Source organism: Flavobacterium aquidurense, assembly GCF_001404985.1.
GTDB lineage: Bacteria > Bacteroidota > Bacteroidia > Flavobacteriales > Flavobacteriaceae > Flavobacterium > Flavobacterium aquidurense_B.
The window spans coordinates 1-57,671 of the sequence record NZ_JRLF01000011.1; the positions used below are offsets into that span (position 1 = coordinate 1).

A 57,671-nucleotide genomic window follows, 5' to 3' on the forward strand; every position below is an offset into this window, starting at 1 on the left:
TATAATTGTCTGCCGGATTAAAAGTTACAATTCCTGTAGTTGTATTTAATGTCCAAACACCTTTAGCATCAGTATATGTTGTTTGAATACCTGGTAAAGCTGGATTTAAATCTACAGTAAATTGTCCCGCTCCATTTACTGGGGCAGTTGGATTACCGTCTTCATCTGTATCATTAGAAAGTACATTTACAGTACCGTCAGCACCATCTTCTGTTAAAGGAGAAGCACTAAGATCATCATCATTAGCAACCGGTGCGTGATTTACCGTTGCTGTAGCAGATCCTGAATTATTACCCGGAGTTGGATCATTCTGTCCTCCAGAAATAGTAGCAGTATTGGCATAAGAACCAGTCGCATTCACTTTTGCTACAATACTAAGGGTTGCACTTCCTCCATTTGCAAGATTTCCAATAGTCCAATTTGGTGCTAACCAGGTTCCTGTTGAAGGCGTTGCACTAACAAAAGTATAACCTGCGGGAAGCACATCGTTTACGGTAACTCCAGTAGCACTACTTGGTCCCGCATTAGAAGCAGTAATCGTAAAGGTTACATCACTCCCTACATTATGCGTACCTGTACTTACAGTTTTAGTAACCGAAAGATTAGTTTGTACTAAAGGTGTTGCTGTTGCACTATTATTTGCAGTATTTGTATCAGGATCATTTCCGGTAACGGTAGCTGTATTAGCATATGGTCCAGAAGCATTTACGGTTGCTACAATCGATAAAGTTGCACTTGTACCATTTGTAAGACTGCCAACAGTCCAGTCTGGTGCTGTCCAGGTGGTTCCTGTTGAAGGTGTTGCACTTACAAAAGTATAACCAGCAGGTAAAACATCATTTACCTTAACTCCGGTAGCTTTATACGGTCCATTATTTTTAGTTGTAATGGTAAAAGTACTGTTACTACCTACACTGGCATTAACATTATCGACTGTTTTTGTAACCTCTAAATCTATAGGACAAAGCGATGCTTCAAAAGTTCTGCTTGTTTCAGTAGGAGCTCCACAAGCATTTGCAACAGTATATTTAATTACCGCTGTACCTGCAGCAGTAAAATTTACTGTATTACCTGTTAAAGTTGCCGGACCGCTTACTACACTTAATGTACCACCGGCCGGAGTTGGAGTTAATAAAACAGGATCACCAACACAATATTTAGAATCTGGTCCGCCACCTGTAGAAGCAGATTGAATAGCTGGATTCGATTCGGCACCACAAATTTGTACGGCAGCCGTCGCAAAAGTATAACTGGCTTCATTAGTAGAGGCATTTGTACCGTCACCCATACTACCACTAATTCTATGACCTACATAACCAAATTTAGCTTCACAAGTTTTAACAATCATTGAGGTGTGACCTCCTGTTTCTACAGCAATAATATTATCTGCAGCAGTTAAACCGTTAGGAATAACAGGGTCACTGTTACCGCCTGTAACACCAAGTAATAAACCGTTGTTCGTACCAAATGCATAAATGTTTTTATTACTGTTAAGTACATTAATTGCACCATAGTTAAAATCATGTTCCTGTGGACTGAACCATTTAATATTGTTCATTACAGGACCCGTTGCAGAGTTATATCTAGGCTGAACCCATGCAAATCTATCAGTCGTTGTCCAATCCCCAAGTTGTTTATTACTATTTTTTCCTAAGGAATATAAATTACCATCAGTTGCCAAAATATAATAAGATCGTGTTGCAGAACTTCCTGACGAACCAATCATTTTTGGAGTTATTCCACTTGGCAATGTCATTTTTGCTGCTCTTGTCTGTGTCGTAAAGCCAGATGTATCACCTAATAATGAGCTAGTTCCCCATACATAAACACTGCCATCAGATTTTAATGCCATAAGACCATCAGCGCTTCCTCTACAGGCAACAACACCAGTTAAAAAAGGATTTCCGGTTTCTGAAGTTGTAACTCTATACCATGTTGTATTGTTTCCAGTTGCTCCATTACCCCTTGCATTTGGGATTTGTGAAATCACCCAAACATCTCCGCCACAAGTTGTTATAGCTAATGTTTTAAAAGTGGCAAACATCATTTTAACATCTCCGGGAGCCACACCTGTAGGCAAACCATTGGCATTACCGCCAATTGCAATTTTTTGAAAAACTGAACTTGGAGTAAGCGTAGCATCAATTACAGCACCAGCTTTAGACCAGGCATATAAACCATCTGTCGCTAAAAGAATACCCTGAACATTACTAGATGAATTACTTCCCAGCGCCACTTTCAAAGGAACAGCACCAGTAGTTAAACCTGGAAAATTTGCTTTATTTATTGTTTTTGGGGCTAACTCATTTCCAGTTCCATTATTTGCAATTGTTTCTCCCCAAGTCTGAAAAGAGCCATCTGCAGTCCTGACAACTGTTGTATGCCAGCTCGAAACAAAATTATCATACTCGATAGTTGCGGCATCATTATTTGAAGCGAATCCAAAATTTGATAAATCAGTAGTAGAACATCCTACTGGTGGTTTAGAACATTGAGCATTTGATATTTGGCTGAACGTGAAAAATACAAAAAACAAAAATATTGCTTTTTTAAAGTTCAGCATTTGATTTACGGTAGCGTAATTTTTTATCATATATAATACAATTATTTTATTATCTGACGAAGATTATAAGTTTGTACCTGATTATTAAAATCATAAAAATCAAACATCAAATAGGTTTCCCTACTGATCATTCCTGATACTTTATATTTTAATAATTGAACTTTGTTAGTCAGTATAATCTCCTTTTCAACTGGTTGGGCAGTAAGTGAAACCTCTAATCCGGTAACCGACATACCTGGTGCAGATAATTTTGTAATCGAAGTGTTTTTAGTTACAATTTGTACAGGAACAGTGATTATTAAATCGTTATAATTTCTCCCTTTTTCTAATTTTTCTGAAAACTGTATTTTAGAAAAATCAAAAGATAATTTAACAGGCTCAACTTTTATACGAAATCTTTCTGCATACATTGGATGAATACATTCGTCATCATGCTTTTTATTTTCCTGAAAATGAATGTCATATTCACCAGTTTCATCAAATACATAATTATTAATTTCGTTTCCGTGCAAATTGACATTAATATTGCTTTGAGAATTGGAAACGGTCCAGGATATTGAAGAATCAATATCTCCAAAATCAATTTTTTCACCAAAAGAAATCACTTTGTAGAATTGCGGACTCTGAAGGCTGAAATTGTTTTGAGCTGTAGATTTAAAACTCAGAAATAAAATAATAAATAAAAAACAGGCTAACTGTTTTTTGCTGTCCAAACAGACCTGAAGCCTGTTCAAACCTCTTTTTTTATTAGCCGATAAATTTTTTAAATAAGTAAAGTTCCCCATATGTAAATAATTAAAATTCTGTAAAATGTAATTCGGGAAAATAATTTATCCCTGAATATTTTTATGATTGATATCAAATTATAATGACGCAATCAGCATTGTTTTTTATCTAATAAAATCCGTTTTCAGCAGGCAAAAAACCATAACAATTTTACTACATACGTAAAGTGTGTAAAAAAGGTTTGTTGTCTGAGTTTTTTATTTTAATAACTGAAGGATGTAATTGAATAGAAATATCTGCTGCGAAAAATGATCTGATTACAGATTTAATTTCACTGTTATAATTTTCCTGAAAAAGAAGAAATGGAAAATAGGGATCACTAAAAGTATTTTTTGAGTGATTTTGATTACGTTTTAAACCATTCCACATATGCAGAATTGTAAGGCTAATTTTTTGATAATACAGAGATGAAAAATATAGTGATACAAATAAAACTATACATCTTATAAAACAATTGACCCTGCAGGTTGAAAACATAAAAACGAGATAATCGAAAAAGTTATTTTAAGCTGAATACCAAAATCAATTAAAACTGTTATAAAAAAAATTGCAATTTGGTAATAAGCCGTTAAACTCCACCATTACAGCAATTTATTTATTTCTATAGGTCTGAATATTATTTTTGGATCGTCAAATTTATATCAAAACATAACCTGCTAATGGTCAATTAGGACATTTTTAAAAAGAAAAATAAAATGATTTATTTTGAAAGAAAATATTTATTTATACCACTTTTTCTATTTTTATAAAACACTAAAAATCAAATAATTAATTTAAAACAGCAAAAAGTATTTTTTTTCAGTATTTTAGAAAAAATGAAGTCCGTTTTTGGAAAAAAAAATTTTGTGAAGATTAAAAACGCACCTCTGAAGGCAGTTGACCAAATCGTTTTTTAAAACTTGCAGCAAATCTACTGGCAGAATCATACCCTGTTAAAAGCGAAATATCCTGAATTTGAATATTCGAATTTTGAATTAACTGCATCGCTAAAACCATATTTTTTTCTTTATGATATCGCAACATCGAAAAGCCAAAAACAGTTTTAAAATTTGATTTTAATTTTGTGGGAGATGTATTTACTTCCTTTGCTATTGTTTCGATACCAAGAAATGGAAGATGCAGACTATGTAAGATTATTTTCTCGGCCTTTGCTACATTATGATAATCTGAATTGGTTAAGGAAACGTTATCCAATATACGGCTATCATCAAAAGAATTATTAAAAAACTCCGTGATCAGTTTCATTGATTTTTTCTTTAAAGCCGGTTTATCACTTTCAGTAGCATTTACATTTTCTATTGCATCAGATAATTCTTTGGCTAACGGATGAGCTTCCGGCACAATATCCAGCCAGGTATAAGAACCTTTGTTACCATCTAAAAACTTTTTGATCGCTTTTGACTGTTTGAATTTTTTTGAAGTAAAATTTTTACTGGCCCATTCCTTAGTTATGGCAAAACTGAAAAACTTACCGTTTGAGCCTTCATAAAAATAACTTGATATCTCAGTATCTGGCTTGCTAAAAGTCCAGCAGGTACTTAAAAGTGTTATTGGTGCAGCATCTTTTACCGGAAATTTATACTCAAACACAGAAAAAGTCAGTAAATAATATTCGCTTAAAACCTCTTTGTCATAATATGATTTTGTAACTAAATTTTCTTTGATATTCATGTACAAAGCCAAAAGCCAAAAACCATCTTCAATTTCCCTGTAATACATTTTGACTTTACAGAAAGAAGTTTTTAACGAAAGAAATTGTTTTAAAGGATTATGATTTATAATGGGAAGTTTTAATAAACTATCTACCATCATTTTAGGCGAATTAAATAAATAACGCAATTGATAAAGATCGTCTTTAAATAAAAAAAATGAATCTTTAATATGTTTAGTTACTTTATCCAAAGGCGTATATTTTAATTTATTACAGGAGTATATTTTACTAATTTAAAAATTTCATCGCACATTACAAGAAATAAATGCATAAAAAAGCCAGTAAAGATATTTTTACCGGCTTTTTCTATTTATAAAATTAGATAACATATTGTTTTACAAAAATTAAGAAAACCTACTAATCACGAGGTTTATTTGGTATCTTCGCAGTCCTAAAAGTAAAGATTATGAACTCAGAAAAAATTCTTGCCCGTGTGGTATGGTGGCGGTATTGGAAACAACTGCAACGCTCTCTTTACAGCGTAGGACACCTAAGCTATACGGGTTTTATATCCTTAAAGTAAAGATTATGAGTACAAACACCCTTTCAAAAGAAACCGAATTGCGTTTAAATGATTTCTTTAGCAATTCGATCGATCCTGAACTAATGGCAAAAACCATTAGAAAACTAAATTACGTTCTCGCCTTAAGCGTAATGCGAGATTGCGAAACCCTCGAAACCGAAAAAATAAACCTCGAACAAGGTTTTTACTGGTTAAACGAATTAGCAGAAATTTTAAATCCTTATCTGGATGTTGAATAATTAAACTTTTCAACGAACATTTAAAAAAATAATTTACCCGTATGGTATGATGGCGGTATTGGTAACAACCGCAACGCACTTTGTGGCGTAGGACATCTTAACATACGGGTTTTATATTTCTCCTTTTTTATGCCCGCGCGAGCATACCGCTCGTGAACGCAATCAAGATAAAACTATTCCAGATCAAAAATATTCCCTAAATGTTCTTCCATAATAAAATAGGGATTATCAGTTTGGGTTACAGCTCTCATATGTATTAAACTCGTTTTACTCATCATTCGCAACATTTGGCGGCGTTCACATTTTACAATCTTACCGTTTTCTTCGCGTTGTCCGGCAATAAAAGCACTTCGTCCGTGTGCACATAAATGATTGTTTACAAAAATAACATCGCCGGAATTTGGGATATATTCACTGTTTATAAGCTCTTTGGCCTCATTCCAGAACTCCTTCAAATTATACAAAGCCTCAGTAGTTTGTCCGGCATTTTCGTTGAATATTTGTTCAGCAGCATCAAAACGAATAAAAGGAAGTTCTCTATTCCCGTATAAAACAGATGCCAAAGGACCTGAAACTACTTGTTCATAATCATAATTGGCATCTTTGGGACATTGATAAATTGGGTCAAATAACTTTTCCATAATGGGGTTCATTTCTCCATGAGAACGAATCGAATATAAAGTCGACGGAACTCGTTCTTCATTTCTTAAATATAAAAAACTCAAAAAATCAGCCTGATTCAGTAAAAAAGCATCTTCAGTATGTACATACAAATCTGTTTTTGATCCTGAACCTGTTTGTGTTGCTGCCATTTTTTCATCCGGAATCACAGCATGCAAAAGACCTCCGCCCTTTCTCTGCGCATAATATTGCACTGGTTTTGATGGCACCGCACCGTGAAGAAGCGAACAAATAAAACCGTATTTATTCAGTTTTGCATAATCTGCTCCTTGCCAGTTTGGAGGTGTTGGTCCCAAATCATCCTGATCGACCTCTAAAAGTCCCTGAAATACAATCGCACCATACTGATTTGCAGAAAAATCAGTACCAAACTGACTTAAAATTCTGCTAATGCGTTCCGGAAGCAATTGAAATGCATGAAGATGAAGAGCAGCTATATAATCCGGGTTTTCATAATGGTCAAATGCCTTTACCAAAAGGTTGCCCACATTCGACAAAATATTCCTCTCCTGAGGCGTTATTACTACGATTAATGGTTTTGTAGGAATCTCAAAATTTAAAACTGTTTCTGCAGGTCTTTCGTCTGCAATAATTGATTGTGATTTCATTTTTTCAATTCGTTTTTTAGTTATTAAAAGATAGGGGTTGTTAAAAAATAAATCATTTGTAATCAATACTATACAAAAACACCATCAAAAACTGTTAAGCCAATATGTACGGGCATTCGTATATTTTTTTTCACATTTATTTTTTTTATTCAGATTAATTTATACATTTGTTGCGCACTATTTTTATTTATTCTAAATAATATTTACTTACAAATATATTTTTATTTCATTAAAATCAAAAGAATTTTCTTAAAAATTTTGAAAAAAATATGATAATTAGCAACGAAGCCAGTAAAATCAAGCAATCAGATTCTTCTGATAAATTAAAAAAGATTTCGAAGAATATTCGTAATAGAAGAAGCATATTCGCCAATGAGTTTGTAAAAAAAGAAATACCCAAAAACCTTCTCGACGAAATCCTGATTAATGCTACTTGGGCTCCAAATCATAAAATGACGGAGCCCTGGAGATTTATTGTTTTTAAAGGAAAATACCTCAAGCAATACGGAGAATATATGGCACATTATTACAAGGATTTTTATAATGAATTATCGCCTGAAGCCCAAAATGAGAAATTAAGTTATCTAAGAAACTATCCCTTAAATGCTGCCTGTATTATTGGGGTCGTAATGGTAAGAAACACTAAAATTGATCTCCCTGAATGGGAAGAGATCGCAGCAGTAGCATCTGCAGTGCAAAATATTGCACTTACCTGCACGGCACATAAAATTGGCAGTTACTGGAGTACCAAAGGCGTAGCGATAGATTATGTTGCTGAATTTGGTCTGGCAGAAAACGAAAAATCATTAGGTCTTCTCTATCTCGGTTATTATCCTGAAAGCTTAAAATCATCTAAAAAGAAAAGGACGCCTTTGTCTAAAAAAGTCATTTACCTCGAGTAAATAATAACTAAAACCCCTAAATAAATACCACTATGAATACCACACTAATCAATGAAGAAGTCGCTGAAAAAGGACTTTTGCCGGAACAGGATTTGTATAAAGACATTTTTCATCAGAATTCCGGTACTGAATATGCTCAAGCTGTAAAATTAGCACAAGAACGTGTCTCTAATTTTCTTAAAAACAACAAAAAGCCTTTTAGCGGCATCAGACCTGACGAAATCAGGTCAAAAGTCGAAGCTGTAGATTTTGCCTCGCCTCTGCCCGATTATGAAAGTCTGCTTGATGAAGTCGATGAACTCTATGTAAAACATGCCACGGCATATCACCTTCCGGAATATATTGCACACTTAAACTGTCCTGTCGTAATACCAGCATTGGCGGCAGAAGTATTGATAAGTGCTATAAATTCATCTCAGGATACGTATGATCAAAGTGCGGGCGGAACCTTTATGGAGCGCAAACTTATAGACTGGACAAGCGAACAAATTGGGTATACTAAAGGCGACGGTATCTTTACAGCCGGAGGTTCTCAAAGCAATTTAATGGGATTGCTTTTAGCCAGGGATTATTATTCGTTAGAATATCAAAAATGGAATATAAAACTGGAAGGTCTTCCTCCGGATGCTTCAAAATTCAGAGTTTTTGTTTCAGACAAAGCTCATTTTAGCAATCATAAAAATGCCTGGATTTTGGGTCTTGGAGAACAGGCAATTGTGCATGTTGGTGTGGATCAAAGATACCGTATGGATCCTGAAAAACTCGAAAAAGCAATTGCTCAGGAAATAGAAAAAGGCAATATTCCAATTGCGATTACGGCAACTGCCGGTACGACAGATTTTGGAAACGTCGATCCGCTAAAAGCTATTGCTGATATTGCAAACCGCAATAATTTATGGCTTCACGTAGATGCAGCTTACGGTTGCGGATTATTGCTGACCGAGAAACACAGACATCTTTTAAACGGAATCGAACTCGCAGATTCTGTAACAATCGATTATCATAAATCATTTTTTCAGCCCATAAGCAGCAGTGCTTTTATTGTAAAAGACAAACTGCATCTTAATATTATCAAGCATCATGCTGATTATCTGAATCCAAAGGAGCAGAACTACGATGCACTTCCGGCGCAAATCAATAAATCGATTATACAAAGTACACGTCGTTTTGATGCGCTCAAACTTTGGTTTACACTTCGTTATCTGGGCAAAGAAAAACTAGGACAGTTTACGGATACGATAATAGAAACAACCCAAAAAACTGCCGAAATCATTGAATCTGATGAAAACTTTGAGCTTTTATGCCATTCAGATTTAGGCGTTTTAGTATTCAGGTATCTTGATGGCCCGGCTGAATCTACCTCTTGCGAAGTGAACCAGTATATAAAAGAAAAACTCTTTTTTAGCGGAGAAGTTTTAGTCGCCAGTACAAAAGTAAACGGAGAATTCTATTTGAAGTTCACCATTTTTAATCCGCTTACAACCCTAAACGATATCAAAAACATTCTTAACCTTATTAAACAAAATGGAAATGAATACCACAGACTTAACTAATTTTCGCCAACTGGCAGAACAGGTAAATTTTAAATCCCTGATTAATTGTTACTGCAGGGAATTTAGTAATTGGAGCCGCTACGAAGGTATTCCGAAATACGATCAGACGCTGGCAGATTTTATGCAGACAATTGATCACAGCTCATTTCTAAGATTCGATTTTACTGCGATTGGTCAGGAAGTTTTTGCACCGCTGACTTATTTTTCTGAAAGTGGCGTTCACTCTTTTGGTTTTCCAATTGTATCGTGCACAATTGCATCTGATGAATTCAGAGAAATAAATCCAATGGAATTTCTTGAACTTGTGAGCGAATATGCTAAAACAGATTATCCTGATATCGATGCACTTCCTACGCAAAAACGTATGGAAAACAGTATCGATAATCTGGCACTTTATCTGGAACATTATAAAAACAGCGATCATACAGCCAATAGTCCTGAGCAAACATTTATTGCATCTGAGCAATCATTGATTTTAGGACACACGGTTCATCCTTTGCCTAAAAGCAGAGAAGGTTTTACCAAAGACGAACTGCTGAAATATTCACCTGAAACCGGAGGGAAATTTGGTTTGCACTTTTTCCTGATTCATCCGGAGAATGTAATAGAAAAAAGCGCTGCAGATTATTTGATTACAGATTATCTGAGAGAAGAAATCTTAAAATACGCAGATGCACATTCGAAAGAATTACTCGATTTTTATTCCAATTATAAAGTAGTTCCTGCTCATCCTTGGGAAGCTAATTATTTGTTAGATCAAAAGGAAGTAAAAGAAATGCAATCGAAGCAGCTTCTTTTTAGTTTAGGGCAATTTGGACCTTCGTACACAGCAACTTCATCTGTTAGAACCGTCTATAATGCTGAAAGCGAATGGATGTATAAATTCTCTCTGCATGTAAAAATCACTAATTCATTTCGCGTTAATTACCTCCATGAATTAAATCGTGGTTATGATGCAGCGCAACTCATGAAAACCAGTTGGGGAAAAGATATACAAAAAGAATATCCTCAAATACAGCTTATTACAGATCCTGCTTTTATCGCCGTTACTTATGATGATAAAATTATTGATGGTTTTAGTACAAGCGTTCGCCAAAATCCTTTTCATGGCGCTAATGCAAACAAAAATGTAACGATGGTTGCTTCTCTTTGCCAGGATGGCGTTCTGGGCGAATCACCAAGAATACTAAATCTTATCAATGAAGCAGCCAAAAGACAAGATGCATCTGTAACAGATACCGCCCTATCATGGTTTAAGCAATATCTAAATATTACTATAACGCCGCTTATTGGTATTTTTAATAAATACGGATTTGGATCAGAATTTCATCAGCAAAATATGTTGGTAGAATTTGATGAAAATCTTTTTCCGGCCAAACTTTATTTTAGGGACAATCAGGGTTATTTTTTCCGTCAGGGAAAAGTGGAAGAACTCGAAAGCCTGATTCCGGATTTTGGTAAAGAAAGCAGATCGTTTATTGCCGAAAGCAGAATTATTGACTTCTGGGGATATTATCTTCTGGTAAACCACTTGTTTGGCGTAGTAAATATTCTGGGCAAAAATAAACTGGCCGACGAAACGACACTTCTTAATCTTATTTATGAAGCTCTTAAAAATGAAGAAGATATCGATACTACAAGTATTGTAAGTCATTTTACCAATAGTGCAAAACTGGTTGTAAAAGGAAATCTGTTAACCAGTCTAAACAATATGGATGAAGCCAGTGCGCCAAGAACAAATCCTGCAGTTTATAAAAAATATCCTAACCCGCTAAACAAACATTTTTTCTCTAAAAAACTTATTAATCCAAAAGAGAATACGACCGTTTTCAGCCGCTTTTTCGAGAAAGAAAATGTAACTATAACCTTGCGTTCCGTAGATATTGACAAAGATATTGAGATGCTTCACGAATGGTTTCATCGCGAACATGCTTTGAAAATCTGGCAAATGAACTGGCCAATTCGCCAAATCGAAGCCTTTTACAGAATGTTACTTCCGGGAGATCATGGGCACAGTTTTATTGGTGAAGCAAATGGAGTTCCTACTTTTAATATCGAAGTATATTGGGCAAGCCGTGATATTGTTGGAGATTATTATGATGTTCTGCCGTCAGATTATGGAACACATCAATTTATCGCGCCAACAGATCCTAAACTAAAATACGGATCGCCGGCAACACAATCGATGATGGATTTTGTTTTTGGAGAACCAAAAGTTGGTAAAATGGTTGGCGAAGGATCTGTAGATTCTATTGCATCGATGATGAACAAAGCACACGTAGGTTTTAAAATCGAAAAAGTGATCGAAATGCCACATAAAAAAGCCAATCTTAACTTTTGCTACAGAGAATGGTATTGGGCAAAATTTCCTGCTGCCAAAGATTTTCAAAACAATACAGTTTCAGCAACTCAAGTTTAATTCATAAAAAATACCACAATGAGTACAGAAAAAATATACTCCGTAATCGGGATCGGAATTGGTCCTTTTAATCTTGGGCTTGCCGCTCTTATAGAACCTGTTGAAGAACTAACGGCACTGTTTTTTGATCAGTCAGAAAGTTTTGACTGGCATCCGGGACTTATGTTAAATAATGCGACGCTTCAGGTTCCGTTTTTAGGAGATTTGGTCACAATGGCGGATCCTGCAAATAAATACAGCTTTCTTAATTACATTAAAGAAAGCGGTCGTTTATACAAATTTTATATCCGAGAAAATTTCTTCATTTACAGACGAGAATATAACGAATATTGCAAATGGGTTGCAAATCAATTGCCAAATTGCAAATTCTCGCATAAAGTAGTTTCGATTGATTACGTTGATGATCTTTATAAAATAATGGTTATCAATACGCAAACTTGTATCACGGCTACGTATTATGCCAATAAAATTGTTTTAGGCACTGGAACTTCTCCACATATTCCAGACTTTATCGATCACGAAGTTTTACCAAATGTAATTCACGCTTCAAAATACCTGAATTTCAAATCACGTATTAATAAAAATGCAGCCGTTACTATTATTGGTTCCGGACAAAGTGCAGCCGAAGTTTTCCGTGATCTTTTGCCTGAAACTGAGAATGGTTTACAGCTAAAATGGTTTACGCGTTCATCTCACTTTTTCCCTTTAGATAATAAATCAAAACTAACGCTTGAATTGACTTCACCGGAATATGTAGATCATTTTCATAGTCTTTCTGATGAAAAACGAAAACAGCTTTTGGCGAGACAACACGGACTTTACAAAGGAATCGATCAGGAATTAATCAACGAAATCTTCGATAGTTTGTACGAAATGAGTTTAGAAGATAAACCTCTAAATGTAGAATTACGTTCGAATATGCGTCTGACTTCCGTTAACGAAGAAACTGACGGATCGTATAATCTGGATTTCATTCACACAGAATTAGACCAGCCTTTTGAAGATCAAACGGATTATGTAATTCTGGCGACAGGATATAAATACAAAGAACCGGGAATTCTTGCAGGAATCGAAAGCAAAATCCAACGTTTAGAAAATGGTTTATTCAATGTAAATCGCAATTATACTATTGACAAAAATGGTACGGATATTTTTGTTCAAAATGCTGAATTACACACACATGGCCTTTCGACTCCTGATCTGGGAATGGGCGCCTACAGAAATTCATGGATTATAAATCAACTGGCAAATCGTGAAGTTTATAAAGTCGAAAAACGAATTGCTTTTCAACAATTTGGCGTACAAAAAACCACGCAGGAATTGTCTGAAGCCAATGTTTTGGAATTAATAAACGAGTAACCAGTTGTGTATAATTCATAAAAAACATTTAACACATAGTCCTGACGGTCAATGTCGTTAAGTTAAGCTTTTTAGAGAATAAAATTAATCTCGCAAAGGCGCTAAGACGCAAAGGTTTAAGCTTCGCGAAATTTTTCTGAATAGGCTCCAGCTTTAGCTGGAGTTTATAAAAACCAATCTAAATGGCTTTACCCAAAAATACGCGATTTGGCTAAAGCCATCTAATTGTGTGCATTAAGTACCTCCAGCTAAAGCTGGAGGCTAATCAACAAACTAAAAAAAGCAATTAAATAATTAGAAAAACAACTAGGATGATAACCCCAGAAAACACATTCAAAGACGCACAGCATCTCAATTCAGCGACTTGGGATAAAGTAAATCGAAACCTACTCGCTAAAAGCATTGCTGAATTAATGCGTGAAGATGTAGCGAAACCACAAATAATAAACACCGACGAAAATGGTCTTACCCATTTTATATTAGAAACTGACAAAGAGAATATTTATTACAGTTTTTCTGCCTATCCAAGATTCCTGAATTACTGGCATATTATCAAAGAAAGTATTCATAAAATCGAAAATGAAGTAAAACTGGATCACGTTGATGTTCCAAATTTCTTTATTGAACTTCAGGAAACTTTCGGGATTAACTCTTTTACACTTGCCCATTATATTGAGGAATTGCTGCATACTTTATATGCCGATGCTTTTATTCATTCGAAACGTCGTTTGTCAGCTTCAAAGTTGGCCGATGCCGATTTTCAAACCATCGAACACAGTCTCGACGGTCATCCGTGGGTAATTGTAAACAAAGGCCGAATAGGTTTTGACTCTGAAGATTACGAAAATTACACGCCTGAATCCGGTCAAAAAACACAATTGGTCTGGATTGCTGCTCATAAAAACAGAGCAACTTTGCGCCTTCAAACGGATATGAATGATGAGACTTTCTATGAAAATGAAATTGGTTCTGAAAAAATAGAAACCTTTAGAAACAAACTAATTCAGTCAAAAGTAAATCCGGACGATTATATTTTTATTCCCGTGCATTTATGGCAATGGCAAAATAAACTGGTTATGCAATTTGCTAATGATATTGCGTCTAAACATCTTATTCCGTTAGAATTAACCGAGGATATTTATAGTCCGCAACAAAGTATTCGCACTTTTTTTAATCAAAGCAAACCCAACAAACATTATGTAAAAACGTCGATGTCGATCTTAAACACAAGTCACATTAGAGGTTTGTGTCCCAAACAATTGTCGATTGCGCCACGTCTTACAGAATATCTTAAAGATATACTTAGAAAAGACGAACACCTGCAAAAAATGGAAGTTGTGCTTTTAGGCGAAGTGGTTTCTGTTTCTTACACACATCCCAGTTACAGTAAAATTGTAAATCCGCCGTACCAATACAATGAGTATTTGGGTGCAATGTGGCGCGAGAGTCCTGTAAACTCCCTGAAACACGGAGAAAATCTAATGACAATGGCGGCATTATTATATGTCGACGATCATGGCAAAAGCCTTGTAGAAGAACTGATTATAAAATCAGGACTTTCTACAGAGCAATGGTTAAAAGCTTATATGAGAGCTTATCTTAAACCTGTGCTTCAAATTTATTATCAACACTCTTTATGCATCGATCCGCACGGACAAAATGTAATTCTTATTCTAAAAGATTACGTTCCAACGCGTATTGCTTTGCAGGACTTTGTGGGCGATATTTTGATTAATGAAGAAGGAAAGAAAAAGCTTCCCCAGGAATTTATCGACAATATGTTTGTGGCTTCTCCAAATCCTGAAAATGCGCCATTAACGATTCTTATTGCTGTTTTTGATGCTTTTTTCAGATACCTGAGTGATGTATTAATTACTTCAGCAAACTATTCTGAAACCTCTTTCTGGAATTGTGTTCACGATATTGTTTTAGAATATCAGCAGGAACATCCGGAATTACAGGATATGTTTGATAAATACAATTTATTTATTCCGGAGTTTAAACGTCTAATTTTCAATAGCCGACGTTTGTATAATGGTTACGAAGAAACGGTTGGTTTTCCACACATGAAAAAAAGCGGTTTTATTCCAAATCCGCTGCATCAGTTGATTCATGAAGAAGTACTAACAGAAAAAGAAAACGCATGAAAGAAGCTATTTTAAAAACACGCTCTTTTTTTGGTCTTCTAAGGCGTTCTCTTGCCGGAACCGAAAGTAATTTTACCTCCGGCAGCATCAACAAAACCATCATTTTGTTATCTGTGCCAATGGTTGCAGAACTTTTGATGGAATCCTTATTTGTGTGTTCAAACCTGTTCTTTGTGAGTAGATTAGGCACAAATGCGATTTCTATTGCAGGAGCAACAACCACTTTTATTACCTTTTGTTATTCGGTTTCAATAGGCTTGGGAATCGCAGCATCGGCAATGATTTCGCGAAGAATTGGCGAGAAAAAATTCAAAGCGGCAGGACAAACCGCCATGCAGGTTATTTATGCAACCACGCCAATTGCGATACTTATAAGTGTTATTTGTGCCATATGGACAACTGATATTATGAGTGCCATGGGACTTTCTGACGCTATGGTTCAGGAAGGAACAACTTACGGAATCGTCATGTTTGCGTCAAGCGGATTTCTGATTCTGCGTATTGTCATCAACGGAATATTCCGCGGTGCCGGAGATGCTTCTACAGCTATGAGAATCCTTTGGCTTTCGAATGCGCTAAACATTGTATTGTGCCCGATATTTATTTTTGGCTGGGGACCAATTCCCGCTTACGGATTACTCGGTGTTGGATTAGCAACATTAATTGCCAGGGTTATTGGTGTGCTTTATCAGGCATGGTTTCTTCTAAGACGCAAAACGGTTCTGAAAATAGGATTAGCACAGTTGGTATTTAATCTGGCAATTTTCAAAAGAGTTTTAAAACTCGCTTTTGGAGGAACGGTTCAGTTTATTATTCCGGCTTCGAGTTGGGTGTTTATGATCAAAATCATGTCACATTTTGGACCTAATGCGCTTGCGGGATACATTCTGGCGCAACGGGTAACTTCGATTGCGACAATGCCAGCCTGGGGATTAGGAAATGCAGCCGGAATATTAACCGGACAAAATCTTGGCGCCAAACAACCCGACAGAGCCGAAAAATCAGTTTGGAGAGCAGGAATGCTAAACATGGGGTTCTTGGTTTTAATTGGAATTTCGTGGATTTTTCTCGCTGTTCCTGTTGTAAAAATCTTTACAGATATTCCAGAAGTAATCTCATTTAGTACAAGGTACATTCATTTTATTTCTATGGCCTATATTCTTTTGGGATATACTATGGTAATTTCCAGGGCGCTCAACGCTGCCGGAGAAGTAAAAGTAGTCACCTGGCTTTATATTTTAATGTTTTATATCGTTCAGATTCCCCTCGCCTACGCTTTAGGAATTTCTTTTGAACTGGGATCAAATGGTGTTTTTACAGCCATTCTTGTTTCAGAAATTGTATTGGCTGTCGCCTGTATAATTGTCTTTAGAAAAGGAAAATGGAAGCATACTAAGGTTTAAAAAAAAAGTTTTACGCAGATTTTGGTGTGTTTTTGTCATTCCGAGGAACGAGGAATCTCCACAAGTAGCTCGACAATTTAAGAAAAATACTGTGCGTTAGTTTCTTGCGGAGATTCCTCGTTCCTCGGAATGACAATAAAATCCGCTTAAATCTTTTGAAAATCTGCGTGAAAAAAATCAATACATAAAAACAATATCAATTTAATTTAAATAAAAAAAAAATGAGTACAATAGAACAATTACACGGAGTATTTGCAAGAGCTTTTGAAATTCCTGTTGAAGCAGTAAACGACGAATTAGAATATCAGGCTATAGCCGAATGGGATTCTATGAGCCATCTGGTTCTGGTTGAAGAACTGGAAAGTACGTATAATATCGCTATCGAAATGGAAGATATACTGGAAATGGGAAGTGTAGCAAAAATTAAAGATATCCTTAAAAAATACGGATTCGAAATTAATTAAAACAACCTGTTAGACTTTTTAAACACATAGTTCCGAAGCTTTATTAGCAACGTTTTTGTCATTTCGACGGAGGAGAAATCTCCGTGAGAAGCTCGACAAAGATTGGATTCTCGTTGCGGATTTACTTGCGAGGATTTCTCCTCCGTCGAAATGACAAAGCCTTTGCGACTTTGCGAGAAAATTTTGCCGATACAATAGTCAAAAAAAACTTCACTTAATCACATTGGACTTTGGTACTATGTGTTAAAACATTTTTCAATAATTACACTTAACCGATTAAAATAGACCTAAACTTATGGAACTATACGATTTAATCCGAAAAAACGAAAAACTGATCTTTACAGATTCGGGTACAGGAATTTCAAAATCTATTGCAGAAATGCACCAATCCTTAGAAATAGAAAACCTTCGTTCTGTCGTTTTTATATACAATGATAATCAGTTGCCGGCAATAGAAACATTACTGAACTTTTATCAAAGCAGGTATACAATTGCTTTATTAGGTATGGGTTTACTGGAAGATTTTAAGGAGAATTTAGAACAAAAATATACTCCTTATTATATCTATGATCCAACCAGAACTGCTATAGAAGGTTATAGTGCGGTAAAAGCTTCGGATACGATTATATTATTTAAGCGCAATGTAAATTTAATTTATCCGATACATGCCAAAACTAAACTTCTTTTAAGCACTTCCGGAACAACTGGCTCACCAAAATTCGTAAGACTTTCTGATGCAAACCTGGTTCAGAATGCGAAGTCTATTATGGAATATATGCCTATAAAAACAGATGATGTGGTGCCTTTAAATGTGCCTATTAATTTTGTGTACGGCTTATCTATTTTTACAACCAATTGTATCAAGGCAAATAAGATTGTATGTACGGATAAAGATGCTTTTCAGAAAGAATTCTGGGCAGATTTTAAAAAATACGGTTATTCTACTTTAGGCGGAGTCCCTTATTTTTATGAAATGTTGTATAGTATTGGCTTTTTCAAAAAAGATCATCCGTCACTACGATATCTTACGCACACCGGCGGCATGTTAAACCAGAAACTCATCGAAGCAATTGCAGAATTCAGTGAGAAATTCGACAAACAATTCTTTGCTCAATATGGTCAGACAGAAGCTTGCGGAAGAATGGCTTATCTGCCTCCAAAAGATCTCCTGAGAAAAGGAACATCGATTGGGTTGCCTGTCAAAAATGGAAAATTTGAGATCGATAACGAAACAGATGAACTGATTTATATTGGTCCAAATGTATTTGGCGGTTACGCTAACATCAGAGCCGATCTTCAGTTTTTTGAACAACAGGAAAAACTTCATACAGGAGACAAAGCCAGAAAAGACGATGAAGGTTATTACTATATTGTAGGCAGGATAAAAAGAATTGTAAAATTATTTGGTGTGAGGCTCAATCTTGATGAAACCGAATTACTTTTGAAAGATGCTTTGGGCGGACAAACTTTTATTTGTTTAGGAATCAATGATAAACATTTAGCCGTTATGTACACAGACCAAAATTTGAATAAAGAGTTAATACTAAAAGTCTTAAAAGCAAAACTGAACCTGCACGCCAGTTCTTTAAAAGTAATTTTTATAGAGGATGTGCCACTTACACCAAACGGAAAAGTGAATTATCCATTACTTAAAGAATCGCTGGAAGTAAGTTATGCTTAGTTTAAATAGACTCTTGATTTAGCTGGAAATATTTAAAAAGAAAGGAAAAATTGGGCTTTAGCCAAAATAATAATTTTGGCTAAAGCCTTTTTATAATCAATGCTATAACCTCTAGCTAAAGCAGGAGTCTATTCAAAAAAAAACAAAAAATATCGGTATTCAGTATTCACTTCAGTATTCAGTATTCAGTATTCAGTCACAGTCTCAGTTTACAGTACTGAGACTGTAAACTGAGACTGTAAACTGAGACTGTAAACTGAGACTGTAAACTGAGACTGTAAACTGTGACTGTAAACTGTGACTATAACAAAGACTGTAGACTAAAAACTATACCCAAGAGCCAGATTAAATCTTGATCCGTTTCCTCTTGTGTAGTTGGCATTTGTACCATAAAACTGAGAAGTTGTAGTATAATAATCCTTATTTAAAAGATTTTCGATTCCTAGTTTTACCCTAATTTGCTCTGTAACTTTATAAGCAGTTGCTAAATTCCATAAATTAAAAGATTTTATTGGCCCTTCTCCAATCGCGTACGCTCCTTTTGCATTTGGCAGGAAAACATCGCGATCGCCCACACACATCCAGTATAGTTCTACATTTAATCTCTTATCACCATATTTTGCATAACCTGTTACTTTTGACGGAGGGATTCGGTTTGATTTTAAATAAATATCCGTAGGTCCGTAAAAATGTCCATCAGAATCTTTATCTCCTCTACCTTGTACATAGGCATAATTTCCACCAATTGTCAATTGTTTGATAATTTGATAATCTGCCTGAACTTCATAACCCCAAACTCTTTCCGGTAAACGTTCAGCAACTAAATAACCATCAACCTGAACCAGATTTGTACCCAATTTTGAAGTACTGAAATAATAAGCGGCACTTAAATTTAATTTTCCTAACTGACTGCTAAAACCGCCTTCATAATTATTAACGATAATAGGTTTGGTTTGTAGTTTTGATACTGCATCTTCTTTTGCATTGGTCAGAACCCTGCCTAAATCAAACACGGAGAAAGATTGAGAAAAACTCACAAAAGGGTTAAAAAACTTAAATCTTGAATATCTGATTCCTGTATTAAAAACAAAAGCATCATATGTAAGATCCCCGCCTTTTACTGCAATACTTCCTGCACCGTTTGCTCCAGTGGCAAGTGTATTATAATCATCAATATTTATTTTAATGTTTTCAGCACGTAAGCCTGCTTTTACTGTAAAATCGCTAAAAAGCTGTGTTGTCAATTGTGCATAAGGAGCCAGATTAACCATATTTATATTTGGTACCCAAACTCTGCCATCAACCAGTTTTTGATTGGTTTTGTCATTCAGCAAATCAAAACCATATGTTACATCTCCTGAAAAGTTTGAAGAAACTGTAAATGGTGAATTCAAATAAACCCTTAAACCTTTTTTAGCCGATGCTGTTTGAGATTGTCCGCTTCCGTAGAAAAAAGTAGAATTAGAAAATATCGTTAAAAAATCCTGAAAATATAAATTTGCCGTTAAAGACGTATTTCCAAAAATTTGCCTGTTTACATATTGCAGATTTGCATTGTGATTGTAACGTGTTCCTTCATCTACTCCTGGCCTGTTTCCTAAAACACCAATTGCAGGACTTACTCCGTACACCCCATTTTTAAGTATAAAATCAGAATCCTGATTAGAACTGAAGTAATTGTACATCAATTCTATTCTTTGCTTGTCTGTTAAATCGTAACCTGCTTTAGTAAAAATATTATAAGTTTTGGTTTCCCCCAATCCATATTCAGGAGAAATAACTTCTCCTTCTCCATCGCGAAAAACACCTGTTTTTTCATAAGTTCCACCAACGATATAATTGAATTTATTTATTTTTCCATAAAACTGCTGGTTAAATCTGTATCCCGCTGTACTATCTCCTTTTATGTTTCCGCTCGTTCCTGCCTCGCTGTATCCTGCAAATTTCTTTTGGGTTTTACCTGATTTTGTTATGTAGTTTATCAATCCGCCATCAGCCCCATTTCCATAAATGGCTGTTGCACCTTTGATCACTTCGATACGTTCGATTACAGATGGATCAATAGAACGAATTTCTCTTCCTGCAGATTTTAATGGTGTCGATTGCGGAATTCCGTCAATCAGAACCAAAGGATTTCTTCCGCGAAGTGTTTGCCCGTAATTTCCAGTATTGTTTGTTGCTGATCCTAAACCCGGAACTGCATAAGCCACGATATTGGCAATATTAGGACTCACGATAGATAAATCGTCTATATCCTTAGTATTAATTATGGTTACAGAAGAGGGTGTTTTTGATAAAGTTTCGACCTTTCTGCTTGCCGAAACGATAATTTCATCAAGCTGATCGCCGCTTTTTTCTGAAACCTCCTCAACTTTGCCTGAAAATTGTAATTGCAGGTTTACATCGGCTATTTCATTATTTACAACCGTAACTTGCTTTTCGATAACTTCATAGCCCGGCAAAGATACCTCCAAGGTATAAATGTTTTCTGCTACTTTATTAAATCTAAAACTGCCGTCGCTATTAGTAACCGTTTTGTATTTTGAATTTTTAAGAATAATGGTTGCTCCTGAAGCTGATTTTCTGTCAGAAGTAGTTATAGAACCTTTTATTTTACCACTGGTTTGTTGTGCAAAAGAAAAGACTGAAAATAAAAAGCTAATAATAAATAAAAAATGTGATGTTCTTAAACTAAGATATTTCATTGATTTTTAAATTTGGTTAGTATTTGTCTTTATTTAGAATGAATAAAAACAGCGCAAAAGTAAAAATTAATAATCGTTTAACAAGAAATATTTCTATTTATTCTATAGAATTTCCAATATCAGTTGTTTTACAATACAGCATATCAGCTAGTTTATTGATGAAAGTGTTATATTTACTATAATTCAAAAAATCAATACTTACAAAACAGGATTACAGACCCGAAAAAATTAATCAGAAATATAGTCGTTTAATTGCTACTCTTTTTTTATTTAAAAATAATGTTTCCTTATTCTCAAATTTTAGAGGGATATTTTTTAAAAGACATTGTATACTTAGTCTAAATAAGCATAAATTTGCTGCAGAATTTTAGTCACTCTATTATAAGATTAACAAAATCTTTGCTGAATCTATTTTATTAACTGTAATACTCCACACTTTACAACTTATAAACAGATTTAAAAAATAGCATATTTATGAAGAAAGGATTTAAAAAAAACATTGGATTATTACACTTATGGCTTGGCCTGGGTTCAGGTTTAATTGTTTTTATAGCGGCATTAACCGGAAGTATTTTAGTATTTGAAAAAGAAATCGACAAAGCCATAAATCCTGAATACTATACGGTTACTACAATTGGCACTACTAAAAAAACCATCGATTATTGTACAGACATACTCCAGAAACACTATTCGATAAAAAAGATTACCCGAATCTATACTTTTAATGATCCTGCCCGAACTATTCAGGTCCTGGGAAAAGATGCTGATAAAAAAGCACAATTTTTTTCTATTGATCCATACACCGGAAAAGTTCTGGCAACAACGCCTCAGGAAAGCCGGTTTTTTGTTGTAGTCCTTTCTATACACAGACAATTGTTAATGGGTGATTTTGGAGAAATTATCACAGGAAGTTCATGTCTCATCTTTGCTTTTATGCTTATTTCCGGTATGATTTTGTGGTGGCCAAAAAAGATAAAAAACCTGAAACAAAGGTTAACTGTTAAATGGGGCGCTTCTTTTAAAAGGGTCAATTGGGATTTTCATTCGACTTTTGGTTTTTACAGCTTCTTAATTTTATTGCTTATTTCCCTAACCGGATTATCATTCGCTTTTAGCTGGTTTCAGGATGGTGTTTATTTTCTGGCTGACGGAACGACCAAAAAACCATCGGCAAAAGTAAAAAACCCAACAAAAATAGATCCCAAACTAAACAATACGGCCTTTTATCAAAGTATTTACAATGCTGCAGACAGTATTTTTCCGTACAAGGGGAATATCCAGATCAGGATGCCGGTTGATACCATTAATAGTATTTTAGTATTAAAAGAATATTCAGAAAAAACAATTCCCAATCAATCGAGCGCCGCTTATTTTGACAAATATACAGCCGCGGAAATTGAGGCAAGACCTTATGAAAAATTTTCAAACGGAGACAAAATAAGACGTTTGAACTACCCTATTCATACCGGAAGTATTTACGGATTGCCAACGAAGATCATCGCATTTTTAGTCTCTCTTTTTGCCTTAACCTTACCTGTTACAGGATTATTAATATGGTTGGGGAAAAAGAAAAAACAGAAAAAGTAAACTTAAAAAGGGCGAAAGAAAAATTTTTCTTTCGCCCTTTTTAAATCGTTTTTCATGTAAATAAAATTCAGCTTTGTTTTTGGGAATTATGAAATTTAAGACTTAATCGGATTTACTGCAAGATTCTGTACTCTGTATCGGTTGAAAATCATGAAAACTACAACTACAATAAAGATTAGTGAAATGTTAGCGAACCCCAATAATAACTGACTTTTTACGGCATATAAATTTACAAAACCATAGCTAAATAAGGAGCTTAACATATAGGTTCCTCCGCCTGTAAGCCCGCTTGCCACTCCGGCATTTTTAGAAAAACGACTGAGACAATAACCATAAATATTATTAAAAATAAACCCGCCACAAACATTGATTCCCATCGTAAAACCTATCAATGTATAAATATTACTGGTTATAGAAGCGGTAGAAATCATCAGCAATACCAGAATAACCTGTACCGTTACGGCAATTGTCACTTTGTTGGCAAGTGGTTTATGAATCAATGACTTGGCAATAATACCACCTGTCATAACAGCGAGACCGGACAACAAAGAACTGTAACCTGTTGTAATGGCTGAATATCCCAATACGCGTTCTACAATAAAAGGACTCGATAAACTATAAACGACTACAAGACCAAAACAGATCGCAAGAATCAAAACCCCTAAAGTAAAATCACCTGATTTTAGCATTCCGGAATAGGTTTGTGCAATGGTTTTTAGCTTAAATGGATGAAAATATTTTAAAGATTCTCCACTATATAAAAGTTCTAAAATCAGAAAAAGAAATGATAATCCGCCAAGGAAATAAAAATTGGATCTCCAGCCAAAACTATGTTCTAAGTATCCTCCTAAAAAAGGCGCCATAATGGGTGCACAAGCCCAAATAATAGAAAATAAACTAATATAACTTTTGAGTTTTTCGCCTGAATAAAGATCAACAAAATAAGCACGTTTTGCAATTACAATAAAAGCAATGGCAATTCCCTGAATGATACGCATGGCATAAATAACATAAATATCAGGAACCAAAGCAATGACAAAACTGGTAACCGAAAATACGGCAAGCGACGCAATATTAATTTTAAAACGTCCGAAACTGTCGAGGATACTGCCTATAAAAATCTGGCTTACGCCGAGGCTAAACATAAAGAAAACAAGCGAAAGCTGAATAGCTCCCGCTGAAACATGCAAATCTTTTGCCATGGCAGGAAGCGAAGGCAAATAAATATCTGTTGCAAATCCGGATAACGGAATAAGTGACAAGGCTAATAAGGTACTGAAGCCCTTATGATTTTCTTTTAAATTTCTCATTTTTTAAAATTAATTAGTATTAAAATAGACCGATCGGTCTATAAAAGTTCAAAAAAAAACTACAATACATAGTTTTCGAATTCGGTTTTTATACTGTCCAGAACAATTTTCATCTGATCATCACTTCCTAAAATTTTTCTACATAAAATAGCTCCTTCAATCATAGCAAAAACTTTGATGCTAAAATGCTCCGGATTTATAGCTGCTGACAATTCTTTATTATTGATACCATCTTCGACTAAAGTAAAAAATCTGTTTTGGGCAGAACGAATGGCTTTTTTTACCTGTTCTTTCATGGCAGGATTGGTATCGTCTGCTTCTGCTCCAAAATTCAAAATCGGACAACCGTCTTCCGTATTTGTATCATTGGCATACACATTCAACAAATTAAAAAGTTTCTCTTTTGCCGATTTTCCTTCAGCTACAGCTGTATTTAATTTTGCAGCGAGTTGGGATCTTAAATAAAGAAATGATTCTTTGCAAATCTCTTCCTTGTTCTCAAAATTTCCGTAAATACCTCCTTTTGCAAGTTTTGTCGCTTCCATAATATCAGTCAATGAAGTACCCGCCATTCCCTTTTTGTTGATTATAGGAGCCGATGCTTCAATAATAAATTGTCTGGTTCTTTCTGCTTTACTCATCGCTTTTAATTTGAGAGAACAAATTTAGACCGTTCGGTCTTTATTCGCAAATATTTTAACTTTTATTTTGCAATGGCCCACAGATTTACGGATTTAATGGGTTGATATGGGGTTTTATTTTTTTAATATTTATCATTCACGACAAACCCGACAGGTTTTAAAAACCTGTCGGGTTTGTAACATGCAACATATCTCAAACCGTAAATAAACGATTTATTTCGGAAAATAATTACCTTTCAAAACAAGTTTTACAGAACCTATTGCAACAGCTAAAACGACAATATTCATCAGACAAAATATAATTATTGCTAGTACTGAAACGGTAAAATCACCGTTTTTCAAAGCAAAAACAGAAAGTCCCTGAGATAATGTGGCAATCCCAAAAGTATATGCCCAATATCCTGGTGCAAAAGTTTGCTCTCTAAGCCATTTTATGGCAAAAGTTATAGCTACAAAAATGAATAATGCATATCCCATTAAACCATAAACAATAGGAATGCTTAAATTATTACCACATAAAACCTGATACGCTACAAATAAAATTACTGCCGGCGCCATGTAGATTCCCATAAAATTTCTGGTTTTCGATCCAAGTCCGCCAACGGTTAATTGTTGTGTAATTACAGAATCCATGATAAGCCACGAAATAGTTCCGATTCCAAGAAGTACATATCCGTAATTCGTGTAGCCTAATAATCCGGCTACAAGTGCATTTACTAAGATGCTTGCTGTAAATGTCAGGAATAATGATGGTGTTGTATGTTCGGTTTGACGTTCTTGTGTCCATAAACCCGAAAGTTTATAAGCACCGTAAATAAGATTTAAGATTGATCCTGTCCAAAACAAAAAAACAGCAATAGACAAACTATAAATATGAACTGCAATTGCCATTAATATGATAGATTCCGGAATCAAAGCCAGAAACGAAGATTGTACAGGATCGTTGAACTCTGTTATAGCTAATTTTCTGTGCTTGATCCATTTGTTGCAATACAAGATAAGCCACCATACAAATGAAATCACTGCTAATCCTTCTAAAACTTCGCCAATATAAAAAGGCAAATTCCATAAGGAAGAGGCATTTCTCCAGGCATTTCCGGTTTCGGCTAATCCTAATGTCATGGCAAAAAATGATGCCGGAGCAATTGGCAATGTACTCTTTTGTTTTTGAAATTCTTGTTGTGCGGTTGTGTCTGCTAATTTGTTCATTATTAAAATATTTAATTTAACTTTGAGCAAAATTATACTGATTTAAACAATTTTAAACTGTAATATCATTCGTTAATTTAGTAATATCCTGTTATGGTAAAGAACAATATATACCTGCCTTATGAAGTTGTTTTTAAAGAAATAAATGAATCGCTGCATACAGAAGCAGGTAATAATTTCTTTGAATTGCTTTATATTGTTTCAGGAACAGGAATTCAAATCATCAATGAAAACCGATTATCATACGAGCCCGGTCATCTTTTTTTGATTACGCCTCAGGATTCCCATTCGTTAGAAATCAATAGTTCAACTGTTATTTTTCAATTGCGTTTTACTGATATTTATATTAAAAATGGTCCTTTTACTTCTAATAATCTTTACAAATTAGAATATATCCTGCAACATGCCCATCATCAGCCGGGTTGTATTCTTAAAAGAATTACAGATAAGAATCTCGTTCATCCGGTTATTGAAGCGATCCGGCACGAATATTATAATCCAACTTTATATAATACAGAGCTGATTCAGTTATTAATCAATACTTTGATTGTTATTATTGCCCGAAATATATCTGAATATCTTCCGGAAAACATCAACAAACAATCTGATGCAAAAGCACATACGCTTCTAGAATATATTCAAACTCACATTTATGAGCCAGAAAAGTTGAGTGTAACGGTTATGAGTGAGAAATTTGGAATTTCAGAAACGTATCTTGGAAGGTATTTTAAAAAACAAGCGAATGAAACGCTGCAGGATTATATCTCAAAATACCGAATAAAACTGGTCGAAAACCGATTGCTTTATAGTGATTTGCGTGTGGGAGAGATTGCAAATGAACTGGGTTTTAATGATGAAAGTCATTTGAATAAAATATTCAAAAAACACAGAGGTACTACTCCATCTGCTTTTAGAAAAAATAAGGTGAAATAATTCTATTCTAATCCACACATTTTAATCTAATTAAGAATACTTATTTCTAAATTTTATTTAATACAATAACTTCAAAATTAAATCAACTTACAGATTGTCTGTTTCAACTTTTAAATCGTCCGTTTCAGCATAATTTCAATTTAAACTTAATGGCTTATGGCGCAAATTTGTCCTGTAAATCAAACTTAAAAAATAGAAATCATGAGTACAAAAACAACAAAAATTATTTACTGGACCGGAATCGTATTAACTTCTTTATGGTTTGGTGCGAGTGGCTTTTTTGAGCTAACCACAAACCCAATTGTTTGGAAAATTACACAACAACTGGGATATCCTGAACATTTTATTTATTTACTTGGCGTGATGAAAGTTGCAGGAGTAATTACTTTATTAGTACCAAATAAATTATTAAGATTGAAAGAATGGGTATTTGCAGGAATCTTTTTTGATATCATTTTTGCTTTCTTTTCTAAACTTGCCGTATTGGGTTTTCCTGCCACTATCGATGCTATAATTGCTTTTATAATGGTAAGTGTAACTTACATTATGTTTAGAAAATTGTATGAGGCAACTTATAGCACAAAAGACTACATTACTTCCCTATAAATCAAACAATTACCAAATAGAAAAAGTGCTTAAGATTTTTTCTTAGGCATTTTTTCTACTGCTATAATCAATAATTTAAAATATAACACAATGAAAAATACTCTTTTAACAGCTGCAATACTATCGCTTTCAGGGCTATTCTCCCTTAATTGTTTTATGTTTCCGGACAGTTATGAAGAACTAACCGGAAAATTAAAATCAGAAAAAATTAAAGCTGAAACCTCTAATAATAACGGATTTGCGGTTGTAGAACTTTTTACTTCTGAAGGATGTTCGAGCTGTCCTCCTGCCGATGAATTGATGGCAAAATTACAGAACGAAACTAAAGATCAAAACGTTTATTTTCTGGCGTATCATGTTGATTATTGGAATCGTCTGGGCTGGAAAGATCAATTTAGTTCAAACGAATTTACCGTTCGCCAGCAACAATACCAAAACTGGCTGAATCTTTATGTCATGTATACACCGCAATTTATCATAAACGGAACTACAGAATTTGCAGGCTATAATGAAGCAAGTCTTTCAAAAAAGATTTCTGATGCGATAACAATCAGACAAAATGTCGATCTGGAGATTGCAACGATAAATTCTGACAAAGATTCCCTGACAATTGATTATAAAACGAATCTTGTTGAGAAAAATACCAACTTGTTTATTACTACAATTCAAAAAGAAGCTATTTCGCAAGTAAAACGTGGCGAAAATAAAGGAAACACTTTGCATCATGTTCAGATTGTGAGACAGCTTAAAAGTTTTTCTTTAAAAAAAGAAGGGAAAATTGCAATTGAAAAACCGGCAAACTTCAACACAAAAGATTGGGAATTAATTGCTTTTATTCAAAATACTTCAACCGGGAAAATTTCCGCTGCTGCAAAAGTTAATTAGAAATAAGTATTGCCCACGAATTGCACGGATTTAAACAGATATTCACTGATTATTATTTTTTAAAGAATTAATAATCAGTTTTTTTATGCCACAGATTAAAACAATTAAAAAGATTTGTATTGGATCCCGTGAATTTTTTATACCGCAGATTTCGAAAAGTTTGTTTAAGTGGTATCCAGCTTTAGCTGGATTTAAATATTGTAATTACATAAGAGGCTTTAGCCAAAAAATTGCATTTGGCTAAAGCCCTTAGTTGAGATACAATTTATTCCTCTAGCTTAAGCTAGAGGAAATTCAGATTACCTATTCTCTAACCAACTCAAAAATGCAGTGGCTTTGTCTTTACCAACTAATAATTTTTCTTCTGTTGGGATTGTTAATTTGATGATTAGTTTGCGCGAGAAATAATGTTCTGCTTCTCTTATCGCCGAAAAGTTAACCAGATATTGCCTGTTGGTCCTGAAAAACTGAGTTGGAGATAAAAGTTTATGAACCTCATCCAGGGATTGCGTAATTTGATATTCGACCTTATCAAAAGTCATGATGGTCGGGGTTTCATTTTTAATATAGAAAAAAGCAATATTCTCTGTAAGAACGGTTTGATATTTATTATTTTTAAAAACCAAAAAACTGCTCTTTCCGGTATTCTCGCCGGTTCTGGTTAATAAATAATCAAAATCAGGCATGGCTTTTTTATTCCTTTGAAAGAAATTTTTCAATTCTCCTGCTTTTTTAATCGCCTGAGCAATACTTTCGCGTGAGAATGGTTTCAGTACATAATCAATTCCGTTAGATTTAAAAGCTTCGATCGCATAATCGTCAAATGCCGTACAGAATATTACGGGCGATAAAACCTCAACGTTTTTGAAAATTTCAAAACATAAACCGTCCGCCAGCTGTATATCCATAAAAATAAGGTCCGGCTGATCATTCTCTGATAAATAACTCACAGCACCGTCTATACTCTGAATATACGATAAAATTTGGGCATCAGGTCTGATACTCAAAATAAGCTGACCAAGTGCTTTGGCCGTTTTTACTTCATCTTCAATTATTACGATAGTCATAAATCATGGGTATTTTTACTTTAAAAATAGTTTCATTTTTCTCGATTTCAATTTCCTTGTGAATCAAATGCGAAAAACGCTGATTGATATTGTCTAATCCGACTCCGGTAGAAAATACACCTCTTTTTAGCTGTATTTTATTTTCGATTACTAAAAAATCACCTTCGGTATATAATTTTATATGCAAGGGTTTGTCTAAGGAAACCACATTGTGTTTTATACAGTTTTCGATTAGTAATTGCAACGTAAAGGGCGGAACAGCAGAATCGTATTGTCTTTCGTCGATTTGATTTTCTAAAACAAATCCGTCCTCAAAACGGGCTTTCAAAAGATAAACATAAGAATCCAGGATCTGAAGTTCTTCTCGAAGCGGAATCAAATCCATCTTTCTGCTTTCAAGTGTAAAGCGATAAAAATCAGATAATTTTAATATAAAATCAGAACTCTGAGGATCCTGAATATCCACCATCGATTTTAAGGTATTCAGACTATTAAACAAAAAATGCGGATTAACCTGTTGTTTTAAAAGTTCGTATTGTGCACCCAGGTTTACGGTTTTTGTACGTTCCAGTTCTACGCCCATTTGCTGGGTTTGATAGTTTTGAAAAAGCAAATGCAAAAACATATATACAATCAAATTGATCAAAACCCCTCTTAATTCAAACATAATTGGAGCGTCCATTTTTGAAATCTGAAAAAGTTCCTGATGCCCAATTACCAAAATAACCATCACCAAAATACCCATTATCACACTTAGTAATAATTTCCAGTTGAATAAACTTTGGTTCGTGCGCTGCGAAGAAAATTTAGGCAAACTATACATGTTGTAATACCATATAAAAATGGAAAACAATAATGTGATCGAAGAGTTTATAATAATGTCGCCGGATGTAGAATCGGCATCAAATAATTTAGGTATCGAAGCAAGAATTGCCAATGCTATAGAACTTCCCCATATTACTTTAGGAGAAACCTGAAAGCGTTTTACTTTTTCCATATTTTGTATTTATTTTTAATCTTGCTTTGGTAAAGATAGAATATTTTAAAAGTATTTTTCTATCTGAAAATGCGTTCTTAATTATAAAAAAAAGACTCTGTTTTACTATTAATCTATATCAATTAATACTTTATATAACACATTCAAAATAATTGAATTTATGATCTTAATATGATTATTTTTATGTTTTATAAGTCTTTAATAATAACTCCATTTTAAATTTTATAGGCATTTTTCTTGTTACAAATAGCGTAACAACGACAATCAATGCAGAAGGATGAACTTTTGAAAGGAGTATTTAGAATTGAAATGAGTTTTTTTATTAATAATAAATTAGAAAATATAGCCAATCCAAGTATTTGATCATTTATAAATTGTATCACCTTATCTAAACTATTACTAGAATACAATTTAGTATTAGATTTTGCAAAAAAAAATGCTTTTAAATGATACTATAAAAAAATATTTCACATCAAGATGCAAAGAAAAACAAACAAAGGATAAAACTTACCGTCTTACGTCTGCTCAAGAATAATGATGTAAAATAAAAACCTCTCCAGTCGAAGAGGTTTTTTGTTTTTGTCATTACAGAATATTAATCGTAACATTAATATTTCCTCTTGTAGCTTTAGAATAAGGACAAGTTTGGTGCGCTGCATCTGTTAGTTTTCTGGCGACTTCAGGATCGATTCCCGGAAGACTTACATTAAGACGTGCCTGCAGAGAATATTCTCCATCTGCAACACACAAATCTACCTCTGCATCTACTGCTGTTTCTGCCGGAACTTTGATTCCTAATTTTGAAGCCGCAATTCCCATTGCTCCAATAAAACAAGCAGACCATCCTGCTGCAAAAAGCTGTTCCGGATTTGTTCCCGGACGAGATGTTCCCGGTGAACTCAGTTTAATGTTTAATTGCTCATCTGAACTTAAAGAAGCTCCTTCGCGACCACCTGTTGTATGTGTTTTTCCTGTGTACAATACTTTTGTTTCCATGATTTTTAATTTTAGACTTAAGATTTTAAATTATTTTATATTTGAATGTTTATCGGGTTACATCAATGATCGCCTGAGCAAATGCTTTTGGATCTTCTTGAGGAACATTGTGCCCGATTCCTTTTAAGATTCTGTGTTCGTATTTACCGATGAATTTATTGGCGTAGGCTTTTCCATCGGCGAAAGCTCCATCAAAATCACTTGCGATTGTAATAGTCGGAACTTTTATTGCTGGTCGTGCCGCTAATTTCTTTTCTAAACTATCGTATTTAGTTTCGCCTGCTTCCAGAGATTGGCGCCATCTGTAATTGTGAATTACGATTGCCACATGATCGGGATTATCAAAAGATCGTGCCGTTTGATCGTAAGTTGCTTTGTCAAAATTCCATAGCGGAGAAGCAATTTTCCAGATTAGCTTATTAAATTCATAAGTGTTTTGGCTGTAGCCGAGTTTTCCTCTTTCTGTAGCAAAATAATATTGATACCACCATCCCAATTCGGCTTGAGGAGATAACGGTTTTAAATTGGATTCCAGGTTCACTACCAGATATCCACTTACAGAAACCAATCCGTTTAGGCGTTCCGGCCAAAGTGCTGCCATAACTACTGCTGTTCTTGCTCCCCAATCGAATCCGCCAATAATGGCTTTATCAATTTTTAGTGCATCCATAAAAGCAATAATATCACTTGCCAATGCTGCCTGCTGTCCGTTTCTAAAAGTCTCTTTAGAGAGGAAAGTTGTTGTTCCTGATCCTCTTAAATACGGTGTAAGAACTCTGTATCCTTTTGAAACTAAAATAGGAACTACCTCATTATAACTGTGAATATCGTAAGGCCATCCGTGAAGCAAGATTACCGGAATTCCTGTTGAAGATCCTGCTTCTGTGTATCCAACATTTAATAATCCGGCATTGATTTGTTTTAAGGTTCCAAGAGCACTTGCTGTCGTTATTTGTTTTGCAGATTGTGCATTTACAAATGTCATCGTAAAAAATAAAGCAGCGATCAAAAGCATTTTAGATGCTATTTTAGTAAAGCTGTTTTTGTTTATTGGTGTTGTTTTCATGATTATTATTTTTTAATGGTTTGATTATTAGTTTATTTCTTCGTCAAAAGTATTGCGATAACAACCGCTGTACAATTAGAAAATAGCTCAAACGGACGAAGTACAACCTGAAACGGACAAACCAAAATCTGAGTTTTTTATTTTTTCAGTACCAGAATAGGTTTTCCTTTTTCAACGATATAAGTAGCCAGTTCAGAAGCTTTAGTATTCGTATGATTCTTTGCTGAGTGATACTTTCCTGCGGGAATAAAAAGTACTTCTCCTGCTTTTAAGGTTACCGGAGCTTCATCCTCAATCTGATATTCTAACGCGCCTTCAAGCACATAGATAACTTCTTCTCCCGGATGGGCATGTTTCCCAAACGCGGTATGAGCATCAAAATCAATTCTGGCCTGAACCATTTCTTTCCCCGGAATACTTAATTTGTGTTGTTGTAAATCCGTTCGTTTTATTCCGTTTTGTTGTGCCTGAGCGTTCGATGGGGCGAATAATGTAATAAGTCCTACGATCATCATTGCGTATATTTTATTTGTTTTCATTTTTTCATTTTTTAGTTTTTGATTACGTGTTAAATATTATTTCACGCAGATTTAAAAAGATTTAAGCGGATAACTGCAGATTAATTTTAATGAAAATCTAAAATTAAATCTGTTCCAATCTGTCAACCGAGCGATAGCGAACAGGCGAAGCAAATCTGCGTGAACCAAAATTATTTTAATCTTAATAATTCTATCTGACTCTTTGTCAAAGTCACGAAACCTATTAGATATATTCTACTATTGCTTATTTTCTCAATGATTTAAAAGCGGCACGAAGTTCTTCAGTAAAAAGTTGTGGTTCTTCCCAGGAAGCAAAATGACCTCCTTTTGATACTTCATTAAAATAGATCAGGTTTTTATAACTTTTCTCTGTCCAGCTTTTTGGTGCCTGATAAATTTCTCCAGGAAAAACAGTTACTGCAACCGGAATTTTTATATCGTTTGTTTTTTGTTCTGCCACATTAAAGTTGTTGGTATTATTTTCCCAATACAATTGTGCCGATGAATTTGCGGTATTTGTCAACCAATACAAAGTAATATCATCGAGCATTTCGTCTTTTGTAAGCGATTTTTCTGCGTTTCCGCCACTATAAGTCCATTCGTTGAATTTGTCAAGGAAAAACGAAGCCAATCCCACTGGAGAATCCGTAAGTCCGTAGCCTAAAGTCTGAGGACGCGTTACCATCATTCCGGCATAACCACCGCCTTTGGTATATAATTTATTAAGAGATACAAAAGCGGCTTTTTCCTTAACCGATAATCCTGCAGGAGCGGGATCTCCGTCTTTTAATGCTTTCGCAATATCAGCAGGAACTGTTGCCGGCATATTTACATGAATTCCCAATAATCCTTGCGGAGCCTGACGCGCCATAGCATCTGCAATCACAGAACCCCAATCGCCTCCTTGAGACACATAGTTTTTGTATCCTAAACGTTTCATTAAAACATCCCACGCATTTCCTATTTTTTCCGGTCCCCAGCCTGTTCCTGTTGGTTTTTCTGAGAAGCCATAACCGGGCATTGACGGAATTACAAGATCAAAGGCGTCTTCGGCTTTTCCTCCATAAGCGGTAGGATCTGTTAACGGACCAATTACTTTTAAAAGTTCAAAGAAAGATCCCGGCCAGCCATGAGTAATTATTAATGGTAATGCATTTTTATATTTTGATTTGATGTGAATGAACTGAATGTCTAATCCATCGATATTGGTTACAAATTGAGGTAATGCATTTAGTTTGACTTCCGTTTTACGCCAGTCATAAGTAGTTCCCCAATATTGTACAAGGTTTTGAATTTGCTGTAATTTAACTCCTTGCGACTGATCTGTAACGGTTTCTTTATCCGGCCATCTAGTAGCATTTACACGAGTGCGAAGGTCAGTTATGGCTTCCTGAGAAACACTAATGTGATACGGACGGATTGACTCTGCATCATTTTTAGTTTTTGACTGATCTTTTTGTGCAAATCCGGTTGCTGCAATCATCATAAATGTTCCTGCTGCAATTGCGTTCAGGAATGTCTTTTTGTTTTTGTGAATTGTTTCCATTTTGATTTTAAATTATGTTATTGTGATTAATTTCTTTGTCAAAAGTATCTCGACAATACACGGTTTAAAATCAGTAAATAGTCTAAACGGGCGAAGTTGAACCCGAAACGGACATTGTGAAAGTTGAAAGTTTTAAAACGATTTTAAAGTACTATTGTCATTTCGACGAAGGAGAAATCACACGAGAAATTCCGCATGCCACATCCCCAATCTTTGTCGAATTACGTGTGTGATCTCTCCTTCGTCGAGATGACAAACTTTTGCTTACATTATCTTTGTCAAAGTTTAAAACTTTGACAAAGGTTTGCGCAATCTTTGACGAGCAACTTGTGGAGATTCTTCGTTCCTCAGAATGACAAATATTGTCGACAACTTTGTGTTACAGCATTTATAAACCCGACAACTGTCGGGTTTGGCAGAACTATTATAAATGAAAAAAGACCACCTTTTGGGCAGCCTCTTATATTTTTTTATATCTATTTATCCCTTCAAATCATCAAAATAAGCATTCGTTTCTTCTATAAGAGAATGCATCAATTCTTTGGCTTTGGTATGTTTTAAAATTGGAGCAATTTGTCCGCCCCAAAATAAAATCATATCCCATTTTTGCTGATCAAGTGCAGCTTTTCGCAATGGCGATATCAGTGTAGTTTGCAACGGAAATGGCAGAACATTTTCTTCCTTGCCTGAAATTTCCCTGGCAATTCTACTCGTTAATCCCCTGCCTAAACGTCCTGTGTAAGCCTTGGATAAAGTGGTATATTTTGCTGCATCAGAGAATAACATTTCTTTGTGAATTGGTAATGCATTCGATTCATCGCAAGCCAAAAACGCAGTTCCAACCTGAACGGCACTTGCCCCTAAAGCCAGTGCTGCAGCAACTCCTTTTCCGTTTGCGATTCCGCCCGCAGCAATAATTGGTGTTTTTACTTTTTCACGAATGAGCTGCAACAACACAAAAGTTCCTGTTAAAGATGATTCGGCTGAAGCCAAAAACGAAGGTCGGTGTCCGCCTGCTTCAAAACCCGATGCAATAATCATATCTACTCCCGCTGCTTCCAAGAAAATAGCTTCGTCTAAAGTTGTTGCAGCACCAACAGTTGCAATTCCGGATCGTCGGCATTGCTCTAAAACATCGGCCGAAGGAACGCCAAACATAAAGCTGAATACTTTTGGTTTTACATCTAAAATTACCTCTAATTGATTTTCAAATCTGGATTGAAATGGTGATGGTTTTTCCGGTAACGGAATCCCAACTTCATCAAAATAAGGTTTAAAAAATTCCGTTGTTTTCTTATACTGTTCGTCTGATAAACCAGATTGCGGAATATCATGATCTGATACCCAGAGATTGATGTTATACGGTTTATCTGTTGCCGCTTTTAATTTTTTGTCTACATCAAATATTTCCTGAGGAGACATTGTATAAGCTCCATATCCTCCAAGTCCTCCCGCGTTTGAAACCGCAGCAGTTAATTCTACTGTTGACAAGTTTCCGCCAAATGGTCCTTGCATGATCGGATAATCAATGCCTAATAATTTCGTAGCTTTTGTATTGTACCACATTATTTCTACGTTTTAAAGTTATTGGCTTACATCTGTCAACATTTTATTGACGATGAACCATTTTCCGTTAATGTTATGGAAAGATAAAAAATCCCGATAATTAAAGTCATACATTTTAACATTAATTTCGGCTGTCGCTATTGAATTTACTACATTAATCTTCAGGATTTCTCCCTTAAAAGGTTTTCCGGAATCTTTAGGGCTTTGTCTGTTTTTTACACCATCAAGATAAAGATCTACCGTTTTAAAATAAGGCTGCCCTTTTATATCTCCAAAAAGTAAAGCGCCTTCATAAAAAATACTTCCTAAACGTATTTCATCTCCTTCGTAAATTCCTTTAAAATAATAATTTTCTAATGCATCAGTAATTGCTGATACGTCTGCCTGATTTTCCATTTTAGTGTTATTTTGAGCTTTTATGCCCTGCAAAGTACAGAGCATAAAAGCAATTAATAAAATAGTTTTCATTTAATTATAAGTTATGTCCAGCGCCTTTACCACCGTCAACATTGATGATTGAACCGGTAATAAAACTGCTTTTTGCAACAGTATATACCATCTCAGCCACATCGTCAATCTCTCCTACTCTGTTTACCAGATGTAATCCGGCACTTTGATCTGCTTTATCACCGTGCATTGGTGTACGTATAACGCCGGGAGCTATCGTATTGATACGAATATTTTGTTTGCCAAATTCGGCTGCTAACTGAATCGTTAAGGCATGAATAGCGCCTTTGCTTGATACAGGAGCCGAAGCCGGCCATCCGCCTAATCCGTGGTTCACCAAAGGTGTTCCAATGTTTATTACAACACCATCTTGTTGTTTCAACATTTGCGGAATAACTGATTGTGTAGTAAAATAAGTTCCTTTTAGGTTTGTGGTCAAAAATTTATCCAGATAAGCTTCATCAACTTCAAGGAATGGTTTGCTGTCGAAGATTCCGGCATTGTTGACCAATACATCTACAGAACCAAATTTTTCTAAAGCGATTTTTACCAATTCTTCTCCCGTTTGTTTTTTGCTCACGTCTCCGGCAAACATTGCCAGATTATCTCCTGCTCCAAATTCGTTGTAAGCACTTTTTAATGCATCCGGCGTTAATGAATTGATCACCACATTGTCACCTCTGTCCAGAAAGTATTTAGCGATTCCTTTTCCAATTCCGGATGCTGCTCCGGTAACGATTATAGTTTGTTTTTTCATGATATTTATTTTTTATCGGCAGTGATGCCTTTTTCTCTTAATACTGATACCTGATCTCCTGCGTAACCCCAATCGTCGAGTTCGATTTCCTGAATTACAACGTGGGTCAAATGCGGATCTTTGTTTAATACATCGGTAATCAAATTTGTGATTCCGCTTATTAATTCTTGTTTTTGCTCGCGGGTAACGCCTTCGCGGGTCAATTCGATTTTTACGTAAGGCATGGCTTTAGTTTTTAGATTGTGCTGAAAATGTAGCTTCGGCAGTAATATTAAAATCCAACTCAAAGTCGTTGTAAATTAATGTATCGCCTAAATCTTTGAAGAAATTTCCTGAACGAAATTTGATATCGTATTTGGTACGGTCAATGATCAGTTTACCGGCAAGATAAAGTGTGTTTTGATTGCTTTTTACTTCGGTTTCAAAACCAACAAGATGTGTGATGTCTTTTATGGTAAGATTACCTTCAAGATAATAAGTATGGTTTGAAACTTCTTTTACAGAAAGAATATCAAATGCTGCAGTTGGGAATTTTTCGATAGAGAAAAAATCATCTGATGCCAGGTGCCCTGCAAATTGTGCATTTGTATCCGGATCTGTCACATCCAGAATCTTTATTGTGGAGGTATTAATAACAATATTTCCACCATTTATTTTTCCGTCATTCAAAATAAAATGACCTTCTTTGATACCAATTGTACCATTGTGTGCACCGGTAACTTTTCTACCAGTCCAATCGATGTTACTGTTTGAACTATCGATTTTAAAATTTGTTGTTTCCATTTTTATTGTATTTAAAAGTACAATACAAAGGAACGGCGAGTATGAAAATTGGTTACGTGATGTAGATCACAATATTTTTTTTTTAGGTTCAGAGGTGCAAAGGTTCAGAGGGACAAAGATTTTGTTTCGCGCTGGTTTTTTACTTATTGTTGATTTTCTTATCTCACTAATTTTTTAATAGAGCAAAGGTGCAAAGCTTCTGTTTCAAAGATTGTGCAGGTTTAGTTTTAGAATTAGTTCTTAATAAAACATTTGCGTTTATCTGCTTAAATCTTTTTAAATCTGCGTGAAACAAAATCCTCTAAATCTATGCCCCAAAAAAAAACTTTATGGATTATATAATCTACTCAGGGTTTCTCTTGAAACTCCTAAATAAGCGGCAATTAAATGCTTGGGAACCAAATTGTAAAGTTGCGGATATAATGCCAATAGTTCTTCGTAACGAATTTTGACATTATTATTCATAAAAGATAAAAGGCGTTTTTGAGAAGCGATATATCCTTTATTGGTTCTCCAACGGAAAAAATGTTCAACCTGATGAAATTCTTCACAAAGTTTCTCTCGATCACCGTTCGAAAGGCAAAGTAATTCGACATCTGTAATGCAATCTACATTTATGGTTGCAGGAGTTTGATTGTACAAAGCTGTATAATCAGATGTCCACCAGGTTGGCATCGCAAATTGAAGAATGTACATTTTGATCTCATCATTGATAAAAAAAGCTTTCAGACAACCTGAAATTACAAAATACTCACAATCGACTTTATCCCCTGCTCCAATAATTGTCTGGCCTTTTTTGAAAGACTGAGGTTTAAAATGTGAAAAGAAATAATCGAATTGATCGTCTGTCAACGAAGCCGTTTTGGCGATATGCTGTTGTAGGATTTCTTTGGAGTCCATTTTTTTTTAAGATACTAAGTTGCTAAGTCTCTAAGATTCTAAGTTTTTGAAAAAGGATCAAAAGTACTGAGTTTTTGAGTTGCTAAGTTACTGAGTTTTTTTTGAAAGGTTAAAAGATGCAAAGTTTTTGACCTGATTATTATTTATCAAAACATCTTTTATAATGCAAAAAAAGACACATTGCTATGCGCCACTACAATAAAAACTTAGCAACTCATAATCTTAGAGACTTAGAACCCTAAACTAAAACCATCCCGCCATCCATAATAAAGTCGGCTCCGGTGATGAATTTTGAGGATTCACTGCTAAGATATGCAACCATTTTGGCAACATCTTCAGAGGTTCCCATTTGTTTTAACGGCACTTTATCGACCACTACATCCATAATGTTTTTAACGGTTTCTTTATCTAAACCAACTTTGTTCATAACCTCAGTTTCTGTTGGACCGGGACTAACGGAATTTACTCTGATTTTTCTTGGCGCCAATTCTAAAGCAGCCGATTTCATTACAGAATTAATGGCTGTTTTGCTCGAAGAATAAATCGATGATCCGGGACCGGGCATACTTGCCGTGTTAGAAGAAAGAAAAACGACTGATGCCCCGTCTTTTAGTATTGGAATAAATTTGCTTAGGGTAAAATATGCACCTTTGAAATTTACATTTATGATACTGTCAAATAATGTTTCTGTGGCTTGTTCTATATTTCCTAATCCGGCAATTCCTGCATTAATAAAAAGAATATCGACAGTACCAAAATCTTCTTTTACTTTTAATGCCAGATTTTCGATATCAGCAATATTAGACTGATCTGCAACAATGGCTTTTACTCCTAACTCAAGAGCCGCTTTATCTATGGCTTCTTTTCTGCGGCCCGTAATAATAACGGTTGCACCTTGTTGTTTTAATTGTTTTGCTGTTGCGTAACCTATCCCGCTATTTCCGCCTGTGATAACTGCAACTTTATGATTTAAATTGTCCATTTTTTATGTTTTAAAAATTAATAGGACAAAGTTAGATCTGAAAACATATTGCTTTTTTAATGGTATCACAGAGTATACTTAAATGCTTTTTTTACCATATAAGTGATATAAGTTCATTTAAATTTGGAACGTTAAAACAGCAAGTGCTTATAATTCCTTATATCACTTATATGATTTAAAAGAATCCAATTCGCACTAGCTCATAATTTTCTTATATCACTTATATGGTGAAAAAAAATGTTTTTATATATTAGTTTAAAAAATTGTTATGGAAAGAAATCAGAAAGAAGAGTTTCAGGCGCTTCAGGATACATTATATGTCTTGGGAGGAAAATGGAAATTGCCAATCATAAATTCGATCTGTAACGGAAACAATCGTTTTAAGGAAATCCAGCAGAGTATTCCCGGAATTACATCCCGAATGTTATCGAAAGAACTTAAGGATATGGAACTTAATAATCTGGTAAAAAGAACCGAGGATCGTGATGCAAAAGTGCCAATACTTTATGAATCTACTCCTTATTGTCAATCTTTTGGCCCCATTATAACCGAAATGATCAATTGGGGGATTTCACATAGAAAACATATTAAAAACAGAGTAGAGAAATAAATTACAATCGGGAAGCCCTCCAACTTCGGCCTTGGTGATAATAGAAAAAATCTTGGTCCCGATAGCTATCGAAGATAACGACTTAAGAAACCTTTGAACCTATTCTTCGCTTTTTAACTGCAACGCTCTTTGCAAAAAGCTTTGATGCATTAATTTGGTTTCGGCTTCGTTAATCGCCTGAAGTAAATTGTTTTGATTGTCTGCTATTTCTTTAAGAACGCTGGACATTACATCCCAGACAGGTTTCATTTTCACAATCAGTTCCTGCCCTTTTGGTGTAAGTGAGATCAATCTTTTACGCTCGTCTACTTTGTCTTTTTTAGAACGAATTAGCTTTTGTTTTTCAAGTTCCTTTAATAAACTAATGGTCGAAGGATGTGTGTAACCTATTTCGTTTGCAATTTCTACAACGCTCAAAACTTCTTTATGATGCAAAGTATAAACTACCGGAAACCATTTGGGTTCAAAGTCGATTCCGTATGATTTATAAAATAGTGCACCATCTTTTCGCAATTGCTCACTAAGACGCTGTAATCGTGTTGAAATGGCTAAAATCCCTGATTCATCAATTATATTCATCGTTACTTTTTTAGTTTTAAATGACAAAATACATTGTCGGCACTCATTACAGGAAAAGTATTTGGAAGCGATTCTTTCTCGATTCGTATAAAATTATTTCTTTCATAAAAACGCAAAGCAGCTTCGAGTACTGTTATTGTTCCCAAATATAAATCTTCAATTTGATTTTTGGTGCAATAATCAACCAAAGTGTCTAATAATTTCTGTGCAATAGAAAATTCTTTACCGCGATATTCCTTCTTCACAAACATTTTTCTAATGGCGGCCTGGGTATCGTTAAATTTCACTAAAGCAATTGTTCCCACCAATTCATCATCTACAAAAGCGCCCCAAAAGTGACCTCCGCCTTCATAATAAAAGTTTTTTATGTTTAATAAATCCGGTTGGTCTTCGATGGTGATAGGAACATTAAATTCTTTTTGCTGAATGTTTAAAATTAAATCTACGATTTCCCTAGAATATTTATTTTCGATTGGAATAATTTGTGGTTTCATATTTTTTGAATTTATTACACAAAACTACGTAGTTAAATACATAAATAAAAATATTTCATTGAAAATTGATATTTTTTTGTTTCACGCAGATTAAAAAAAAGATTTAAGCAGATATCGCAGATTATTTTTATTATTCTTTGTCAGTAGCAAATTTGTAAAATCTCTTTAAATCAGGTCAAATCAGCAGAATCTGTGTGAAATACACTTTGTACTTTGTCAAATTATTTGAATCAGATTCAAACACGAAATGTGAAAATTATCATAAAAAATCAAATTATTTTGTTTTTATGACCAATCGGTCATATATTTGTACTCGATAAATGAAAAATATCATGACAAAGGGAGAAGAAACCAGACAATTCATTATAGAAAAAGCAGCACCTATTTTTAACACAAAAGGAATTGCTGCAACCGCTATGAGTGATATTATGGAGGCTACAAAATTGTCTAAAGGCAGTATGTATGTACATTTTGAAAACAAAGATGTTCTTGCCTGCGCTGCGGTAGATCATAATATGAAAATATTAGGTGATAAACTTTTATCTGCCATAAGCAAAAGCAAAACCGCAAAAGAAGAACTTTATACTTATATCGATTTTTTTAGCAATGCTGTAAATCCCCCACTTACCGGTGGTTGCCCGTTATTGAATTTTGGAACAGAGGCTGATGATACCAATCCCGTTGTAAAAGAGAAAATCAATAAAGGCTGTAATGCTAATCAGCAATTATTGGCAAGTATTATTAGTAAAGGAATTGCCAACGGAGAATTTAAACCAGAATGGAATGCCGAAGAGTTTGCAGTCGTTATGTTTGCAATGATGGAAGGCGGTCACCTTATTTCAAGAATGTCTGGAAGTAATGATAAGATGAAAGTCATAATCAAAACCCTAAAAAAAATAATAGAGGAAAACACACTCTAATTTTTTTTTATCATAAAAATGACCGAACGGTCATTAATAAATAAAAATATAATCAACAATTTATAATCACCAACTAATATTAAACATCATGTCAAAAACAATTTTAATTTCAGGAGCATCAAAAGGGTTTGGAAGAGCCTGGGCAGAAGCATTTTTAGCAAAAGGATACAATGTAGCAGCAACAGCGAGAAATATTGATACTCTGGCCGACTTAAAAGCACAATACGGTGACGCAATTTTGCCTTTGAGCTTAGACGTAAATAACCGCGAAGATTCATTTGCTGTTGTAGAAAAAGTAAAACAACATTTTGGTACAATTGATATCCTGATTAATAATGCAGGTTATGCACAAAACGGAGCCGTTGAAGAAGCCAGCGAAACAGAAGCCAGAGCACAATTTGAAACGAATTTCTTTGGTACTCTTTGGTTAACTCAAGCTGTTTTGCCTATTATGAGAAATCAAAAAAGCGGTCATATCATACAGGTTTCTTCAATTTTAGGAATAACAACCTTACCAAATTTAGGACTTTATAATGCTTCGAAATTTGCTGTAGAAGGTCTTACTGAAACATTATCACAAGAAGTTAAACAATTTGGAATCAATGTAACGCTGGTTGAACCAAATGGATATGTTACGGATATTTGGGGTAACGGATTCAATAGTAAAAGCATCGACGCTTATGACGGAATTAGAAAAGCAATAGAAGAAGGACATGATCCTGACACTTTCGGGAAAACAAGTGCTACAGTTCCGGCAATTGTAAAACTGGTTGAAGCTGAAAATCCTCCTTTACGTCTATTTTTAGGAAAAGTAGCCTTGCCGTTTGCAAAACAAATATACGAGCAAAAATTAGCAACATGGGAAGAATGGGCTGACGTATCTGTAGCAGCTCACGGATAATTTTTTTAAAATTTTATATAGCACAAAGGGTGAAAGTCATTAAACTTTTACCCTTTTTGTTGTTTTTATAATTTAAACAAAGGACTTAGAAAAAAAATGAAATTATGTAAATTCTGAAGAAAATTATATAACTAATTGTCCTGATTTTAAAATAATTTCATGCAATGAAAAATACTGTAATTTTATTAGTAGATGACGACGAGGATGACTGCGAACTTTTTATCGCAGCAATAGCTTCTTTGAATAAAAATATCATCACTACTATTTCCAATAATTCATTAGAAGCATTAAATAACTTAAAAGCAGCAACAGTCTTGCCTGACTTTATATTTCTGGATATGCAGATGCCTTATCTTAGCGGAGCAGAATTCATACAGCAATTGAGACAAATTCCTGAACTTAACAAAATTCAGCTTGTTGTTTATTCATCACATACACACGATACATTAAAAAAGTTAACCAACGAATTTGACTCAGTACAAATATTTACCAAACCTAATAATTTTCAGGAATTGGTAAGGACACTGGATAACATAATTGGATAAGAAATCATGTAACATTTAAGGAAAAAAGTATAAATTCTAAACTTGTCTAAGTCAGTAACTTTGGGTAAAGTTTTACCACTAACACCTTAACTGCTATGCTGCTGCAATTTATCTCCAACTTATTTGAAAGCAATGAACCTGATCAAAATCAATATGATATTGTCATTCAGATCAATGATAAAGTTTCACCTGCAGATAAACGAAATCTTTATCTGTTACCTTTAAATGATTTTTTAACTTCAAAAAATTATGGTGAGATTTCCGGTGGCGGAATTCTTAAGGAGGAACCGGGAGAAATTATTTTTTGCGATATTCATGTCAAATTTCATCAGGAAAAAATAAATGAAAATATCTTAAAAGATATCATGATTTATCTTGAGGATTGTGGTGCTCCAAAGGGATCAAAGATCATTATCGAAAAAACACATCAGGAAATTCCGTTTGGTAAAAACGAAGGAATTGCCATTTATCTGGATGGAGAAAACTCAGAAGAAAAAAATCAGGAAACTTATAATCTAGATTTCGTTCAGTCTGAAATTTCAAGAAGAACAAATACTACACAATCTGCTGAAAGATTCTGGAAAGGAAATTCGACAACAGGATTATACTTTTATGGGCAATCTTACGAAAAAATGAAAGATGAAATATCACATTTTATGAGTTCATATCCTTTGTATAAAAGTGCGAGAATTGCTCAAATAGCTTAATAAAGTTATGAAAGTCCCACTATTAGCATTCAACGATAAAGGCATATATTGCCAGCAGGCAGATGTATATCTTGATCCGTGGCGTCCGGTTACAAATGCCATCATTACGCACGGTCATGCAGATCACTCGCGTTGGGGACATCAAAATTATATCACGCATCATACGAATGTACCTATCATAAAACACCGTCTTGGCGATATTAACGTTACAGGAAAAGACTGGAACGAGACTTTTACTGTAAATGGTGTAAAGTTTTCCCTTCATCCTGCAGGTCATATTATAGGTTCTGCACAAATACGGGTAGAATATAAAGGTGAAGTCTGGGTTTTTACAGGCGATTATAAAACCGAAGATGACGGAATCTCGACTCCATACGAGGTTGTAAAATGCAACTCTTTTATAACAGAATGTACTTTTGGATTACCTGCTTTTAAGTGGACTCCACAGGCTGAAGTAATGACGGACATCAATAATTGGTGGGCAGAAAATCGTGCCGAAGGAAAAACATCTGTCTTATTTGGATATTCATTAGGAAAAGCGCAACGTTTATTAAAATACCTCGACACGAATATTGGCACAATATACACGCATGGCGCAATCGAAAACATGACCGAAGTTTTAAGACCAATGGTTCATTTTCCGCCAACAACAAGAGTAACACCAGCAACTAAAAAAGAAGATTTACTGGGGAGTATTGTTCTTGCTCCACCAAGCGCTCATGGCTCTACATGGATTAGAAAAATGACGCCTTTTGTTACCGGTTCTGCAAGCGGATGGATGACTTTTCGTGGTGCAAGACGACGACGCGCCGTAGACAGGGGTTTCGTTTTAAGCGATCACTGCGACTGGACAGGTTTACTCGAAAGCATTAAAGCAACCGGAGCCGAAAAAGTAATTTGTACACACGGTTATTCAGATATATTCTCTAAATATCTTCAGGAATTAGGATATGATGCCAGAACTGCTCATACTCAATATGAAGGTGAATTAGGAGAAATGGATTCTAAAAAAGATGTTGAGGAAGAAATAGGTAGATTAGAATAAAGAATATAGAGAATAGAAAATAGAAAATAGATTAAAGAGCCAAGAAGCTAGAAGGAAGAGAATACTTTTAATCAGTTCGTTTTCTCTATTGAATCTTCAGTCTTGTCTCTTGCATCTCTTTAAAAAAATAAGAAAAAATGAAAAACTTTGCCGAACTTATAAAAGCGCTTGACAGTTCTAATAAAACTTCGGTAAAAGTAGATGCTTTGACCAATTATTTCATGAATGCGAGTAATGAAGATAAGGTCTGGACGATTGCAATTCTTTCGCATCGTCGTCCGCCAAGACCGGTTAATACTACATTATTGCGATTATGGGCAAATGAACTTGCTAATATTCCACTTTGGCTGTTTGAAGAAAGTTACCATATTGTAGGGGATTTAGCTGAAACAATAGCTTTGGTAATCCCAACTACAAAAGAACATTCTGATAAAAGTTTAACTGAATATCTTCAGGAAATTATTGCCCTGAAAAAGAAAACGGATATCGAGAAAAAAGAATATCTGCACGAGAACTGGCTGGCATTAAATTATTATGAACGTTTTGTTTTTACCAAATTAATTACCGGAAGCTTCAGAATCGGTGTAAGCCAGAAATTGATGACACGTGCGCTTTCAAAAGCTGAAAACATTGATGAAGATGCTCTTGCACATAAATTGATGGGCGACTGGAATCCAAATACCATCACATTTCAGGAATTAATTTTAGACGAAAAAAACAGCGATTATTTATCAAAACCTTTTCCGTTTTACCTCGCCTATCCTATCGAAGGAGAACCAGCAAATCTGGGAAATCCAGAAGATTGGAGTGCGGAACACAAATGGGACGGAATTCGATCGCAAACTATTATTCGTGATAATGAAATTTTTGTCTGGAGCCGAGGCGAAGAATTAGTAACTGATAAATATCCGGAATTTGCTTCTTTCATTGGTATAATTCCTGATGGAACTGTAATCGATGGGGAAATTCTACCGTTTATCGAAAACGAAATCGGAACTTTTAATGATCTCCAAACCAGAATTGGACGAAAAACAGTCTCGGCTGCAATCCTGAAAAAATCACCGGTAATTATAAAAGCATACGATTTATTAGAATGGAAAGGTCAGGATATTCGAAATCTTCCTTTTGAGGAAAGACGTATATTATTAGAGCAATTATATGAAGATATTAAACACAACGATATCCCGCTGCAACTTTCAGAACGAGTAAAATTTTCGACCTGGGAAGAATTAACAGAAGAAAGATTGCGTTCCCGCGAAATGAGAAGCGAGGGTTTAATGATCAAGAGAAAAGATTCTCCTTATCTCGTGGGAAGAAAAAAAGGCGATTGGTGGAAATGGAAAATTGAACCTTTGGTAATTGATGCTGTTCTTACGTATGCTATGCGCGGGCACGGACGACGCTCGAATTTATTTACCGATTATACTTTTGCCTTATGGCAGAATAACGAAAATAACGAACGTGAATTAGTGACATTTGCTAAAGCTTATTCAGGTCTAACAGATGCCGAATTTAGAATGGTAGATGATTGGATTAAGAAAAACACACTGGAAAGATTTGGTCCTGTTCGAAGCGTAACGCCACAATTGGTTTTTGAAATTGGTTTTGAAGGAATTGCACTTTCTAAGCGACATAAAAGCGGAATTGCAACTCGGTTTCCGCGGATTTTAAGATGGCGACATGATAAAAAAATAGAGGAAGCAAATTCTATTGAGGATTTGAAAGATATGATTCTATAGGGATTGTTGTTTATACAAATAGCACGCGGATGACGCGGATTCTCTAAAGAGAAAACACGGATGGGCGCGGATTTTTTATTTTTCTATCCGTATTTTTTTTCATCAAGAACGCTCCAGCGGAGTCTTATATTTATAGAAATAAAGATGAAATATAAAAAAAGCTCCAGCGGAGCAATATATTAATTTTCTAATATATGCGAAACTATGTCACCCCAACGGGGCTTTAATAAATACATTAAAAAATTTCTATAAATATGCCGGCTGGGACTTAATTAAAAAACGTATTTCTTAATTTTTTTAGCACAGTTAAACTCAATGAACCTTAATATCTTAATGGTAAAAAAACAATAGCAAAACAAATGAATAGAGAGCAACTTTTTTCTGTAGCAAATGATTGGTTTCAGCATCAGGGATGGAAACCGTTTCCGTTCCAGACACAAACCTGGACTGCTTTTTTACAAGGAAAAAATGGTTTACTAAACGCTCCTACCGGAAGCGGAAAAACCTATGCGCTCTGGTTGCCTATTGTTTTAGACTATATAAAAAACAATCCCAATTATAAAACAAAACATACTCCGGGACTTAAAGCGATCTGGATTACGCCATTACGTTCACTTTCGGTAGAAATAAAACAGGCTGCAGAAAGAGTGGTAAATGATTTAGGAACTAAAATGACTGTCGGAATTCGTTCAGGAGATACTTCTGCAAGCGAAAGAGCAAAGCAAAAAGGCAAAATGCCCGATTTATTGGTAACAACTCCAGAGAGTTTACAATTGCTTTTGGCAACAAAAGGTTACGATAAAATCTTTGGTAATTGTACGGCAATTGTCATTGATGAATGGCACGAATTATTAGGCACAAAAAGAGGCGTTCAGACTGAACTGGCTTTATCCCGACTAAAAACGATTGCTCCTAAAATGCGAATCTGGGGAATTTCGGCTACGATTGGAAATTTGCAGCAAGCTCAGGAAGTCTTACTTGGAGTGGATTCAGAAGCGTATCATAATTCGGTTTTAATCAAAGCACAGATTCATAAAAAAATAAAGGTTATTTCGATTATTCCGGATAAGATGGAAACGTATCCGTGGCGCGGACATATGGGTCTGCATCTTATTGATGAGGTTGCTAAAATTGTAAAAGCCAGTAAAACTACTTTAATTTTTACCAATGTACGATCTGCCTGTGAAATATGGTTCCAGCGATTGCTCGAAAAATATCCTGAGTTTGCGGGAGAAATGGCGATGCATCACGGAAGTATAAATAGGGAAACGAGACTTTGGGTCGAACAAGCAATCAGAGATGAGGAATTAAAGGTTGTAGTTTGTACATCAAGTCTTGACCTGGGAGTTGACTTTGCTCCTGTAGAAACCATTATTCAGGTTGGAGGTCCTAAAGGTGTTGCACGTTTTTTGCAAAGGGCCGGACGAAGCGGACATCAACCGGGGAAGGAAAGTGTTATTTATTTTCTGGCAACACACGCTATCGAATTAATCGAAGCATCGGCATTAAAAAAAGCAGTTGAAGAAAATGTTATCGAAGATCGTGTTCCGTATCTAAACAGTTGGGATGTTTTGGTGCAATATCTCAATACTTTAGCTGTTTCTGATGGGTTTATTCCTGATGAAATCTATAAGGAAGTAAAAGCTACCTTTTGTTACCAGGCAATGACGGAAGAAAACTGGAATTGGATTTTGAATTTCATTACTAACGGAAGTCAGAGCTTACAGGCATATGATGAATATAAAAAGGTAGAAATTGACGAAGACGGACGTTATAAAATAAACAGCCGATTAATTGCCATGCATCACAGAATGCAAATTGGGACTATTGTGGGCGACGCGGTTATAAATGTAAAATTTATGAGCGGCGGTTATATAGGAACTATTGAGGAATGGTTTGTATCTAAATTAAAACCCGGAGATACCTTTATTTTTGCCGGTAAACATCTTGAATTATTCAGGATCAGAAATATGCAGGTTTTGGTACGAAAAGCTGATCCCAAAAAGAAATCGAAAGTGGTAAGCTGGATGGGCGGACGAATGGCACTTTCTGCACAAATGAGCGAATTGCTGCGTCAGGAATTGTATCGCGCCAATACTGATAATTTATCTCCGGAATTAAAGGCATTAAAACCTTTATTTGCGAGACAAAGGAAAGAATCTATCGTTCCGGGAGATGATCAGTTTTTGATAGAAACCTTTAAAACGAGAGAAGGATATCATGCCATTTTTTATCCTTTTGAAGGTCGTTTTGTACATGAAGCTTTAGCCAGTTTATTAGCTTACAGAATTAGTTTATTATTGCCTATCAGTTTTTCATTGGCGTATAATGACTATGGATTTGAACTACTCTCGGATCAGGAAATTGACATGCAGAATGTTCTGGATAATAATTTGTTTTCTACCGAATATGTGCATCATGATTTGCAAAAAAGTTTGAATGCGACTGAAATGGCAAGACGAAAATTCAGGGATATTGCCGTAATTGCAGGTTTGGTGTTTACAGGTTTTCCGGGAAAAATGGTAAAGACAAAACATTTGCAAAGCGGTTCACAATTGTTATTTGAAGTTTTCAGGGATTACGAACCTGATAATTTATTATTTCAGCAAGCGTATCGTGAAACCTTTGAGCATCAGTTAGAAGAAGGACGTTTAATTTTAGCTTTGGAGCGAATAAACAATCAGGAAATTGTCTGGAAATCCTGTTTAAAACCAACTCCTTTTAGTTTTCCGTTAATCACAGACAGACTACGGGAAAAATTATCGAGTGAGACGTTAGCAGAACGAATTAAAAAAATGACAGCTTCGTATATGAAGTAATATTTATGACTATTACAATACAAAATCAAACGTTTATTTTACATCCAAGTGGGGCTTTATTTTGGGAAACCAGAAAATTGCTTTTGATATCTGATGTGCATTTAGGGAAAGTATCCCATTTTAGAAAACACGGCGTAGCGATTCCCAATAATGTGGTTTCGGAAAATTTTAAACGTTTGACTGATATCGTAGATTTTTTTAAACCTGAAAAAATTATTTTCCTGGGAGATTTATTTCATAGTACAAAAAATACCGAATGGGATTTATTCGAAAAATGGGTAGATTGCTGCACCAATAAAATTATACTTATTGCAGGAAATCACGATATTATCGATAAAAAACATTACACTAAAATTGATATAGATGTTGTAGAATCCCTTGAGGTAGACGACTTTTTATTAACCCATCATCCCACAATAAAAGAAGGTTTTTTTAATTTTTCAGGACATATCCATCCCGGAATTATTCTTCGGGGTTTTGGAGCACAATCTTTAAAACTGCCTTGTTTCTTTCAGAAAGAAAATCAAATGATTTTGGCTGCTTTTGGTGAATTTACCGGAAAACATGTTCTAAAACCACAGGAAAACGATATTGTTTATGCTATTGCAAATGATGAAGTTATAAGGATCAATCTAAATTGATTTTTTAAAGTAAAGCTGTTTTTGATCGGTATCACGGGTAGTATCATTTTTATAATTGAATTCCTCATATCCCAAAGATTTTAAAGTTTCTATTAATACAGTATCAATTTGAAAAGCTTTTGCCCAAATTAAATCATATTTTCTTTGTAAAGCGACTTCTTCGGCACGTTTAAAAAGTACTATTATATCTTCAGTATTGAAGTAAACAATATGATCTGTGCCCATTGGTTTATTGGCATCGAGATTTTGATTAGAGAGTCGGGATGAATTCAGTTTCATAAAAGATAACGGATTTTCGCCATCATACGCCATTAACATTTCAACCGAAAAATCATTTTGTATTTTGAATAACTTATGGCTCGAAAGATTTTCCTGAGCATACTTCTCTCCTATTTCTTTAGAGGAAGCAAATAAAGCTGAGTAGAATTTCAGCGCTTTTTCTTCCATCCAAACTACATTATCGTTTATGATTACTACAAATTTTGCAACTTTAGACATATTTATATTGTTTTATTATAATGCAAAGTTGAGATGATTTGATTGATTAGGAAAGAGCTAAATGTCTTGTAACTTGTTCGAAAAGTCGGGAGTTTTATTTCTCATTCCTCGAAATGACAAACTTTGTGTTAATATAATTTTATTTATATGCTAAATTATATTTCAGACATTCTTTTTGCGGTATTCTAAAGGGGAAATTCCCTCACATTTTTTAAAAAACCTGCCAAATCCCGATTGATTGGGAAAATTTAAAGTATCACTAATCTGGCTAATGGTTAAATCCTTGTTCTGAAGCAATACTTTGGCTTCCAGAACAACAATATCATCAATCCATTCGCTGGCTGTTTTCCCGCTGTTATTCTTGATTACTTCTGATAAATATTTGCGGGTTACATTCAATTCATCTGCATAATACTGAACAGATCGCTTGTTTATAAACTCTTTGGAAAGTAGTTCTTTAAATTTTTCGAATAGCGGATTTTGAGCCGAATCATCAGGAGATATTTGTTTGATGAAATCAAGTTCGTAAATTAAAATATAGAGATATCCTCTAAATATTGAAGGCTGATGAGTAGAATTATTGTCCAGCGATTGTCGTAGCAGTGAAAAGATTTGCTCGAACTTAATTTTGTTCTTCTTATTCAGATTAAAAACATGCATTTCACTATTTTCGAAAAATTCATATTGCGACAAAAAGAAAATATTAGCCTGATTGTGCAGAAAAAATTGCGGTTTAAAAAAAATAATATCAATTAAAATTTCGTCACTGTATTTTGTAAAACTTCTAATTACAGATGGTCCTAATGTAAGTATTGCCGGAGCGTGAATTATAACTTTTTTTAGTTTACTCTGCATTACAATACTTCCTTTTCTCAAAAATTCGATTGCATAGCTTTCTGCCCGATATGGTTCGCTGATATAAGGATGATCCTGCGCCTGAATGTAAAAATAATCAGTATTACTGTCAGCATTAGCAAACAAACTCTTATGATGTTCGAGCGAGTATGTTGTAATTTTATTCTTCAATTGTGTTAGGTTTAATCAATATCAAATATAGTCAACCATTTATCCATAACAAAAAAAATGGCGCCATACAGCGCCATTATCTTATCAAGAGTCAAAATTCTCTTTTGTCTATTCTCTTTATTCTATATTACTTTTTGTCGATTTTATAAAGTCTTCCAGCATCAGTAATAGCATATAAAGCTCCGTCGTTTCCTTGCGTTACGTCTCTAAAACGTTGATTTTCGGAAGCAAGAAGTCTTTCTTCACCAATTACTTTATTGTCTTTTATGGCAAGACGCACGATATGCATTCCGCTTAGAGCGCCGATAAATAAGTTATTTTGCCATTCCGGAACACGATTACCTGTATAAAAAGTCATTCCGCTTGGCGAAACTACCGGATCCCAATAGTAAACCGGTTGTTCTAAACCATCTTGTTGCTGAATTCCTGCACCAATTTTTTCACCTGTATATTCTATTCCGTAAGTTATTGTAGGCCATCCGTAATTTGCACCCGGTTTTATACGGTTAATTTCGTCGCCACCACGTGGTCCATGCTCAGCAAGCCAGATTTCGTTCGTAACAGGATTAAGGGCTAAACCTTGTGGGTTTCTATGCCCAATAGAATATAATTCAGGTAAAGCTCCGGTTTGCGTAAAAGTAGGATTTCCCGTTGCCGGCTGTCCGTCTTTTGTTATTCTGATAACTTTACCAAGAGCAGCAGTAACTGATTGTGCTAATGGTCTGGTTTCTAATACAGATCTTTCTCCTGTACTGACTATAAGAGAGCCGGTTTTATCAAAAAGAATACGTCCTCCATAATGAAGCGTACTTGGATTAGCAGGTTTTGCTCTGTATATTATTGTTGCGCCTTCGATTGTTTTTTCATCTGCTGATAATTTTCCTTTGGCCACAGCCGTATTATTTCCGCCTGTAGTTGCTTCAGCAAAAACCCAATATATCATTCGGTTTGTAGTAAAATCAGGATCAATACATAATCCTAATAAACCTCCCTGATTAGCAGCATTTACAGCAGGAATACCAGTAATAGGTGTACTCAAAACTCCGGCTGTTGTCGCGATACGCATTGTACCTGTTTTTTCTGTAATCAATAATCTTCCGTCAGGAAGTGTTTTTATTCCCCATGGGCTTGATAAAGCCGTAGCAATAGCAACTCCTTCATAAGGTGTATTGGTTTGGATGCCGTTAATACGGGTTTGTCCCTCAAATGCAGGTTTATAAGTTGTATTGGCAGCAGTACCTTCTACGGGATTAGTAGTTGTGCCTGGATTTACATCGACTTCTTTATCGTTAGAGCAGCTAAATAATGTCATTAGCACACTTGAAACAATAGCAATCTGGTTAATATTTCTCATAGTTTTGGGGTTTTAAATATTTAAAAAATTATCAGTTGTAGTGATTCTAAATTTAGAACAAAACAAAAATCTTAAATCTAAAATAAAAGCCGTTATATAATTTATGAGAAAAGTTATACGATTTTAATATCTATAATGCTGTTTCTAATTTTTTTTGATAATTTATTAATAATAATTTTTAAGTTTGCAATCATCAGATGATATGATAATACAATTATGGCATTAATCAATAAAAAATCGCTGGCTGAAGAAGTTGCTTCAAAATTACAAGAGCAGATCTCTTTAGGCCATTACAAACTCAATGAGAAATTACCTATTGAGGCTGAACTAATGAAAAGTTTTGGCGTTGGCAGATCTTCGATTAGAGAAGCTATGAAGTTACTGGCCAATTCAGGATTACTGCGCATTCAGCAAGGAGTTGGTACATTTGTGCAGGAAGTCAGAACAACACGTGAACCTATGGATCAGAGATTAATGCGTGCCAATGTTCAGGATTTAGATGAGGTAAGACAATTATTAGAATTAAAGATTGCCGAAAAAGCAGCCATTAACAGATCTGAAGATGACATAATTGCCATGAAAATGCACTTACAAAACAGAATGGCCGCTGCTAACAGAGGTTTACTTGAAGAATGCATAGAAGCCGACATACAATTTCATATCGCCATTGCAGAAGCATCAAAAAATGAAATTCTTGCCGATTTATATAAATCTGCTTCTGTACATCTTAAAAAAGGATTTCTTCATCTTTATCCGGATACCAAAATATTTCAGGATACTTATGCAATACATGAGCAGCTTTTAAATAGTATCATAGCACAAGATTCTAAAAAAGCCTGGAACACAGTTGCAAAAATCATAGGACATATTAATTACTAATTTTTTACCCAAATTCATCAGATGATCTGATATTAAAGCATGAAAACAAATACCATTGAACAGTCGAAACATTTAGCACAGCAAACTATTTTTTCCATTTTATTTACTATTAGCTTTACACATTTTCTTAACGATATGCTGCAGGCGGTAGTTCCGGCCGTATATCCTATTATCAAGGAAAAATTTCACTTAACCTTTACTGACATTGGGTTAATTACTTTGACTTACCAGCTTACAGCATCGATATTACAGCCTTTCGTAGGATTTTATACAGATAGAAAACCGCGACCATATTCATTGGCAATTGCAATGGTTTTTACCTTAGTTGGCTTGGCTGCAGTAGCTGTGGCTTCCAGCTTCATTAATATCTTGCTTGCCGTAAGTTTAATTGGTATTGGATCTTCTATATTTCATCCTGAATCTTCGAGGGTGGCACATTTGGCTTCGGGAGGAAAAAGAGGTTTGGCACAATCTATTTTTCAATTGGGAGGAAATGCAGGAAGTGCTGTCGGACCTTTGCTTGCCGCAATAATTGTGGTGCCTTACGGACAATTTAATATTATTTGGTTTTGTATTGCTGCTGTGTTAGGAATTGTTATTCTTTCAGGAGTTGCAAAATGGTATCAGGAACATTTAAACCTTAAAGCATTAAATAAAACTGCAGTAAAAGAAGAAATTCATCATTCACTTTCCAGAAAAAAAGTAATCTTTTCATTGGGTATTTTATTGGTTCTTATATTTTCCAAATATTTTTATATGGCAAGTATGACAAGCTATTATACTTTTTATCTTATCGATAAATTTCATTTGTCTGTACAGGAATCTCAAGTGTATCTTTTTGCTTTTATGGGTGCTGTAGCTGCCGGTACATTATTTGGCGGACCTTTAGGAGATCGTTTTGGACGTAAATATATTATTTGGATTTCTATATTAGGCGTTGCTCCTTTTACATTATTACTGCCTTATGTTTCTCTTTTCTGGACCGGAATATTATCGGTGATTATTGGTTTAATTATCTCATCTGCTTTCTCAGCAATTTTAGTTTATGCAACAGAGCTTGTTCCGGGAAAAGTTGGATTAATTGCCGGACTTTTCTTTGGGTTAGCTTTCGGAATGGGCGGATTAGGTTCTGCGATTTTAGGAAAATTAGCCGATAATACGAGCATTGAATATGTTTTTAAAGTATGTGCTTTCCTCCCTTTGATAGGAATTTTGACAAGTTTGCTTCCTAATATCGAAGGAAACAAAAAACATCAAAACAATTAAATAAAAGAATAAATTATTGCTTACTAATTCAAATTAAAAAAGCGCTAAATCTACTGACTTAGCGCTTTTTTGTTTGCATTAAAATTCGATATATTTTTATTACCAGCCTTTTACAGCTCCGCCTTTAAATTCACGAATTGCTGCTTGTTCTACTTCTGCCGATTGAAAAGCTTGTAAAAACTGCTTTACCTTTTCTTCATTTTTATTGTCTTCACGACTTACTACTAAGTTTACATAAGGAGAATCTTTATCCTCAACAAACAAGGCATCACGAGATGGGACTAATCCTGCCTGAGAAGCAAAAGTATTATTGATAATTGCAATTGTTACGTTTTCATCATCAAGTGCTCGTGGCAATTGAGGTGCTTCTAATTCTAAAATTTTAAGATTTTTAGGATTACTGACAATATCTGTAACTTTTGGCAATAAACCAATTCCTGGTTTAAGTTTCAATAAACCATTTTTCTCTAATAACAATAACGAACGTCCTCCGTTTGTTGGATCATTTGGGATAATAACAGTGCTTTCATTTTTTAATTCTGTAAGACTCTTTATCTTTTTAGAATAAGCCGCAATTGGGTAAATAAATGTTTTCCCGATAATTGCCAATTTATATCCGCGTTGTTTAGATTGCTCATCAAGATATGGTTTGTGCTGAAAAGCGTTTGCATCAATATCTCCCTGGCTCAAAGCTTCATTAGGAATTACATAATCGTTAAAGGAAATTAGTTCTACTTCTAATCCGTATTTTTCTTTTGCTACTTTTTTAGCCGCTTCTGCCACCTTATATTCCGGTCCGGTTGCAACTCCAACTTTTATGTGGTGCGGATCATTGTTTTTGCTTTTTCCGCAATTTGCCAATGATAATGTAAAGGCAACAATACCCGCTATTTTCAAAAAATTTAATCTAATATTCATTCTCTTATTTTTTAATTTTTAATTCTTAATTGATATCTATCTATGGTCAAATCTTTTGGATAAAAAGTCACCGGTAAACTGAATTATAAATACCAAAAGTACCAGTAAAGCTAAAACCGAATTCATAGTTACGGCATCATAACCAATGTATCCGTATTGATATCCTACT

General features: G+C 34.8%; 52 protein-coding genes (1 of these 52 running past the window's edge). 24 read left to right on the forward strand and 28 right to left on the reverse strand.

What is annotated here, in order from left to right; genetic code table 11:
• From RC62_RS10495 to RC62_RS10510, 3 genes are all read right to left on the reverse strand, one after another.
• A partial coding sequence (locus RC62_RS10495) for a DUF11 domain-containing protein (protein WP_055095177.1) occupies positions 1–2,593 on the reverse strand: 2,593 nt, incomplete at its 3' end.
• 11 nt (positions 2,594–2,604) lie between these two features.
• Positions 2,605–3,348 carry a hypothetical protein gene (locus RC62_RS10500; protein WP_055095178.1) on the reverse strand — a complete coding sequence of 248 codons (744 nt, stop codon included), beginning with the start codon at positions 3,346–3,348 and terminating at the stop codon, positions 2,605–2,607.
• Positions 3,349–4,201: 853 nt separating this feature from the next.
• Positions 4,202–5,251: a helix-turn-helix transcriptional regulator gene (locus RC62_RS10510; protein WP_055095180.1), complete on the reverse strand. Its 1,050-nt coding sequence runs from the start codon at positions 5,249–5,251 to the stop codon at positions 4,202–4,204.
• A gap of 337 nt (positions 5,252–5,588) precedes the next feature.
• Here RC62_RS10510 and RC62_RS10515 point away from each other — a divergent pair, with 337 nt between their 5' ends.
• Complete coding sequence (locus RC62_RS10515; protein ID WP_055095181.1) at positions 5,589–5,822, forward strand: hypothetical protein; 234 nt, start codon at positions 5,589–5,591, stop codon at positions 5,820–5,822.
• Between the two features lie 173 nt (positions 5,823–5,995).
• On the opposite strand, the gene RC62_RS10520 is transcribed toward RC62_RS10515, so the two are convergent.
• Entirely contained in the window at positions 5,996–7,111 is a 1,116-nt protein-coding gene (locus RC62_RS10520; protein ID WP_055095415.1) for a hypothetical protein, read from the reverse strand.
• 269 nt (positions 7,112–7,380) lie between these two features.
• On the opposite strand from RC62_RS10520, the gene RC62_RS10525 reads away from it, so the two are divergent.
• The 8 genes from RC62_RS10525 (at position 7,381) to RC62_RS10560 (ending at position 19,039) form a co-directional block, all read left to right on the forward strand.
• Complete coding sequence (locus RC62_RS10525) at positions 7,381–8,013, forward strand: nitroreductase (protein WP_055095182.1); 633 nt, start codon at positions 7,381–7,383, stop codon at positions 8,011–8,013.
• A 32-nt stretch (positions 8,014–8,045) separates the two neighbouring features.
• Positions 8,046–9,566, forward strand: a complete 1,521-nt coding sequence (locus RC62_RS10530) for a pyridoxal phosphate-dependent decarboxylase family protein (protein ID WP_055095183.1) — start codon at positions 8,046–8,048, stop codon at positions 9,564–9,566.
• The gene (locus tag RC62_RS10535) at positions 9,544–11,985 is read left to right on the forward strand and encodes a GNAT family N-acetyltransferase (protein ID WP_055095416.1); all 2,442 of its coding nucleotides are present in this window, start codon (positions 9,544–9,546) and stop codon (positions 11,983–11,985) included. The genes RC62_RS10530 and RC62_RS10535 overlap by 23 nt, the downstream gene beginning before the upstream one ends.
• Before the next feature lie 18 nt (positions 11,986–12,003).
• Positions 12,004–13,344, forward strand: coding sequence for a lysine N(6)-hydroxylase/L-ornithine N(5)-oxygenase family protein (locus RC62_RS10540; RefSeq protein WP_055095184.1), 1,341 nt, complete (start codon positions 12,004–12,006; stop codon positions 13,342–13,344).
• Positions 13,345–13,655: 311 nt separating this feature from the next.
• The gene (locus RC62_RS10545; RefSeq protein ID WP_055095185.1) at positions 13,656–15,491 is read left to right on the forward strand and encodes an IucA/IucC family protein; all 1,836 of its coding nucleotides are present in this window, start codon (positions 13,656–13,658) and stop codon (positions 15,489–15,491) included.
• Entirely contained in the window at positions 15,488–16,894 is a 1,407-nt protein-coding gene (locus RC62_RS10550; RefSeq protein ID WP_055095186.1) for an MATE family efflux transporter, read from the forward strand. Before RC62_RS10545 ends, RC62_RS10550 begins: the two co-directional genes overlap by 4 nt.
• Before the next feature lie 221 nt (positions 16,895–17,115).
• Positions 17,116–17,358: an acyl carrier protein gene (locus RC62_RS10555; protein WP_055095187.1), complete on the forward strand. Its 243-nt coding sequence runs from the start codon at positions 17,116–17,118 to the stop codon at positions 17,356–17,358.
• A 295-nt stretch (positions 17,359–17,653) separates the two neighbouring features.
• On the forward strand, positions 17,654–19,039 hold the full coding sequence (locus RC62_RS10560; RefSeq protein ID WP_055095188.1) for an AMP-binding protein: 1,386 nt from the start codon (positions 17,654–17,656) through the stop codon (positions 19,037–19,039).
• A 320-nt stretch (positions 19,040–19,359) separates the two neighbouring features.
• Here the strand turns inward: RC62_RS10560 and RC62_RS23180 are convergent, their stop codons facing one another.
• Positions 19,360–21,744 carry a TonB-dependent receptor gene (locus tag RC62_RS23180; RefSeq protein WP_055095189.1) on the reverse strand — a complete coding sequence of 795 codons (2,385 nt, stop codon included), beginning with the start codon at positions 21,742–21,744 and terminating at the stop codon, positions 19,360–19,362.
• 474 nt (positions 21,745–22,218) lie between these two features.
• On the opposite strand from RC62_RS23180, the gene RC62_RS10570 reads away from it, so the two are divergent.
• The gene (locus tag RC62_RS10570) at positions 22,219–23,331 is read left to right on the forward strand and encodes a PepSY-associated TM helix domain-containing protein (RefSeq protein ID WP_055095190.1); all 1,113 of its coding nucleotides are present in this window, start codon (positions 22,219–22,221) and stop codon (positions 23,329–23,331) included.
• Positions 23,332–23,426: 95 nt separating this feature from the next.
• On the opposite strand, the gene RC62_RS10575 is transcribed toward RC62_RS10570, so the two are convergent.
• The 3 genes from RC62_RS10575 to RC62_RS10585 form a co-directional block, all read right to left on the reverse strand.
• Positions 23,427–24,641 (reverse strand): MFS transporter, encoded by a 1,215-nt coding sequence (locus RC62_RS10575; RefSeq protein ID WP_055095191.1) that lies wholly within the window; start codon positions 24,639–24,641, stop codon positions 23,427–23,429.
• A 59-nt stretch (positions 24,642–24,700) separates the two neighbouring features.
• Positions 24,701–25,282 (reverse strand): TetR/AcrR family transcriptional regulator, encoded by a 582-nt coding sequence (locus RC62_RS10580; protein WP_055095192.1) that lies wholly within the window; start codon positions 25,280–25,282, stop codon positions 24,701–24,703.
• A 213-nt stretch (positions 25,283–25,495) separates the two neighbouring features.
• Positions 25,496–26,491 (reverse strand): hypothetical protein, encoded by a 996-nt coding sequence (locus RC62_RS10585; RefSeq protein WP_055095193.1) that lies wholly within the window; start codon positions 26,489–26,491, stop codon positions 25,496–25,498.
• A gap of 93 nt (positions 26,492–26,584) precedes the next feature.
• Here RC62_RS10585 and RC62_RS10590 point away from each other — a divergent pair, with 93 nt between their 5' ends.
• The 3 genes from RC62_RS10590 to RC62_RS10600 all read left to right on the forward strand — a co-directional run bounded on the left by RC62_RS10590 (position 26,585) and on the right by RC62_RS10600 (position 28,915).
• The gene (locus tag RC62_RS10590; RefSeq protein WP_055095194.1) at positions 26,585–27,424 is read left to right on the forward strand and encodes a helix-turn-helix domain-containing protein; all 840 of its coding nucleotides are present in this window, start codon (positions 26,585–26,587) and stop codon (positions 27,422–27,424) included.
• A gap of 201 nt (positions 27,425–27,625) precedes the next feature.
• Positions 27,626–28,030 (forward strand): DoxX family protein, encoded by a 405-nt coding sequence (locus RC62_RS10595; protein WP_055095195.1) that lies wholly within the window; start codon positions 27,626–27,628, stop codon positions 28,028–28,030.
• 90 nt (positions 28,031–28,120) lie between these two features.
• Positions 28,121–28,915, forward strand: coding sequence for a DUF1223 domain-containing protein (locus RC62_RS10600; RefSeq protein ID WP_245176812.1), 795 nt, complete (start codon positions 28,121–28,123; stop codon positions 28,913–28,915).
• A 299-nt stretch (positions 28,916–29,214) separates the two neighbouring features.
• Here the strand turns inward: RC62_RS10600 and RC62_RS10605 are convergent, their stop codons facing one another.
• The 13 genes from RC62_RS10605 to RC62_RS10665 form a co-directional block, all read right to left on the reverse strand.
• Positions 29,215–29,982 (reverse strand): LytR/AlgR family response regulator transcription factor, encoded by a 768-nt coding sequence (locus RC62_RS10605; protein ID WP_055095196.1) that lies wholly within the window; start codon positions 29,980–29,982, stop codon positions 29,215–29,217.
• On the reverse strand, positions 29,963–30,979 hold the full coding sequence (locus tag RC62_RS10610; protein ID WP_055095197.1) for a sensor histidine kinase: 1,017 nt from the start codon (positions 30,977–30,979) through the stop codon (positions 29,963–29,965). Before RC62_RS10610 ends, RC62_RS10605 begins: the two co-directional genes overlap by 20 nt.
• Before the next feature lie 585 nt (positions 30,980–31,564).
• On the reverse strand, positions 31,565–31,975 hold the full coding sequence (locus tag RC62_RS10615) for an organic hydroperoxide resistance protein (protein ID WP_055095198.1): 411 nt from the start codon (positions 31,973–31,975) through the stop codon (positions 31,565–31,567).
• 49 nt (positions 31,976–32,024) lie between these two features.
• Complete coding sequence (locus RC62_RS10620) at positions 32,025–33,041, reverse strand: alpha/beta fold hydrolase (RefSeq protein WP_055095199.1); 1,017 nt, start codon at positions 33,039–33,041, stop codon at positions 32,025–32,027.
• A 137-nt stretch (positions 33,042–33,178) separates the two neighbouring features.
• Positions 33,179–33,580 (reverse strand): cupin domain-containing protein, encoded by a 402-nt coding sequence (locus tag RC62_RS10625; RefSeq protein WP_055095200.1) that lies wholly within the window; start codon positions 33,578–33,580, stop codon positions 33,179–33,181.
• A 244-nt stretch (positions 33,581–33,824) separates the two neighbouring features.
• On the reverse strand, positions 33,825–35,126 hold the full coding sequence (locus tag RC62_RS10630) for an epoxide hydrolase family protein (protein WP_055095201.1): 1,302 nt from the start codon (positions 35,124–35,126) through the stop codon (positions 33,825–33,827).
• Between the two features lie 480 nt (positions 35,127–35,606).
• The gene (locus RC62_RS10635) at positions 35,607–36,692 is read right to left on the reverse strand and encodes an NAD(P)H-dependent flavin oxidoreductase (RefSeq protein WP_055095202.1); all 1,086 of its coding nucleotides are present in this window, start codon (positions 36,690–36,692) and stop codon (positions 35,607–35,609) included.
• A gap of 18 nt (positions 36,693–36,710) precedes the next feature.
• Positions 36,711–37,160, reverse strand: coding sequence for a nuclear transport factor 2 family protein (locus tag RC62_RS10640; RefSeq protein ID WP_055095203.1), 450 nt, complete (start codon positions 37,158–37,160; stop codon positions 36,711–36,713).
• Between the two features lie 4 nt (positions 37,161–37,164).
• Complete coding sequence (locus RC62_RS10645; RefSeq protein ID WP_055095204.1) at positions 37,165–37,896, reverse strand: SDR family NAD(P)-dependent oxidoreductase; 732 nt, start codon at positions 37,894–37,896, stop codon at positions 37,165–37,167.
• 5 nt (positions 37,897–37,901) lie between these two features.
• A complete protein-coding gene (locus RC62_RS10650) occupies positions 37,902–38,120 on the reverse strand; it encodes a tautomerase family protein (protein WP_055095205.1) in 219 nt (72 codons plus the stop codon).
• A gap of 4 nt (positions 38,121–38,124) precedes the next feature.
• Positions 38,125–38,679, reverse strand: a complete 555-nt coding sequence (locus RC62_RS10655; protein ID WP_055095206.1) for a YceI family protein — start codon at positions 38,677–38,679, stop codon at positions 38,125–38,127.
• 327 nt (positions 38,680–39,006) lie between these two features.
• Entirely contained in the window at positions 39,007–39,579 is a 573-nt protein-coding gene (locus RC62_RS10660; protein WP_055095207.1) for a Crp/Fnr family transcriptional regulator, read from the reverse strand.
• A 238-nt stretch (positions 39,580–39,817) separates the two neighbouring features.
• Positions 39,818–40,561 carry an SDR family oxidoreductase gene (locus RC62_RS10665; RefSeq protein WP_055095208.1) on the reverse strand — a complete coding sequence of 248 codons (744 nt, stop codon included), beginning with the start codon at positions 40,559–40,561 and terminating at the stop codon, positions 39,818–39,820.
• 268 nt (positions 40,562–40,829) lie between these two features.
• Between RC62_RS10665 and RC62_RS10670 the strand changes: the two genes are divergently transcribed.
• Positions 40,830–41,171: a winged helix-turn-helix transcriptional regulator gene (locus RC62_RS10670; protein WP_055095209.1), complete on the forward strand. Its 342-nt coding sequence runs from the start codon at positions 40,830–40,832 to the stop codon at positions 41,169–41,171.
• Between the two features lie 99 nt (positions 41,172–41,270).
• Here the strand turns inward: RC62_RS10670 and RC62_RS10675 are convergent, their stop codons facing one another.
• Both RC62_RS10675 and RC62_RS10680 read right to left on the reverse strand, forming a co-directional pair.
• Positions 41,271–41,750, reverse strand: coding sequence for a MarR family winged helix-turn-helix transcriptional regulator (locus RC62_RS10675; RefSeq protein ID WP_055095210.1), 480 nt, complete (start codon positions 41,748–41,750; stop codon positions 41,271–41,273).
• Between the two features lie 2 nt (positions 41,751–41,752).
• Entirely contained in the window at positions 41,753–42,244 is a 492-nt protein-coding gene (locus RC62_RS10680; RefSeq protein WP_055095211.1) for a GNAT family N-acetyltransferase, read from the reverse strand.
• A 332-nt stretch (positions 42,245–42,576) separates the two neighbouring features.
• On the opposite strand from RC62_RS10680, the gene RC62_RS10685 reads away from it, so the two are divergent.
• From RC62_RS10685 to pdeM, 8 genes are all read left to right on the forward strand, one after another.
• Complete coding sequence (locus RC62_RS10685) at positions 42,577–43,164, forward strand: TetR/AcrR family transcriptional regulator (RefSeq protein ID WP_055095212.1); 588 nt, start codon at positions 42,577–42,579, stop codon at positions 43,162–43,164.
• An 88-nt stretch (positions 43,165–43,252) separates the two neighbouring features.
• Entirely contained in the window at positions 43,253–44,065 is an 813-nt protein-coding gene (locus RC62_RS10690) for an SDR family NAD(P)-dependent oxidoreductase (protein WP_055095213.1), read from the forward strand.
• 164 nt (positions 44,066–44,229) lie between these two features.
• Positions 44,230–44,610 (forward strand): response regulator, encoded by a 381-nt coding sequence (locus RC62_RS10695; RefSeq protein ID WP_055095214.1) that lies wholly within the window; start codon positions 44,230–44,232, stop codon positions 44,608–44,610.
• Positions 44,611–44,705: 95 nt separating this feature from the next.
• Positions 44,706–45,317 carry a hypothetical protein gene (locus RC62_RS10700; RefSeq protein WP_055095215.1) on the forward strand — a complete coding sequence of 204 codons (612 nt, stop codon included), beginning with the start codon at positions 44,706–44,708 and terminating at the stop codon, positions 45,315–45,317.
• 7 nt (positions 45,318–45,324) lie between these two features.
• Positions 45,325–46,362, forward strand: coding sequence for a ligase-associated DNA damage response exonuclease (locus RC62_RS10705; RefSeq protein ID WP_055095216.1), 1,038 nt, complete (start codon positions 45,325–45,327; stop codon positions 46,360–46,362).
• Positions 46,363–46,499: 137 nt separating this feature from the next.
• Complete coding sequence (locus tag RC62_RS10710; RefSeq protein ID WP_055095217.1) at positions 46,500–48,101, forward strand: ATP-dependent DNA ligase; 1,602 nt, start codon at positions 46,500–46,502, stop codon at positions 48,099–48,101.
• 359 nt (positions 48,102–48,460) lie between these two features.
• Positions 48,461–50,920, forward strand: a complete 2,460-nt coding sequence (locus tag RC62_RS10715) for a ligase-associated DNA damage response DEXH box helicase (RefSeq protein WP_055095218.1) — start codon at positions 48,461–48,463, stop codon at positions 50,918–50,920.
• A 5-nt stretch (positions 50,921–50,925) separates the two neighbouring features.
• The gene (gene pdeM, locus RC62_RS10720) at positions 50,926–51,561 is read left to right on the forward strand and encodes a ligase-associated DNA damage response endonuclease PdeM (RefSeq protein ID WP_055095219.1); all 636 of its coding nucleotides are present in this window, start codon (positions 50,926–50,928) and stop codon (positions 51,559–51,561) included.
• On the opposite strand, the gene RC62_RS10725 is transcribed toward pdeM, so the two are convergent.
• The 3 genes from RC62_RS10725 to RC62_RS10735 form a co-directional block, all read right to left on the reverse strand.
• Positions 51,553–52,059 (reverse strand): hypothetical protein, encoded by a 507-nt coding sequence (locus RC62_RS10725; protein WP_055095220.1) that lies wholly within the window; start codon positions 52,057–52,059, stop codon positions 51,553–51,555. The genes pdeM and RC62_RS10725 overlap by 9 nt on opposite strands.
• A 162-nt stretch (positions 52,060–52,221) precedes the next feature.
• Complete coding sequence (locus RC62_RS10730; protein ID WP_157472481.1) at positions 52,222–53,085, reverse strand: helix-turn-helix domain-containing protein; 864 nt, start codon at positions 53,083–53,085, stop codon at positions 52,222–52,224.
• A 127-nt stretch (positions 53,086–53,212) separates the two neighbouring features.
• A complete protein-coding gene (locus RC62_RS10735; RefSeq protein ID WP_055095222.1) occupies positions 53,213–54,439 on the reverse strand; it encodes a PQQ-dependent sugar dehydrogenase in 1,227 nt (408 codons plus the stop codon).
• Between the two features lie 216 nt (positions 54,440–54,655).
• On the opposite strand from RC62_RS10735, the gene RC62_RS10740 reads away from it, so the two are divergent.
• Both RC62_RS10740 and RC62_RS10745 read left to right on the forward strand, forming a co-directional pair.
• Positions 54,656–55,318, forward strand: a complete 663-nt coding sequence (locus RC62_RS10740) for a FadR/GntR family transcriptional regulator (RefSeq protein WP_055095223.1) — start codon at positions 54,656–54,658, stop codon at positions 55,316–55,318.
• 39 nt (positions 55,319–55,357) lie between these two features.
• A complete protein-coding gene (locus RC62_RS10745) occupies positions 55,358–56,584 on the forward strand; it encodes an MFS transporter (protein ID WP_055095224.1) in 1,227 nt (408 codons plus the stop codon).
• Between the two features lie 99 nt (positions 56,585–56,683).
• On the opposite strand, the gene metQ is transcribed toward RC62_RS10745, so the two are convergent.
• Together metQ and RC62_RS10755 are read right to left on the reverse strand one after the other, a co-directional pair.
• On the reverse strand, positions 56,684–57,502 hold the full coding sequence (gene metQ, locus RC62_RS10750; RefSeq protein ID WP_055095225.1) for a methionine ABC transporter substrate-binding lipoprotein MetQ: 819 nt from the start codon (positions 57,500–57,502) through the stop codon (positions 56,684–56,686).
• Positions 57,503–57,538: 36 nt separating this feature from the next.
• On the reverse strand, positions 57,539–57,671 hold the 3' portion of the coding sequence (locus RC62_RS10755) for a methionine ABC transporter permease MetI (protein ID WP_055095226.1). It continues 521 nt past the right edge of the window; the window shows 133 of its 654 coding nt (coding positions 522–654); the start codon falls outside the window, past its right edge — the gene reads right to left on this strand; its stop codon occupies positions 57,539–57,541.

Excerpts from the sequence above, each read along its gene's own strand:
- RC62_RS10500 (WP_055095178.1), bottom strand. The coding sequence starts at position 3,348 with ATGGGGAACTTTACTTATTTAAAAAATTTATCGGCTAATAAAAAAAGA.
- RC62_RS10515 (WP_055095181.1), top strand. The coding sequence starts at position 5,589 with ATGAGTACAAACACCCTTTCAAAAGAAACCGAATTGCGTTTAAATGAT.
- RC62_RS10520 (WP_055095415.1), bottom strand. The coding sequence starts at position 7,111 with ATGAAATCACAATCAATTATTGCAGACGAAAGACCTGCAGAAACAGTT.
- RC62_RS10525 (WP_055095182.1), top strand. The coding sequence starts at position 7,381 with ATGATAATTAGCAACGAAGCCAGTAAAATCAAGCAATCAGATTCTTCT.
- RC62_RS10530 (WP_055095183.1), top strand. The coding sequence starts at position 8,046 with ATGAATACCACACTAATCAATGAAGAAGTCGCTGAAAAAGGACTTTTG.
- RC62_RS10535 (WP_055095416.1), top strand. The coding sequence starts at position 9,544 with ATGAATACCACAGACTTAACTAATTTTCGCCAACTGGCAGAACAGGTA.
- RC62_RS10540 (WP_055095184.1), top strand. The coding sequence starts at position 12,004 with ATGAGTACAGAAAAAATATACTCCGTAATCGGGATCGGAATTGGTCCT.
- RC62_RS10545 (WP_055095185.1), top strand. The coding sequence starts at position 13,656 with ATGATAACCCCAGAAAACACATTCAAAGACGCACAGCATCTCAATTCA.
- RC62_RS10550 (WP_055095186.1), top strand. The coding sequence starts at position 15,488 with ATGAAAGAAGCTATTTTAAAAACACGCTCTTTTTTTGGTCTTCTAAGG.
- RC62_RS10555 (WP_055095187.1), top strand. The coding sequence starts at position 17,116 with ATGAGTACAATAGAACAATTACACGGAGTATTTGCAAGAGCTTTTGAA.
- RC62_RS10560 (WP_055095188.1), top strand. The coding sequence starts at position 17,654 with ATGGAACTATACGATTTAATCCGAAAAAACGAAAAACTGATCTTTACA.
- RC62_RS23180 (WP_055095189.1), bottom strand. The coding sequence starts at position 21,744 with ATGAAATATCTTAGTTTAAGAACATCACATTTTTTATTTATTATTAGC.
- RC62_RS10570 (WP_055095190.1), top strand. The coding sequence starts at position 22,219 with ATGAAGAAAGGATTTAAAAAAAACATTGGATTATTACACTTATGGCTT.
- RC62_RS10575 (WP_055095191.1), bottom strand. The coding sequence starts at position 24,641 with ATGAGAAATTTAAAAGAAAATCATAAGGGCTTCAGTACCTTATTAGCC.
- RC62_RS10580 (WP_055095192.1), bottom strand. The coding sequence starts at position 25,282 with ATGAGTAAAGCAGAAAGAACCAGACAATTTATTATTGAAGCATCGGCT.
- RC62_RS10585 (WP_055095193.1), bottom strand. The coding sequence starts at position 26,491 with ATGAACAAATTAGCAGACACAACCGCACAACAAGAATTTCAAAAACAA.
- RC62_RS10590 (WP_055095194.1), top strand. The coding sequence starts at position 26,585 with ATGGTAAAGAACAATATATACCTGCCTTATGAAGTTGTTTTTAAAGAA.
- RC62_RS10595 (WP_055095195.1), top strand. The coding sequence starts at position 27,626 with ATGAGTACAAAAACAACAAAAATTATTTACTGGACCGGAATCGTATTA.
- RC62_RS10600 (WP_245176812.1), top strand. The coding sequence starts at position 28,121 with ATGAAAAATACTCTTTTAACAGCTGCAATACTATCGCTTTCAGGGCTA.
- RC62_RS10605 (WP_055095196.1), bottom strand. The coding sequence starts at position 29,982 with ATGACTATCGTAATAATTGAAGATGAAGTAAAAACGGCCAAAGCACTT.
- RC62_RS10610 (WP_055095197.1), bottom strand. The coding sequence starts at position 30,979 with ATGGAAAAAGTAAAACGCTTTCAGGTTTCTCCTAAAGTAATATGGGGA.
- RC62_RS10615 (WP_055095198.1), bottom strand. The coding sequence starts at position 31,975 with ATGGAAACAAAAGTATTGTACACAGGAAAAACACATACAACAGGTGGT.
- RC62_RS10620 (WP_055095199.1), bottom strand. The coding sequence starts at position 33,041 with ATGAAAACAACACCAATAAACAAAAACAGCTTTACTAAAATAGCATCT.
- RC62_RS10625 (WP_055095200.1), bottom strand. The coding sequence starts at position 33,580 with ATGAAAACAAATAAAATATACGCAATGATGATCGTAGGACTTATTACA.
- RC62_RS10630 (WP_055095201.1), bottom strand. The coding sequence starts at position 35,126 with ATGGAAACAATTCACAAAAACAAAAAGACATTCCTGAACGCAATTGCA.
- RC62_RS10635 (WP_055095202.1), bottom strand. The coding sequence starts at position 36,692 with ATGTGGTACAATACAAAAGCTACGAAATTATTAGGCATTGATTATCCG.
- RC62_RS10640 (WP_055095203.1), bottom strand. The coding sequence starts at position 37,160 with ATGAAAACTATTTTATTAATTGCTTTTATGCTCTGTACTTTGCAGGGC.
- RC62_RS10645 (WP_055095204.1), bottom strand. The coding sequence starts at position 37,896 with ATGAAAAAACAAACTATAATCGTTACCGGAGCAGCATCCGGAATTGGA.
- RC62_RS10650 (WP_055095205.1), bottom strand. The coding sequence starts at position 38,120 with ATGCCTTACGTAAAAATCGAATTGACCCGCGAAGGCGTTACCCGCGAG.
- RC62_RS10655 (WP_055095206.1), bottom strand. The coding sequence starts at position 38,679 with ATGGAAACAACAAATTTTAAAATCGATAGTTCAAACAGTAACATCGAT.
- RC62_RS10660 (WP_055095207.1), bottom strand. The coding sequence starts at position 39,579 with ATGGACTCCAAAGAAATCCTACAACAGCATATCGCCAAAACGGCTTCG.
- RC62_RS10665 (WP_055095208.1), bottom strand. The coding sequence starts at position 40,561 with ATGGACAATTTAAATCATAAAGTTGCAGTTATCACAGGCGGAAATAGC.
- RC62_RS10670 (WP_055095209.1), top strand. The coding sequence starts at position 40,830 with ATGGAAAGAAATCAGAAAGAAGAGTTTCAGGCGCTTCAGGATACATTA.
- RC62_RS10675 (WP_055095210.1), bottom strand. The coding sequence starts at position 41,750 with ATGAATATAATTGATGAATCAGGGATTTTAGCCATTTCAACACGATTA.
- RC62_RS10680 (WP_055095211.1), bottom strand. The coding sequence starts at position 42,244 with ATGAAACCACAAATTATTCCAATCGAAAATAAATATTCTAGGGAAATC.
- RC62_RS10685 (WP_055095212.1), top strand. The coding sequence starts at position 42,577 with ATGACAAAGGGAGAAGAAACCAGACAATTCATTATAGAAAAAGCAGCA.
- RC62_RS10690 (WP_055095213.1), top strand. The coding sequence starts at position 43,253 with ATGTCAAAAACAATTTTAATTTCAGGAGCATCAAAAGGGTTTGGAAGA.
- RC62_RS10695 (WP_055095214.1), top strand. The coding sequence starts at position 44,230 with ATGAAAAATACTGTAATTTTATTAGTAGATGACGACGAGGATGACTGC.
- RC62_RS10700 (WP_055095215.1), top strand. The coding sequence starts at position 44,706 with ATGCTGCTGCAATTTATCTCCAACTTATTTGAAAGCAATGAACCTGAT.
- RC62_RS10705 (WP_055095216.1), top strand. The coding sequence starts at position 45,325 with ATGAAAGTCCCACTATTAGCATTCAACGATAAAGGCATATATTGCCAG.
- RC62_RS10710 (WP_055095217.1), top strand. The coding sequence starts at position 46,500 with ATGAAAAACTTTGCCGAACTTATAAAAGCGCTTGACAGTTCTAATAAA.
- RC62_RS10715 (WP_055095218.1), top strand. The coding sequence starts at position 48,461 with ATGAATAGAGAGCAACTTTTTTCTGTAGCAAATGATTGGTTTCAGCAT.
- pdeM (WP_055095219.1), top strand. The coding sequence starts at position 50,926 with ATGACTATTACAATACAAAATCAAACGTTTATTTTACATCCAAGTGGG.
- RC62_RS10725 (WP_055095220.1), bottom strand. The coding sequence starts at position 52,059 with ATGTCTAAAGTTGCAAAATTTGTAGTAATCATAAACGATAATGTAGTT.
- RC62_RS10735 (WP_055095222.1), bottom strand. The coding sequence starts at position 54,439 with ATGAGAAATATTAACCAGATTGCTATTGTTTCAAGTGTGCTAATGACA.
- RC62_RS10740 (WP_055095223.1), top strand. The coding sequence starts at position 54,656 with ATGGCATTAATCAATAAAAAATCGCTGGCTGAAGAAGTTGCTTCAAAA.
- RC62_RS10745 (WP_055095224.1), top strand. The coding sequence starts at position 55,358 with ATGAAAACAAATACCATTGAACAGTCGAAACATTTAGCACAGCAAACT.
- metQ (WP_055095225.1), bottom strand. The coding sequence starts at position 57,502 with ATGAATATTAGATTAAATTTTTTGAAAATAGCGGGTATTGTTGCCTTT.